The 50911-nt window shown below is 53.4% G+C and carries 43 protein-coding genes and 2 pseudogenes (1 of these 45 cut by a window edge); 24 read left to right on the top strand and 21 right to left on the bottom strand.

The window, feature by feature from the left end; translation table 11 throughout:
- Positions 1–45 precede the first annotated feature (45 nt).
- The 8 genes from ABJI08_RS12820 to ABJI08_RS12785 all read right to left on the bottom strand — a co-directional run bounded on the left by ABJI08_RS12820 (position 46) and on the right by ABJI08_RS12785 (position 11674).
- The gene (locus ABJI08_RS12820) at positions 46–984 is read right to left on the bottom strand and encodes a substrate-binding domain-containing protein (RefSeq protein ID WP_348402231.1); all 939 of its coding nucleotides are present in this window, start codon (positions 982–984) and stop codon (positions 46–48) included.
- A gap of 99 nt (positions 985–1083) precedes the next feature.
- The gene (locus ABJI08_RS12815; protein WP_348402230.1) at positions 1084–1848 is read right to left on the bottom strand and encodes a TIM barrel protein; all 765 of its coding nucleotides are present in this window, start codon (positions 1846–1848) and stop codon (positions 1084–1086) included.
- A 936-nt stretch (positions 1849–2784) separates the two neighbouring features.
- Positions 2785–4668, bottom strand: a complete 1884-nt coding sequence (gene mdoH / locus ABJI08_RS12810; protein ID WP_348402229.1) for a glucans biosynthesis glucosyltransferase MdoH — start codon at positions 4666–4668, stop codon at positions 2785–2787.
- Positions 4665–6194, bottom strand: coding sequence for a glucan biosynthesis protein G (locus ABJI08_RS12805; RefSeq protein ID WP_348402228.1), 1530 nt, complete (start codon positions 6192–6194; stop codon positions 4665–4667). The genes mdoH and ABJI08_RS12805 overlap by 4 nt, the downstream gene beginning before the upstream one ends.
- Positions 6194–7375, bottom strand: coding sequence for an OpgC domain-containing protein (locus tag ABJI08_RS12800; protein WP_348402227.1), 1182 nt, complete (start codon positions 7373–7375; stop codon positions 6194–6196). Before ABJI08_RS12800 ends, ABJI08_RS12805 begins: the two co-directional genes overlap by 1 nt.
- A gap of 20 nt (positions 7376–7395) precedes the next feature.
- Positions 7396–8685, bottom strand: coding sequence for a tetratricopeptide repeat protein (locus ABJI08_RS12795; protein ID WP_348402226.1), 1290 nt, complete (start codon positions 8683–8685; stop codon positions 7396–7398).
- A 198-nt stretch (positions 8686–8883) separates the two neighbouring features.
- Complete coding sequence (locus ABJI08_RS12790; protein WP_348402225.1) at positions 8884–10104, bottom strand: CoA transferase; 1221 nt, start codon at positions 10102–10104, stop codon at positions 8884–8886.
- On the bottom strand, positions 10088–11674 hold the full coding sequence (locus ABJI08_RS12785) for a thiamine pyrophosphate-binding protein (RefSeq protein WP_348402245.1): 1587 nt from the start codon (positions 11672–11674) through the stop codon (positions 10088–10090). The genes ABJI08_RS12790 and ABJI08_RS12785 overlap by 17 nt, the downstream gene beginning before the upstream one ends.
- On the opposite strand from ABJI08_RS12785, the gene ABJI08_RS12780 reads away from it, so the two are divergent.
- Both ABJI08_RS12780 and ABJI08_RS12775 read left to right on the top strand, forming a co-directional pair.
- A complete protein-coding gene (locus tag ABJI08_RS12780; protein ID WP_348402246.1) occupies positions 11555–12130 on the top strand; it encodes a hypothetical protein in 576 nt (191 codons plus the stop codon). The genes ABJI08_RS12785 and ABJI08_RS12780 overlap by 120 nt on opposite strands.
- 172 nt (positions 12131–12302) lie before the next feature.
- Positions 12303–12716 carry a hypothetical protein gene (locus ABJI08_RS12775; RefSeq protein WP_348402224.1) on the top strand — a complete coding sequence of 138 codons (414 nt, stop codon included), beginning with the start codon at positions 12303–12305 and terminating at the stop codon, positions 12714–12716.
- A gap of 162 nt (positions 12717–12878) precedes the next feature.
- On the opposite strand, the gene ABJI08_RS12770 is transcribed toward ABJI08_RS12775, so the two are convergent.
- The 3 genes from ABJI08_RS12770 to ABJI08_RS12760 form a co-directional block, all read right to left on the bottom strand.
- Complete coding sequence (locus ABJI08_RS12770; protein WP_348402223.1) at positions 12879–13394, bottom strand: YHS domain-containing (seleno)protein; 516 nt, start codon at positions 13392–13394, stop codon at positions 12879–12881.
- A 266-nt stretch (positions 13395–13660) separates the two neighbouring features.
- On the bottom strand, positions 13661–14104 hold the full coding sequence (locus ABJI08_RS12765; protein ID WP_348402222.1) for a DUF302 domain-containing protein: 444 nt from the start codon (positions 14102–14104) through the stop codon (positions 13661–13663).
- A 45-nt stretch (positions 14105–14149) separates the two neighbouring features.
- The gene (locus tag ABJI08_RS12760; RefSeq protein WP_348402221.1) at positions 14150–15295 is read right to left on the bottom strand and encodes a YeeE/YedE family protein; all 1146 of its coding nucleotides are present in this window, start codon (positions 15293–15295) and stop codon (positions 14150–14152) included.
- Positions 15296–15649: 354 nt separating this feature from the next.
- Between ABJI08_RS12760 and ABJI08_RS12755 the strand changes: the two genes are divergently transcribed.
- The 11 genes and pseudogenes from ABJI08_RS12755 to ABJI08_RS12705 all read left to right on the top strand — a co-directional run bounded on the left by ABJI08_RS12755 (position 15650) and on the right by ABJI08_RS12705 (position 25582).
- Positions 15650–15793 carry a hypothetical protein gene (locus ABJI08_RS12755; RefSeq protein ID WP_348402220.1) on the top strand — a complete coding sequence of 48 codons (144 nt, stop codon included), beginning with the start codon at positions 15650–15652 and terminating at the stop codon, positions 15791–15793.
- A gap of 67 nt (positions 15794–15860) precedes the next feature.
- Positions 15861–16275 (top strand): annotated as a pseudogene (locus ABJI08_RS12750) (hypothetical protein).
- 284 nt (positions 16276–16559) lie between these two features.
- On the top strand, positions 16560–17672 hold the full coding sequence (locus ABJI08_RS12745) for an MHYT domain-containing protein (protein ID WP_348402219.1): 1113 nt from the start codon (positions 16560–16562) through the stop codon (positions 17670–17672).
- 114 nt (positions 17673–17786) lie between these two features.
- Positions 17787–18641, top strand: coding sequence for a xanthine dehydrogenase family protein subunit M (locus ABJI08_RS12740; protein WP_348402218.1), 855 nt, complete (start codon positions 17787–17789; stop codon positions 18639–18641).
- Positions 18642–18652: 11 nt separating this feature from the next.
- Positions 18653–19147: a (2Fe-2S)-binding protein gene (locus ABJI08_RS12735; RefSeq protein WP_348402217.1), complete on the top strand. Its 495-nt coding sequence runs from the start codon at positions 18653–18655 to the stop codon at positions 19145–19147.
- Complete coding sequence (locus tag ABJI08_RS12730) at positions 19144–21570, top strand: aerobic carbon-monoxide dehydrogenase large subunit (protein WP_348402216.1); 2427 nt, start codon at positions 19144–19146, stop codon at positions 21568–21570. Before ABJI08_RS12735 ends, ABJI08_RS12730 begins: the two co-directional genes overlap by 4 nt.
- Positions 21571–21616: 46 nt before the next feature.
- Complete coding sequence (locus ABJI08_RS12725; RefSeq protein WP_348402215.1) at positions 21617–22492, top strand: MoxR family ATPase; 876 nt, start codon at positions 21617–21619, stop codon at positions 22490–22492.
- A complete protein-coding gene (locus ABJI08_RS12720) occupies positions 22489–23670 on the top strand; it encodes a VWA domain-containing protein (protein ID WP_348402214.1) in 1182 nt (393 codons plus the stop codon). The genes ABJI08_RS12725 and ABJI08_RS12720 overlap by 4 nt, the downstream gene beginning before the upstream one ends.
- Entirely contained in the window at positions 23667–24446 is a 780-nt protein-coding gene (locus ABJI08_RS12715; protein WP_348402213.1) for an XdhC family protein, read from the top strand. Before ABJI08_RS12720 ends, ABJI08_RS12715 begins: the two co-directional genes overlap by 4 nt.
- Complete coding sequence (locus tag ABJI08_RS12710) at positions 24439–25023, top strand: nucleotidyltransferase family protein (RefSeq protein ID WP_348402212.1); 585 nt, start codon at positions 24439–24441, stop codon at positions 25021–25023. The genes ABJI08_RS12715 and ABJI08_RS12710 overlap by 8 nt, the downstream gene beginning before the upstream one ends.
- A 103-nt stretch (positions 25024–25126) precedes the next feature.
- Positions 25127–25582 carry a carbon monoxide dehydrogenase subunit G gene (locus ABJI08_RS12705; RefSeq protein ID WP_348402211.1) on the top strand — a complete coding sequence of 152 codons (456 nt, stop codon included), beginning with the start codon at positions 25127–25129 and terminating at the stop codon, positions 25580–25582.
- Positions 25583–26507: 925 nt separating this feature from the next.
- On the opposite strand, the gene ABJI08_RS12700 is transcribed toward ABJI08_RS12705, so the two are convergent.
- From ABJI08_RS12700 to ABJI08_RS12680, 5 genes are all read right to left on the bottom strand, one after another.
- On the bottom strand, positions 26508–27209 hold the full coding sequence (locus ABJI08_RS12700) for an ABC transporter ATP-binding protein (RefSeq protein ID WP_348402210.1): 702 nt from the start codon (positions 27207–27209) through the stop codon (positions 26508–26510).
- Positions 27202–27975 carry an ABC transporter ATP-binding protein gene (locus tag ABJI08_RS12695; protein ID WP_348402209.1) on the bottom strand — a complete coding sequence of 258 codons (774 nt, stop codon included), beginning with the start codon at positions 27973–27975 and terminating at the stop codon, positions 27202–27204. Before ABJI08_RS12695 ends, ABJI08_RS12700 begins: the two co-directional genes overlap by 8 nt.
- Complete coding sequence (locus ABJI08_RS12690; protein ID WP_348402208.1) at positions 27972–29831, bottom strand: ABC transporter permease; 1860 nt, start codon at positions 29829–29831, stop codon at positions 27972–27974. Before ABJI08_RS12690 ends, ABJI08_RS12695 begins: the two co-directional genes overlap by 4 nt.
- An 82-nt stretch (positions 29832–29913) precedes the next feature.
- Positions 29914–31125: an ABC transporter substrate-binding protein gene (locus ABJI08_RS12685; RefSeq protein ID WP_348402207.1), complete on the bottom strand. Its 1212-nt coding sequence runs from the start codon at positions 31123–31125 to the stop codon at positions 29914–29916.
- 37 nt (positions 31126–31162) lie between these two features.
- Entirely contained in the window at positions 31163–32233 is a 1071-nt protein-coding gene (locus ABJI08_RS12680; protein WP_348402244.1) for an aromatic ring-hydroxylating dioxygenase subunit alpha, read from the bottom strand.
- Between the two features lie 407 nt (positions 32234–32640).
- On the opposite strand from ABJI08_RS12680, the gene ABJI08_RS12675 reads away from it, so the two are divergent.
- The 6 genes from ABJI08_RS12675 to ABJI08_RS12650 are packed head-to-tail and all read left to right on the top strand — an operon-like array spanning position 32641 to position 36878.
- Positions 32641–32877 carry a hypothetical protein gene (locus ABJI08_RS12675; RefSeq protein ID WP_348402206.1) on the top strand — a complete coding sequence of 79 codons (237 nt, stop codon included), beginning with the start codon at positions 32641–32643 and terminating at the stop codon, positions 32875–32877.
- Positions 32874–34364, top strand: coding sequence for a 6-hydroxynicotinate reductase (locus ABJI08_RS12670; protein ID WP_348402205.1), 1491 nt, complete (start codon positions 32874–32876; stop codon positions 34362–34364). Before ABJI08_RS12675 ends, ABJI08_RS12670 begins: the two co-directional genes overlap by 4 nt.
- Positions 34364–35224 (top strand): UPF0280 family protein, encoded by an 861-nt coding sequence (locus tag ABJI08_RS12665; RefSeq protein WP_348402204.1) that lies wholly within the window; start codon positions 34364–34366, stop codon positions 35222–35224. Before ABJI08_RS12670 ends, ABJI08_RS12665 begins: the two co-directional genes overlap by 1 nt.
- The gene (locus tag ABJI08_RS12660; protein ID WP_348402203.1) at positions 35217–35798 is read left to right on the top strand and encodes an amino acid synthesis family protein; all 582 of its coding nucleotides are present in this window, start codon (positions 35217–35219) and stop codon (positions 35796–35798) included. The genes ABJI08_RS12665 and ABJI08_RS12660 overlap by 8 nt, the downstream gene beginning before the upstream one ends.
- Positions 35795–36379, top strand: a complete 585-nt coding sequence (locus ABJI08_RS12655) for an amino acid synthesis family protein (RefSeq protein ID WP_348402202.1) — start codon at positions 35795–35797, stop codon at positions 36377–36379. The genes ABJI08_RS12660 and ABJI08_RS12655 overlap by 4 nt, the downstream gene beginning before the upstream one ends.
- A 55-nt stretch (positions 36380–36434) precedes the next feature.
- Entirely contained in the window at positions 36435–36878 is a 444-nt protein-coding gene (locus ABJI08_RS12650; RefSeq protein ID WP_348402201.1) for a MarR family transcriptional regulator, read from the top strand.
- Here the strand turns inward: ABJI08_RS12650 and ABJI08_RS12645 are convergent.
- Together ABJI08_RS12645 and ABJI08_RS12640 are read right to left on the bottom strand one after the other, a co-directional pair.
- On the bottom strand, positions 36873–37985 hold the full coding sequence (locus ABJI08_RS12645) for a CaiB/BaiF CoA-transferase family protein (protein WP_348402200.1): 1113 nt from the start codon (positions 37983–37985) through the stop codon (positions 36873–36875). The genes ABJI08_RS12650 and ABJI08_RS12645 overlap by 6 nt on opposite strands.
- Positions 37982–39145, bottom strand: a complete 1164-nt coding sequence (locus tag ABJI08_RS12640) for an amidohydrolase family protein (protein ID WP_348402199.1) — start codon at positions 39143–39145, stop codon at positions 37982–37984. The genes ABJI08_RS12645 and ABJI08_RS12640 overlap by 4 nt, the downstream gene beginning before the upstream one ends.
- 208 nt (positions 39146–39353) lie before the next feature.
- On the opposite strand from ABJI08_RS12640, the gene ABJI08_RS12635 reads away from it, so the two are divergent.
- Genes ABJI08_RS12635 through ABJI08_RS12625 form a run of 3 tightly spaced genes read left to right on the top strand, consistent with a single transcriptional unit; the run spans position 39354 to position 41683 of the window.
- The gene (locus tag ABJI08_RS12635) at positions 39354–39635 is read left to right on the top strand and encodes a ferredoxin family protein (RefSeq protein WP_348402243.1); all 282 of its coding nucleotides are present in this window, start codon (positions 39354–39356) and stop codon (positions 39633–39635) included.
- Between the two features lie 13 nt (positions 39636–39648).
- Positions 39649–40458 (top strand): ferredoxin--NADP reductase, encoded by an 810-nt coding sequence (locus ABJI08_RS12630; RefSeq protein WP_348402198.1) that lies wholly within the window; start codon positions 39649–39651, stop codon positions 40456–40458.
- A 10-nt stretch (positions 40459–40468) separates the two neighbouring features.
- Positions 40469–41683 (top strand): acyl-CoA dehydrogenase, encoded by a 1215-nt coding sequence (locus ABJI08_RS12625; protein WP_348402197.1) that lies wholly within the window; start codon positions 40469–40471, stop codon positions 41681–41683.
- An 846-nt stretch (positions 41684–42529) separates the two neighbouring features.
- On the opposite strand, the pseudogene ABJI08_RS12620 reads toward ABJI08_RS12625, so the two are convergent.
- The 3 genes and pseudogenes from ABJI08_RS12620 to ABJI08_RS12610 form a co-directional block, all read right to left on the bottom strand.
- A pseudogene (locus ABJI08_RS12620) lies at positions 42530–43756 on the bottom strand (IS3 family transposase).
- A gap of 163 nt (positions 43757–43919) precedes the next feature.
- Positions 43920–47333: a translocation/assembly module TamB domain-containing protein gene (locus ABJI08_RS12615; RefSeq protein ID WP_348402196.1), complete on the bottom strand. Its 3414-nt coding sequence runs from the start codon at positions 47331–47333 to the stop codon at positions 43920–43922.
- Positions 47333–49057 (bottom strand): BamA/TamA family outer membrane protein, encoded by a 1725-nt coding sequence (locus ABJI08_RS12610; protein ID WP_348402195.1) that lies wholly within the window; start codon positions 49055–49057, stop codon positions 47333–47335. The genes ABJI08_RS12615 and ABJI08_RS12610 overlap by 1 nt, the downstream gene beginning before the upstream one ends.
- Before the next feature lie 198 nt (positions 49058–49255).
- Here ABJI08_RS12610 and ABJI08_RS12605 point away from each other — a divergent pair, with 198 nt between their 5' ends.
- Entirely contained in the window at positions 49256–50056 is an 801-nt protein-coding gene (locus tag ABJI08_RS12605; protein ID WP_348402194.1) for a lysophospholipid acyltransferase family protein, read from the top strand.
- Between the two features lie 74 nt (positions 50057–50130).
- Positions 50131–50911 carry the 5' portion of a flagellar motor protein MotB gene (locus ABJI08_RS12600; RefSeq protein ID WP_348402193.1) on the top strand. It continues 50 nt past the right edge of the window, so only the first 781 of its 831 coding nucleotides appear in the window; the start codon lies at positions 50131–50133; its stop codon lies off the right edge, out of view.

Raw genomic sequence — 50911 nt, 5'->3', positions numbered from 1 at the left:
GGCAGCACCAGTCGGATGCTGCCCAAGTTTTGCGAGTTCGAAAACTCAGTTCTTGCTAAGGAAATCGCCCATGTTTTCAGGCGTGACCAGCTTGAATGGGATGTAGACTTTCTGATCAACTTTTTCGCCAGCAGCCAGTTTGAGCGCCGCATCGATCGAGCCTGTTCCCTGACCTACAGAGTCCTGGAACACTGTTACGTCGTAGTCACCAGCGCCCATCACAACCAGAGCATCCTGCGACGCGTCAACGCCACCGACCTGAACAGTTGACATGTCCATGCCAGACGCTTTCATCGCTTGGATCGCACCAATGGCCATTTCGTCATTGTTGGCCAGAACGAAGTCAAACGGTTCACCCGACGACATCCAGTTGGTCATAAGGTCTTGTGCTTCATCGCGCGACCAGTTTGCAGGCTGCTCATCGATCAGCGTCATGAAGCTACACATATCCATGCCAATCACGTCATGCACGTCTTTGGAACGCTGCACAGCGGCCTGGTTCGACAGCTGACCGTTCATCAGATAACCGCGTGCGCCACCGGCTTTGCCCGCTGCACGAAGGTTTTTGCAGACTTCGAAGGCCGACAGTGTGCCGGATTCGATTTCGTTCGACGCAACAAACGCCTGCGTAGGTGGCAGTTCATTTACGTTGTCTGGTTCACGGTTGACGTAGACCAGAGGCACGTTGCCAGCCGCTGCGGTAATGGCAGCACCTGCCGAGGTGTCAACGATGTTCACGATGATCGCATCGACACCAGAAGCTACGAAGTTCTTAACTTGGTCGATCTGTTTCGCAACGTCGTCGGTTGCGTCTTCTTGTTGATACGAAAGGCCATCAATGCCTCCCGCATACTCCACCATGCCGTTCCGCAATACCGTCAGCCAGTTGTCGTCAAAACGCGAGAACGTTGCGCCGATTTCCTGCGCCATTGCAGTGGTTGACATCAGTGTCGTCAGCCCGAGGGCTACAAGAGTTTTCTTCATTAGGTTTCCTCCCAAGAATGGTGCCGGTACACCGAAATTTTACAACCGGACCCCCAAATTTGCTTTATCAGGGGCTGTGAGATCATCGGCTATCACTCATTATGCTGCAGTAGCTCGTAAGTGTTCGTCGATGAATTGAATTGACCTTAACAGCATAGCTGTCGGGTCGGTGATGCTGTGAATTTCCGGTGCAAAAGCTTCAAATGACACTGGTCCGGAGTATCCTTGAAGCCTTAGCTGCTTGAGCTGTGTGATGTTGTCGAGGCGATCATTGGCATCTACCAGGAAACGATCTTGGTCTTGCATGCGATCAAAAGAAAGCTCCGCGTTCGCAACGCCCGAAACATGGACGATTCCCGTGTGGTCGGGAAACAGGTCGCATTCTCCGGCAAGCGTATGATGAAAGGTGTCGTGTACAAGCCTGAAAGTCTCGCGGCCATCAACGGCATTTATAGCTGCCACAGCTTCGGATTTGAGCCGTAAATTAGACGTTTCAAATCCCAAGGGCTCTATGAAGCCGAATATACCACTCTGCTTGAGCATTGGCTTCAAAGCATCAAGAGCCAACTTAAGATCGTTTAAACGGTCCAGTTTATCGAGACGTTTTCCGTCGTTGCGAGGGATCAACGCGATGGCTTCGGCACCACATCCAACCGCAAGTTCAATTAGAGCAGCTGTTGCAGCGGCACGTTCGTCAGTCCAATCATTGAAACTGGAAACTTCGGCCAAAGCCAGAATGCGAAGGCCACTTTTTTGGACCTGCACTCCTTTGTTTTGAGCTGAGTCGCCGTCAAACAAAGGGTAAGAAACGTCATTGCGCAACTCGACTCCAACACAACCTATATCTCGCGCAATGTCGATCATTGCAGAGCAAGATTTGCGTCTTACAGTCATGTGGTTCAATGCGAATTGCACCAACTGTCCCTCCCTTTGAGCCAAGATTCGCTGCTGATTTGCGATTCCGGTCGATGGCTAAAGTGGCTCAAAGGTTCCCGCAGGTCAACGATTTTCTGCAACCGGTTGCAAAATGCTTTTCAAGCGGAATACTCAAGTGGCCTCGGCAGTTGGAAAAACAACTGTTAAACCAACAACTTTTACGATGCTATCGCATGTATATGTCGATTGCTACGTGTTGTTCAGTTGTCGGTTTAGTGTGACCGCGAAGTCAATGAAAAGAAACAAAGTATCAACGCGACGCCTATCACTTTACTCGTTTTTTTTAAGTGAGCCTATTTGAATTTGGATTTGATCTTGCTTGTTCGCCTCGCTGGCATCGATGTAAAAATCAAGCAGGATTTCGTTCCAGGCGGCTCATTTTATTGGTTAAATCTTGCTTAAGCACTTGCCTGACAATTGTTTGCGCGCAATCTTTGAAAGTCGGCGGCAGAGAGCTTGGAGGTCTTGAGGCTTGTCGCAGTGAAACATCATTCAGAATCAGGGCGTTCTCTTCTCAGGAGACTGTTCAAGCTTGCTAAGACCCATGTGGAATTCCGTAATTGGCGCGGTCACAAACAATGCAACAGCGCGTCAAACCGCTCAGTTTCACAAGCCCTTCTAACTGGTGGTCGAGCATGGCTTGGTTGTCAAAAACATCCAATACTTCGCGACATCTCTGATGCTGAGTCTAAAAAACTGCACCCGGTTTCATAACGCTGGCTCAGAGTTCCAAAGAATTGGAATTGTCTCTGCATAATTTACTGAACAAGTATGAGAATACATTTTGGAAGCGCATTACTGGCCGATCCTCGTGGATGTTCGACCCTTAGCAAAGCCCACTTTAGAGAGGCAAAGAAAGCCCTGCTACTCTGCGGCCGTTGCCAACGGTTGGTGCTCCAAATAGGCTGTAAATGCTGCGTGTTCCGCACGTGCGGCCTTAACGATACGAGGTTCACGCAAGCTATGGGGGGTGTCCAACCGCATCATCTGGAACCGCCCATCCTTGACCCGCCACGAGCTTAGTTTGGACAGGGGGGCCGCAAAAACGAGGCTTGCGGCAACGGGCATCAACCAAAGCGATACCATGTCCGCCCACATTCCATAGACCAAGCCAACCCCCAGCAATGTTTCTAGGATGTGAAAACGAAACATCGCCCGCCAACTGTAGCCGCGGTTGTTCCGCACTTGTGGCATCCACGTACCGCCAATGCCCATCAAAGCTCGAGCAACGGCAATCGTCTGCTGGATCATGAGGATTGGCGCATAAAGGATCGAACACATGATCTCGAACAACACGCTGGCGACAAATGGGCGTAGACCACCATAGGCTTGTCGGACGCGTCGACGGCAGCTCAGTGCGACCATCCCGATAACTTTGGGCAAAAGAAGCATTGAATAGACAATTGCCAGATACACCCAGCTTTCCATCTGCATTTTATCAGGCCAAATCGGGTGCAATGGGTGTGACGCGTTGAAATAGTTATGCGCTTCATTTGGTTCGGCAGCGCCGATCACTGTCCAGATAATGATCAGTGCCAACCAAGCGGGTGACAGCAAAAACGCCGCTGCGCCCTGAAACAAGTGATAGCGAGACACGGGATGGAAACCTCTGGCGGTCAATAGGCGTAAATGCTGCAAGTTCCCCTGACACCAGCGTCGATCGCGCAGCACATAGTCAATAAGAGTCTGCGGCGCCTCTTCAAAACTGCCGCCAGAATGCGGAAGAAAACGCACAGTCCAACCAGCTCGGCGCAGCATCCCGGCTTCGACGAAATCATGGCTAAGGATGAGTTTTTCATGTCCGCGCCAGCTTTTCAAATAGGGCAATCGTGCACTTTCAGCAAAGGCGCGCGTCCGGATGATGGCGTTGTGTCCCCAGTAGTTTCCCTCGCGTTGTGACCAGACCGACAGGCCTTCGGCCAAGAGCCAGCCGTAGATCGTGTTAGAAAACTGCTGGATGCGCCCGAACAGGGTTTCGGCTCCGAAGACGACCGGAAAGCTCTGGATCAACCCCGCATCAGGATCCTGAGCCAACGCGCGGCTCAGGTGTCGGATTGCTGTGCCACTCATTAGGCTATCGGCGTCCAGAACAAGCATGGCCTCATAAGCCCCGCCCCAGTTTTCGAGCCAATCCGAGAGGTTTCCGACCTTTTTGTCTGTATTTCTTGAGCGTCGGCGATAATACACGTTCACGTCTGCAGGACAGCGGGTCTGCAGCGCCATAAATGCCCGCTCTTCTTGTTCAATTACCTCGGAATCAAAACTATCGCTAAGGATAAAGGCGGAATAGCGATCCACGCCTTTACGTTCTGCCAGTGCTTTGAGCATCGCCTGCACATTGCCGAACACATCGGCAGGACGTTCATTGTAGACCGGGATCAACAGCGCGATGTTTTGAGCGCCCCCATTATCGCGAGTTTCGTGTCGTTTGACGGGTGCGATCGCCATACGCAACAAGCCAACCAGAACCGAACTAACCGATAGCGAAACCCAGATAAAAGTAATGCCGATCAGCGCAATGGCCGATCCTTCAACGAGCGTCACGCCACCTGTCTGGAACCAATGTATGAACCCCATAACAAGCAAAGTAGTCACTGCAACACCCGGCGCAAACGCAACAAAGCGCCAGAGGCGGTCTGCAACAGACATTCGAAACTGCCGCCGAGGCACCGGCCGGTCGCCAAAATTCTGCGCGACGAGCGCCAATGGTGATCGTTCGGGCATTATTTGGGCGGCATATTCGGTCATGCAGTCCACCGATACAGCCAGGTTTCGCTTAACGGTTTGCCACCAAGGCGCAACTCGGCCCGAAACTCAATCAATCCAGCGTCACCGGGGTGAAATTTGAATGCAAGTCTGGGCCCACCGGTTTCGGGATTGCGCTGTAGGATACCCTTGGAAACCTCGCCGTTGCTTGCCCGAATTTGCTTATCAATCAGATCCAGATCCGTCGGAACATTCGGTCCGTTTTCGAAATCGATGGCGATAATGATGCCATCTTCAAAAGCTTTGCCGATCCGGGTGTTCAGTACACGCAATCCGTCGCCGTAATTGTCGTCGTCCCCCCAAGTCAGACTGTAAGTCAGTTGATGTTCGCCGCCTGCAGCTAGCGGTTCTGAAGGGCGCCAGTAGGCGACAATATTGTCGTAAATTTCGCGCTCGGTCGGGATTTCAACCAAGGTCACTGCGCCGCGGCCCCAGCCTTCGCCGGGTTCGACCCAAACAGATGGGCGACGGTGATAATGTGCCTGGAGATCTGCGAAGTCACCAAACCGGCGTGCCCGTTGCATCAAACCGAACCCCTTGGGGTCGTTGTCCAGAAAGGCGCTGATTTGAAGGTCACGTGGATTGGCCAGAGGTCGCCACAGCGTCTCACCGCCACCGTTTCGGATCAGCAAACCATCTGAGTCATGCACCGCCGGCCGGAAATCCGAAAACCTGTCGCGGTTTGTTTCATCGAACTGAAACATCGATGTCAGCGGGGCGATGCCGACATGGTTCATCTCTTCACGTGGATAGATCGTAGCCTCAATATCCATTTTCAAAGGCTGCCCATGCTGAATAACAAACCGATAGGCGCCGGAACAGGAAGGGCTGTCTAAGAGGGCATGGAGAACTTGGTTCGTGGTGCCCGGTTGCGGTTTTTCCAACCAAAAGGCAACAAAATCGGGAAATTCCTCGCCTGTGGGTTCCGCAATATCAACAGCTAAACCACGTGCTGACAGCCCGTAAATATTATCTGTGCCAATCGCTCGGAAATAGCTCGCCCCCTGAAAAACGGCAAACTCCTGATAGATTCCCGGTTTTTCCAGCTCGGCGCGTAGGCGCAGACCAGAATACCCTAGCGTGTCGTCTATTGGCAGGTCCGGGAATTTGTCCGTTTTGTCAAAGACATCCAGATCAAATTTAAGCGGATAGGCCTGACCATTTTCAACTACGTTCAGATCAATTGGGTGCGGAAAATACAAGCCCGGCGCAAAAACATCCAAACGCAACGGCGTCTCGGCTTCGTCTTCCCAGAGAGCATTTTGGGTATTGAACCAAACTGAGCGGTAGTCATCGTAGCTGATATTCTGCCATACTTCGGGGATCGCAACCCTTGGCTGATAAGCTTTGCTTGCACGAAGACGAGCCAGATTTCGAACAAGTTCGGGGTCAAACCCACTTGGTTCGCCAAGCTGCAGCGCGGACTTCTTCGCGCTGGTCAAATCCTGTGCAATGGCCGGGCTGGCCATCAGCGTTATGATACTGCTTAGAAATTCGCGTCTCAGCATCACACAACCTTTCGCCAGGGGTTAGACTTGAACCACCCCGCGCCATAGGCAACTGCAATAATCGCACAGAACCCGATCAAGTTGACGAAAACCATTGTCGCGTAGCTGCGTCCCCATAGATCAAACAGAACGCCCAAAAGTCGAGCGATGTACATCGAGGCAACAAATACGGCAAGCGATTGCTGGCCCACTTTCATAATCACGGGCAGGCAAAACCGCCAGATGCCTGCAAAAATGTTCCGGGCATCGGTTGTCCGGATATTTTCTCCCCTTGGACCTACCAGCATCCAGGCGACATAGGCTGTCGCCAGAAAGTGAACATAACGCAGGATGCCGAAATCTGTCTTGTTGATCAGGCCACCCAGTGCGGCGCGCCCTTCTGAAAAGAAAGCAACTTCGCGCAGAATTCGGAAATAGGCGAAAGGCAGAACTATCAGCACAATCGCCACAGCCAACCAGAATAACGTGCGGCTTTTGGGTGGGGCGGGCAACCAGCCCGACATAAAGGCGAAACCAGTGAAGAAAATGAGCTGCCAGCCAAAAGGATTGAAAAACCACTGCCGCTCGGACCACGGCTCAGCAGGAAAACTCAAGTTGCCGTAATTGGCCATCAACCAGAATGCCAGCACTGCCGCGGCCATCAACCCTTTGTGGATTTGAGCCAGCGCCAACATCAGCGGCATCATCGCAAGGATCACCAGATACATAGGCAAAATGTCAAAGTAGTTCGGCACATAAGTCAGCGTGAACAGCCCGATCAACTGCGGGCCCGGATCTTTGAAGAAATGATAGAGGTTCAATTGCCCGATATAGTTCCTGCCGTCAGGGAAAATCATGTTCAAGGCGGCCATGGTTGTGGCAATTGCAAAAAACAGGCCCAGATGCGCCCAATAAACTTGCCAAAGTCGAAATGCGACCCGCGCACTGCCCATGGACAGCCCACGATCACGGAACACTTTGCCAAAGGCGATGGCCGAAGCCATACCTGAGCAGAACACGAAGGTTTCCGTTGCGTCGGAAAACCCAAACCGAGCCGGAATCCACAGAGTTAGCCAGTTGCCCGGAGTGTGCGCGATCAAAATAATGAACATCGCTATGCCCCGGAAGAAATCCAACCGGGGATCGCGCGTTGTCAACTGCGGTGTGGCGCGTGTCGCACCAACAGAAATGCGGTCCGTCATTGTTAGGGTCATAAGCTTTTTTATGCTGCAGTGGTATGTTTGACGGTTTGGTGGTGGGAAATATTTGCAAGGCGGGACTTCGCAAAGCTGTCCACGGTGCCCTTGCGTACATTTCTACGGTCTAGGATTAAACGCTCGGCTGCATCGAAGTGCCCCGCTCGCATGGCGGCATCAATTGTAACCTGCACAAACACATCTCGCTGGGCGTGGCTCCCCCCCAAGGTTTGAAACGCGTCGATCCCGGCATGCAACTGGTCAAAGGCCGTTTGGTACTGTCCCTCGCTAAAGGCGGCTAGACCCATGGCTGCCGTGACGCCGGGATGCTCCATAACGTTTGCGGCCTCACTGGTCCCTTGTCCGGATTGTTTAATCCGGGCGATCATCCGCGCCGCAGCGTCTTCGCGTTTGTCACCTGTTAGCGCCAGCATGTAGTGCAGATCAGCAAAAGTCAGGTGCCCATCGTCGCCCCGGCTCTCGGCCAGATCAGCCAACTCGACCCACCGGTCACCAACGTCTATCCCCGCCAGTTCCAGGCGAACCAACAACGAGCTGGCATTGGAAAAGTCGCGGAAATCGTCGGTTTTGTCTTCGCGAATTTTGGTATCATACAAGGAAAGAACAATATCAAATTCGCCGCGATCCAGATGCAACAGAGCTTTGTGCCACCAGACATGATACCGGAAATTATTAGACTGATCCCATGCGGACATGTTGTTGTCGATCAGCGACAGGCCATCAAGCGGCCTTTGCGTCATTGTGTAAACATGCGCGACTGCGTGCAAACCCCATGCATCATCATGGGCCCACATAAGCCCGTCCAGTCCAGCCTTTTCAGCTTCTGCGTAGCTTCCTGTTTCTTCCAAAGCAAAGCTGTGACAGCCATAGGCATACCCACGCAGCGGGTGGTCGGCCCCATGCGCATTGATGACGCGATCAACCGATCGGCGCATACCGTGGTTGTCGCCCAACATAAATCGGATTGCCTGACTGACTTTCATCGAGAATGTGTCGGCCGGGTTCAGCAGTAGGGCTTGTTCCATGCGCTGTATCGAGGCGCTGGGCTTTCCTGAAATCCAGTCAGACAACGCCTCAACCCACAACCGCTCGCGTTCGGTACTGCCACCTTGCTCGAGCGCTGTTCTGGCCTTGGCATAGGCCTCATGTGCAGCGACGACCAGCTCGCGCCGGGCCATCATCATGCAGAACAATCCTCTGGCCGCATGGGCCATCGCAAAATCAGGCTCGGCGTTAAGCACAGCTTCAAGATGTGTCGGAGTGCGGACCCCATGTGCCAAATATGCACGGATCATTGAGTTCCATTGTTCAAGCGTTTTTGTTTGGCTAAGGCTTACAGAACTATTTGTAACATCGAAATACATTGTTATTCCCACTACTACAGGTGAATGGCACGCGTTAAACGAGATGTATCGCCGCCGTTCGCCTACAACACCTCACATAGCCGTTATCCTGCGAGAACGTGAAGCCATTTCACGTTCATGTGACGCGGGTTACAGATCCGAAGATGGTTTGGAATTGTTAAGACCGGGAATTAGGGCATCCAATTCTTCAAATCCCTGCCCAAATCGCGGCGGCGCGCGGCGATAAGAAATTGGAGTTTTTGAGAATTTAAGTGGATTTCCAAGGAGTTGCACGTTCCCATCGCTGGTCTCTGCGTGATCCATGGAAATCACACTCTGACGTGCCTTGGCCTGACCTGATGTCAGTGCATCCGCAACAGAGTGAATTGGCCCGCAAGGCACCTTTACCTCTTGTAATATTTCAAGAATTTGGCTGCTAGGGAACGTTAACAGCGATGTTGCAATGGTTTTTGTTAGTTCCTCACGGTGTTTGATCCGATCCGGGTTGGTTTGGAATCGATCTTGCTCTGCCAGGTCCTTGCGTCCAATGGCCAAACAGAACCGCTGAAACTGTGTGTCGTTGCCCACGGCAATGATGACATGGCCATCTTTTGTCGAGAAAACATCATAGGGCACGATATTGGGGTGTGCATTGCCCCGGCGAACAGGTTCTTTTCCGGAGGCCAGAAAATTTGTTCCCTCATTGATAAGCCACGCCATTTGCGTGTCTACAAGTGCAAGGTCGATGTGTTGCCCTTCGCCGGTTTGATCCCGATGTCGAAGAGCAGCGAGAATGCCTATGGTTGCGTACATTCCGCACATCACATCCGCGATACCAACTCCCACTTTTGTCGGAACACCAGTCGGGTCGCCAGTCAGGGACATAATGCCGCCGTATCCCTGCGCCATCAGGTCATAGCCCGGCTGTTCCCGGTTCGGTCCGGTCTGACCAAACCCCGAAATTGAACAATAGACCAGATTAGGATGCGCCTCACAAATGCTCTCGTGGTCCAGCCCGTATCTCTGCAAGCTACCCGGTTTATGATTTTCAACCACCACGTCAGCCTGTGCGGCAATCGCTTGTACCAAGGCCTGCCCCTCGGCTGTCGAGATATCCACCGGAATAGAGTATTTGTTACGGTTTGCGGCCATATAATAGGCACTCAAGTCGCTCTGCCCATCTGGTGTCTCGGCATATGGTGGTCCCCATGTCCGGGTATCATCGCCACCGGTTTTTGGGTTCTCAATCTTTAGAACCGTAGCCCCCAGATCGCCCAGCATTTGCGTGGCTGTCGGGCCAGCAAGAATCCTCGACAGGTCCAGAACAATCAGCCCGTCCAGGGCGCCTTTGGCGTTAGAGTCTTCCATCATATGCTTTCCTGTCAATCTCAGCGGCAATCACCGTGAACGTATCGGACTGCAGCGCTTGGTCTAAGGCATTCCGCAACTCTTCTTCGCTGGTCACACGATGCCCCGCGCCTCCAAAGCCCCGCGCCACAGCGGAAAAATCCACATAACCAAAGTCCACCGCGCGATTTTTCATTTGGCGTTGCCTTTGTTTCAATTCGATCAGCGCAAGGCTTGCGTCAACAAGAACCACAAATATCGTTCGCAGCTTTTGCTCTGCCGCAGTGGCCAGTTCGCCCGCCACCATCAGGAACCCAGCATCACCCGAAAAGGACACCACCGGTCGGTTTCTCTCAACAATCTGTTGTCCAATGGCCAAAGGTACGGCAACCCCCATCGTGCATAAACCAGACGACTGTGTCAGGGCGCGTGGGAAATCACAGCGCCACATCTGAGACAGCAATATCCGGTGCGCGCCGCTATCTGCTGTTGCGAGTGTATTGTCAGGTAATACATTGCGGCAAATTTCGAAAACTGCATCCGGCCCCCAGTTGCCCTGCCGCTTGAACGCCTTATCCAGAGCCGCCCGCGCGGTCGAAATCTCGCCGCCTGCCCATACATCCGTCAGCGGAGCCTCCGGTAACAGGGCGCCGACCGTCGCAGTACAATCGCCAATGAAATTGTGGCTGGCCTGATGCATGTAGTGATGGTTCGGCTCTGCCATCACATCAATCACCACCTGCCGTTCCGGATCCCATGGATTTTGCCAGCCTGTTCGCATTTCGATGGGATCATATCCAATCGCCAAAACGACATCTGCCTCGGAGACCAGAGGGAGCAAAACCCTGTCGGCATTTGGGGATAACCCGGCCCCGCCAAGCGCCAACGGATGTTCCTCGGGCAGCATGCCCTTGGCCTTGTACGTGGTGATGACCGGCGCGTTGAGCATTTCCGCTGCGCGCTTTATCACAGTTTCCGCGCCCTGCGTCATCGCATCGACACCGACAATGATGATAGGTTTTTTTGCGCTGCTCAGCGCATTTCTAGCGGCGTCGAACTCTGCACTTGCTCCCGGTGCCATTGGCAAGGCAGGTTTGCGAAGAATACCCTCACCAGTGGCGGGTTCGTCTGCCACTGAAATTGGTACGTCAATATGAACCGGACCTGGGCGGCCTTCCATGGCTTGTGTCACTGCTTTGTCAGCGATCACATGAGCCGCCCCTGCGTTTAATGTGAAACTTGCCTTTGTGATTGCGCGAAAAACTTGCGGCTGGTCCAGCACCTGATGAGTATAGGTATGTGCCTCGTCAGCATCGACAGCCCCTGTGAGGACGATCATCGGAACGCGATCCTGACGCGCATTCTCAACCGAGTTCACACCGTTCAGTGCTCCGGGTCCAACTGTGGCAACCATTATTCCCGGCGCGCCCGTCCGGTGATAGGTACCTTCGGCCATAAAACCGGCTGCATTTTCATGTTTGGCCAAGACAAAAGTGATTCCGGCCTGCTCCAACGCGTCCACAAGCGTAAGGACTTCGCCGCCGGGCATCCCAAAGGCCCACCTGCATCCCGCAGCATAAAGCCGTTTCGCCAAAACATCCGCTGCCCGCATTTGTACAAACCTTCAAATTGCCACTTCAACTTAAGCGCTGGTGAACCATTGTCGGTTGAAATTCAATTCAAATTGAAGTGTTTAGGCGACTTCGCGCCACTTCACTTTGGTACCCCGTTTTGCCAGCGGAATGGCATCAGGGTCGTCAAAACCGCCATGGCTCTCCCAACAATCGCATTGCCATCACAGTTTCTCAAACCAATCCACGACCATATTTGCCCATTCTTTTGGGATGACGTGGCCGCGCGGGTGCAAAGCAAATTCCAGCGCAGAGCCGGGCGTGCATCTCTCCCATTTTCGACGCCAAACGTCGTCTGTGGTTTCAAAGGAATCCGCCTTGCCGAAGAGGCAACCATTGGTTTCGCGAAATATTCCGAGCGCACGAAAAACGTCTCCTTGCGCTATGGCATTGGTGTCATTGATCGACTTTCCGCCTAAGGCGCGCCCTTCGAGCGGAACAGTGCCGTCGCGCCAGCCATGCGTATGAAACAAGCGGACCGGGCCATTGCATTCGGTCGGGTGAGGGCGCCAGAAACTACCGCCGACTGGCGCATAGGCAAAGAAGGCCCGGGGCATTTCACACGCAAGGTAGCTCGACATTGAACCGCCAATGGAAAACCCCGACAAAAGGGTTTTGTCTGGATTAAGATTGTTTCTGGCAACTACGTTGTCGCGCACCGAAGTGAGAAAAGCAATTTCGTCACGACGTTGGGGCCGCTTGGGATGGAATGACCAGCTTCTCCCATTGCGTCCTTCGAGTTTCATCCCGTTTGGGGCGGCCACCGCAAACCCTCTTGCCAGAAATTGTTCGGTCACGAGACGGTTTTTTATGACAGCCCCGCCGTTGCTTCCGAAGCCATGTATGAACAAAATAACTGGCGTGTCTGAGGTGGGATTATCGGGCAGAGCAACGAAATATGACCCATTTTCAACGGTGCAAAGCGTCGTTGCACTGCAGGCATGGGCGACAGGCGCGGACAAAGTCAGGAAAATGCAAACCACCAACGCAGAGAAATGGGAATGAAACATACGTTGGTTTCTTTCATGTGTTGAGAAACAGGGAGATGCCTGGGAAATGTGGAGTGTTCCAGCACCGCAAGCCAGTTGGACTAAATGATCAGGTCTAAATGAAATGATGTAGAAAACCGGATAAACGGGACCGCCACAATGACGGTCCCACAGGGGTTTAGTTGGTGACTGGCGCGTTAGATTCAAAATTGGGGATGACACTTGTCGACGCATCTGCAGGTTCTATTCCGACCCAGTTATTGTTCGCCAGGGACAAGTTTCCAGGAATGTCCTCTTCCCAGAACCCCACCACATTCTTGGTGATGTTGAGATAAAGCTTGCCGTCTACAATGCGCCAAAGGTTTGGATTGCCAGGAACCTTGCCGCCTTTGGACACACCATAGGCGCAGTGACCATCGTACTGAGGTGCATATTTATCCGGGCTAGCGAGAAACTTGTCTCGGTTTTCCGCTGACGAAAAGGCAAAAGTTGCGTTGTTGTGGTCCGCTGTAATGTCTTTGTGGCCTTTCACACCTTCAGGCTGAACCGTGCCAACAGGCTGTTGTTCAAGATCGAAATACGCCACCACATCATATCCCGAGACCGCAAAGTTGGTACTGTCGAGATACTGCGGACCTGCCAATGCAACAGACGCCAATATCGAAAAGGCGGAAGAGAGAATGAGTGTTTTCATGAAATGTGTCCAGTCTTCGTTGAGGTGGTTGTTGTGGGAACTATATTGCGGTCGGACGGCCAAGGATACACAACGAACCATCACAAATTCTGGCGCAAATTTGAACTGATGTACTTTGTGAACGCTGGCGCATCATTGGCATCTGGGTGAAGGTTGTTTCGCCCCAAAACCTGGGCACGTGTCTTGTGCGAAATGCCGAACCAACATCTCAAACTGCCATCACGCGCCAAAGCCAATGCGTTTTCGATAAGCTCCGGCACAAAGAATTACCTGATCGCCTGTTCGGCGATTTTGGCGAACACCTCATCCAACCTTGCAGCAATTTTCATGACCTCCGGGCTGTCGTCGGCATAGGGCAAAAAAACCAGAGTCGGCGTCTTGTAGGACAGGGTTGCTGTGCCATCCTGCTGCTCTGTGATGTAGAACCGCACCGGCGCTTCGATCATTGCGCTTTCCGAGGCGGACAGCAGTTCTACTGCAAAGACGTTGTTGAAAATGCCGATGACGCGGTTTCCCGGGATTGTAACACCACGGGATTTGGCGGCACCTGTCGGGCCCGCCTGAGTGACAACACCCATCTTGTTCATTTTTGCTGCAGATTTCACCCGGTCAATCAGGTCTGTGTAAGAAAGGCTGGTTGGATGTACTTCCCACCCTTGCCGTTTTTTTGGATCAGCGTTGACAGATGTCACAGTCAGGGCAAATGCCATGATAAGTGAAAAAGCGAATGGGATAACGTAGCGCACTGTTTGTACTCACATGTTTGGGTTGGGGGAAAGCGGTGGGTCCATCGCCAGTTTATTGCGGAGCCAGACGCCGAGATAGCTTCCGGCGAAACCCCAAACTAACCACCACCAGCCGTGAAGCGAACCAGAGACCAATCCGCCGAGATAGGCACCGATATTGCAGCCATAAGCAAGTCGGGCGCCATATCCCATCAAAAGACCACCAATAACTGCGGTCAGGATATCTTTCGTCGACAGCTTCCAGACCGGCGAGAATTTCCCGGCCAGAGCTGCGGCAATCATCGCACCGAACACGATGCCGAAATTCATTACCGAAGTGCCATTGGCAAGGAGAGAGGCATTCAACTGTTGCCTGCGCCAGCCACTCCAATAGATCCAGTCCGAGACGTCCCCACCTATTGTTTCATAGGCCTTAGCACCCCACAGGGCAAAACCGGCAGTAACACCCCAGGGGCGGCCAAGAACGATGAGGCAGAGAACGCCGACGATGGCAAGCGCTACCGCACCGGCGAGCAGCGACCATGGGCCCGTTAATAGAGATTGCGTAGGTTTCGCAAGCTCAAGCGCGCCATGTACACGCCGCTCGATAAGCGCTGAGCCTGACGCAATCAACCCAAGCAAAATGGCCATTAAACCCAGAGCACCAAACGCTCCAAATTCCGTCACCAACGATATGCCGCGGTTGTTGTTCAGACGCGTCGTGACAATGTCTTTGACGATCGCATATGCCGGGTCGACCAGTGTTGGATCAGCGATCGGGCGCGTCCAGAATTCCCAGTGTGCCGTGGCGATGACAGAGCCAGCAATAAAAAACACAAGTGTCACGATCATCCGGGTCGAACCGCCACCAACGGTGAATAGAGTACCAGACGCGCAGCCCCCTCCAATCTGCATGCCTGTGCCGAAGACGAACGCGCCAAAGGCGCTGGCCAAGCCCATCGGGAGAGTATTGCCGCGCGCTGCTATCCCAATCATCTCGCCATACTGAAACAGCGGAAAGGAGATCAAGCAGGTCAAACCGATCAGCAGCATTTGCGCGCGCAGCCCCGCCCCCCTCTTTTCCCTGACAATCCTGCGCCATGCGGCGGTGAATCCAAATGACGCATGATACAAAGCAAACCCGGCCAGCCCACCAATCATTGCCGCACCTGCCATTGCACCACCTCGCTCGCCAAATGCTGCAACGATTAGGGCGAAAAGAGCGATGCACGCGAAAACGAGCGGCCTATTCATATTGCGCGACCTGTCCTTGCAGTTATGTTTTGTGCTGCAAATTTTGAGGTTACCGAGACGGAGGAAATCTAACTTGTGGGCTTTCCAACCTGTACTAGTTTGTAAAATTATTGGAGGGGGCTGACGGTTTTGTCACGGAAAATTGAAAGGCTATGATTCGATTGCAACGCGGGGCAGGCAAGCAGCCTTTCCTACGCGTATCATCACCTGTCAGGTTCCGCGACATTGCCACGCCATTGGTATCGTAAAGCATGTGTGCTGTCGTTGACGTTCGACATGACCACTCACACCAAACCTCTGCATATCAGCGCCGTTGCAACCAAGAAGTTTTGGTGGAGCGACAACGGCATCTTCGTTCAGATGATGATAGGTTTGGCCGCCGAACACGGCGAACAGGCCCGCTCTGTTTCGTACACATAGCCTGTTCGTGGTCGATGCAGCGAACGGTGAGATTGCCACAAGTGGCCAATAGTGCTCGGCACAGCGAATGTCTCAGTCGAGCCCAAAATGCTGAGTCTGGAACAAGGGACGGAACATCGTTCAGAAACGACTGCTCTTGCCAAAGCAAGTTTGGGCTGTCCAAGAAAGACTTGAGATGAGCGGCAATCTTCGTGATCTCGGATTGTTCTACGTTGTGATCGATTGCGAGCTGCGCGGCTGTGATCTCGTCCGGCCGAACGTGACAGATCCAGTGAGTGAAGATTGCATTCGCGATCGAGTAACAGCAATCGTGCCGGAGACGAGCGGCTACGGCGCGCACTCTCTTCGTAAGACCAAAGCGGCGGAGATATACAGAAAAACTGGCAACCTCAGATCTGCCCGAGTTCTGCGAGACTATACAGGTCGATAGCACCGTCTGCTACGTGGGGGTCGAACCGGTAGAGGCACTGAGTATTGCCTAGCGCATCGACATTTGAATAATGTTGGTGGACGGTTCTTGCCGTTTGCCGGTGTAAAATAGACGTAAGTGTGTTTTACGTCGGCCGGTGGCACAGGGTCCAAAGTTCAAACAGTTCCAACACACATTAGTGTCTATACGTGTTTGCAAATCAACCTAAAGCTGTTTTGGCATCGACGCATTAGGCCCGTCATCGGGGCAATGACTTTCACGTTTTGATGTAAGATTGTCGAGAGCGACAGTCTGCAGTGTTTGCAATGCGACTAAGAGTTGGTCATCTTGCGCGCTATGGAATTTTTGAATGTCAGTCACAGCAGCTTTTTGATTTCAATGTCGTGTATCGTCTCGCTTGTGGCTGGATTCACAGGACTGTCGCTAACAAGAGACCTTTCTGAAAAGCCGATGTTTCAGAAGAAGGCGACTGTCGCGCTCGCAGCGATCGCATTGGGGGGCGGAATTTGGGCGATGCATTTTGTCGCCATGCTGGGGCTCAAACTACCCATTCAATTCTACTATGACGCGGCGATTACGCTTGTTTCGGCCCTTTGCGCGATCCTGCTTGTTGGTGGGGCCCTAATTCTGCTTCACTTTGCTGAACGCACGCCAAAGATCATAGCTGCGGCGGGTGGTATCGTTGGCGTTGGAATTTTAGTTATGCACTACATTGGAATGGCCGGATTGGAACTCTGCCGCGCCATCCACACGACATCGGGTGTCGTCCTGTCATCGATTGTCGCGATTGGCCTGTGCATGCTGGCATTCTGGATCGCCTACGGGCAGCGGACAAATCGCAATATCTTGCTGGGAACAGTCTGTTTTGCCGTAGCTGTTTGTTCGGTCCATTTTCTGGCGATGGCAGGAACCAACTTTATCGCGGAACCCAATACGTCCGATTTCGGACCATCCATGAGCAATGAAACCCTTGCACTTGGGGTTATCTTTTTTAGCTTTGTAATTTTTGGTGCTTGCTTGTGGGTCAGCGTGACGTACCTAATCGTACCAGACAGCCGAACTGAGTTGAACGATAGTGCTCAATTGCAGACAACTGGTGGATTGCGACTACCCTGCGAACGCGACGGTGGAAAAGTCTTCATTCGCTACGAAGATGTTTCCTTTGTGCGTGCGGATGGTCACTACACTCAAGTGTACACCGATGATGAGCGTCTCTTTTGTGTTTGGCCAGTTACGGAAGCTTCAAGCCGCCTCCTGCCATTAGGGTTCTTGCAAACTCATCGGAGCTATCTTGTGAATCCGGCCAGGGTATCAAAATTTGAACGGACCAAGGAAAAGGGACGCTGCATCTTTGATGGACAGAATTTGCCTCCCGTCCCAGTAAGCCGTTCCAAGCTGAAAGTGACTCAAGATGCATTGGCATCGCACAACGGTGCAGTTGGTGCGTAAAGCGGTGCATTTCGTGCAAAAGACCAGTAATTCAATGATTTTCTAGTGCTTCGGCATACGGACGTATGCTGTCTTCCTCTCAAGCAAGAACAATCGCTTTTAGGGAGGAAGCCGATGATTCCAGCCGCATTTGAATACTATCGCCCCAAGAATATGGACGGGGTTCTATCCATTCTCGAAGAACATGGGGATGACGCGCGTGTCATGGCGGGAGGTCACAGTCTGATCCCAATGATGAAGTTGCGGATGGCAGATGTTCCCCATCTGATCGACCTACAAGATGTGGGCGGAATGTCCGATATCGAAATCACTGAGGACGGCATCCGCATTGGTGCTTTGGTCACGCAGGCGGATATAATTGATCACAGCGGTTTGGCCGCCTCGGCCCCAATCCTGCGCGAGGCAGCGTTGCAGATCGCTGATCCCCAGGTCCGTTACATGGGCACTGTTGGCGGTAACGTTGCGAACGGTGATCCGGGCAATGACATGCCGGGGTTGATGCAGTGCCTCGACGCTTTTTTTTCGATCGTTGGTGCAAATGGCGAACGCGATATTCCCGCGCGCGATTTTTACGAAGCCGCCTATATGACCGCCCGCGAAGACGAAGAGGTCCTGACCCGTGTCACGATCCCACTGCCTAAAGGTGGTTACGCTTACGAAAAACAAAAGCGTAAGATCGGTGACTATGCAACTGCCGCGGCGGCGGTGCAGATTGTCAAAGATGGTGGGTCTTGTGTTTCTGCATCCATTGCGATGACTAACCTTAGCGACACACCGGTGTTTTCCGAAGCTGCAGGTGCTGCACTTGTTGGCACGACGGTGGATGATGCGGCTTTGTCTGTTGCCGTTGCCGCCATGCTTGACGACATCGACCCAACTGAAGACAACCGCGGCCCCATCGCATTCAAGATCCACGTCGCAGGTGTCATCTTACACCGCGCCATCGCACGCGCTTGGTCGCGGGCGTAGGGAGAACCACCATGTCAAAGAAACAACACTACGCCATCACAGTGAATGGGAAGGAAGAGGAATTCCTCGCCGAACCCCGCGAACTTCTGATTTACACGCTGCGCGAACGGCTTAACATCACTGGGCCACATATCGGGTGTGAAACCTCACACTGCGGTGCTTGCACAGTCACCATCGATGGTAAATCAGTCAAAGCCTGCACCATGTTCGTCGCGCAAGCCAATGGAAAAGACATAACGACCATCGAAGGCATCGGCGGACCGGACGATCTGCATCCTTTGCAGGAGGCGTTCAAAGAACACCACGGCCTCCAATGTGGTTATTGCACTCCGGGTATGATCACACGCGCCACGAAGTTGTTGGAGGAAATCCCCAATCCGACCGAAGAAGAAATCCGCTTTGGCATGGCAGGCAATATCTGCCGCTGCACAGGCTACCAAAACATTGTGAAATCTATTCAGGCTGCGGCCACGGAAATGTCAGCCGCGAAGGAGGCCGCAGAATGAAAGACGAAGTCACACGCGAAGAACGAGTCGATAACCTCAAGGGCATGGGCTGTTCGCGCAAGCGCGTCGAAGACGCCCGTTTCACACAAGGTAAAGGTAACTACGTCGATGACGTGAAACTAGACGGGATGCTGTTTGGAGATTTTGTGCGCTCTCCTTACGCGCATGCGCGCATCAAAAGCATCGACACTGCCGCAGCCTTAGAGGTGCCTGGTGTCTTGGCCGTACTGACCGCTGCCGATCTTGAACCTCTCGGTCTGCATTGGATGCCGACGCTCGCGGGCGACAAACAGATGGTGCTGGCTGACGGCAAGGTGCTGTTTCAAGGCCAGGAAGTTGCGTTCGTTGTGGCCGAAGATCGCTATTCCGCCGCTGACGGCATTGAGTTGGTTGAGGTTGACTACGAAGAACTGCCCGTGCTTGTTAACCCGTTCGAAGCGCTAAAATCAGACGTTGTATTACGCGAAGATACGGTGGACGAGAGCGGTAAGGCCATCGATGGTGCCCACGGCCCGCGCAAGCACCCAAATCACATTTTTACATGGGAAGCAGGCGACAAAGACCCAACGAATGAGGTCATCGCCAATGCGGAAGTCGTCGCTGAAGAAAGCATGTACTATCACCGAACGCACCCTTGCCCGCTGGAAACCTGTGGCTGTGTCGCTTCAATGGACAAGGTCAATGGCAAGCTAACACTGTGGGGCACGTTCCAAGCGCCGCACGCAATCCGTACGATCGTGTCGCTAATTTCCGGCATTGAAGAACACAACATCCGCGTCATCTCGCCCGATATCGGCGGCGGGTTTGGTAATAAAGTTGGTGCCTACCCCGGCTATGTCTGCTCGGTTGTGGCCTCCATTGTAACGGGCAAACCAGTTAAGTGGATTGAAGACCGCATGGACAATCTGATGACCACCGCTTTTGCGCGTGATTACTGGATGAAGGGCAAGATCAGTGCGACACCCGAAGGTAAGATCACTGGCTTGCATTGCCATGTGACAGCCGATCACGGCGGTTTTGACGCTTGTGCAGACCCCACTAAGTTTCCGGCAGGATTCATGAACATCTGCACGGGTTCTTATGACATCCCAACCGCTTATCTTGAGGTAGACGGTGTCTACACCAACAAAGCCCCCGGCGGCGTCAGCTATCGCTGTTCGTTCCGGGTGACCGAGGCTGTGTACTTCATTGAACGTATGATCGAAGTTCTCGCAATAAAGCTAGACATGGACGCTGCAGAGTTGCGCCGGATCAACTTTATCAAGAAAGAACAGTTCCCTTATACCGCTGCACTCGGCTGGGAATACGATAGCGGTGATTACCACACCGCTTGGGAAAAGGCCTTGAAGGCTGTCGACTATGACGGTTTGAGGGCTGAACAAGCGCAGCGTGTGGAAGACTTCAAAGCAGGTAAGACGCGCAAGTTGATGGGCATTGGCCTTAGCTTCTTCACAGAAATCGTCGGCGCCGGGCCAGTCAAGAACTGTGACATTCTTGGGCTTGGGATGTTCGATAGCTGCGAGATTCGCATCCACCCAACTGGGTCAGCGATTGCGCGCCTCGGTACAATCTCCCAAGGACAAGGGCACGCGACGACGTTCGCGCAAATCCTCGCGTCCGAGATTGGGCTTCCTGCCGACAGCATCACTATAGAAGAAGGTGACACCGATACCGCGCCGTATGGTCTCGGTACTTACGGCTCTCGCTCAACGCCGGTCGCAGGAGCGGCCACGGCCATGGCCGGTCGCAAGATCCGCGCCAAGGCTCAGATGATCGCGGCCTACTTACTTGAGGTCCACGACGACGACGTGGAATTCGATGTGGATCGGTTTGTTGTCAAGGGCGTGCCTGAGAAGTTCAAGACGATGAAAGAAATCGCCTTTGCCGCCTACAATCAAGCCATTCCAGGAATCGAACCAGGACTGGAAGCAGTCAGTTATTACGATCCGCCCAATATGACTTACCCGTTTGGGGCTTATGTCTGTGTCATGGACATCGATGTTGATACTGGGGTGCCGGATATCCGCCGCTTCTATGCGCTTGATGATTGCGGCACTCGGATCAACCCGATGATTATCGAAGGACAGGTGCATGGGGGACTGACCGAAGCGCTGGCCGTCGCCTTGGGGCAAGAGATTGCTTATGACGACATGGGCAACGTTAAAACCGGAACGTTGATGGACTTCTTTCTGCCAACGGCATGGGAAGTGCCCAATTACGAGACCGACTTTACCGTAACGCCGTCTCCGCATCACCCGATCGGTGCCAAAGGCGTGGGGGAAAGCCCGCATGTGGGCGGGGTTCCGTGTTTCTCGAACGCAGTGCAAGATGCGTTCCGCCCGTTTGGCAACACGCACACCAACATGCCGCATGACCACTGGCGGATTTGGAAAACCGCCAACGACCTTGGCCTTCACGGTTGATCGGAAGGGTAGGGTGGGCAGTATTGCTCACCTTACGGAGCACATCATGACTTGGACTGACTTGAAAACCGCGCTCGCCGACAAGGGCTATGTGGCCTCTGACGACTTGGCGGTTGCTTTGCAACTGGCCTTGTCGCTGGGCCGTCCTTTGTTGCTGGAAGGGGCTGCGGGTGTTGGTAAAACCGAGATTGCGCGCACCCTATCGCAGGTAAAGGACTCACGCCTGATCCGGTTGCAGTGCTATGAGGGGTTGGATGCCGCGCAAGCTATTTATGAGTGGAACTATCAGCGACAATTGCTGGCCATCCGTGCGGCGGCCGAGGATGGGGAGACGGGCAAAGCGGTAGAAGATCGCATTTTCTCACGGGACTTCCTGCTTGAGCGGCCATTGCTCGCAGCGATCACCCAAGACGCACCACCGGTGCTGCTAATCGACGAAATTGACCGTGCGGATGAAGAATTTGAAGCTTACTTGCTGGAAATCCTGTCTGACTTTCAGGTGTCGATCCCCGAGCTGGGTACAATTTTCGCCACGACCCGGCCAATCGTAATCCTGACATCCAATGGTACCCGCGACCTGTCAGATGCACTACGCCGCCGTTGTCTTTATTCTTACGTCGAATACCCTGACTTCACGACCGAACTGGAGATCCTCAAAGCGCGCTGCCCAGAAGTTGAGGCGCATCTGGCAAATCAGATCGTCGGTTTCGTCCAAAAATTGCGCGAAGAAGAGCTTGAGAAAATGCCTGGCGTTGCCGAGATGCTGGATTTTGCCGCGGCCTTGATGGGCTTGGGAATTGCAGACCTGACGAATGATCCTGCGGTGTTACAAGCGACGCTGACAACTTTGTTGAAAACCCAAAGTGATCAGGCCCATATCACGCCCGAGGTCGCTGGGCGTATCGCAGGCCGCGCGGCATGAGCCGTATCACCAAATTTGCCGCCCGCGACCCAGGGCCATCTGCACGGGTCGCCGCATTTATTGTGCATTTGCGCGAAAACGGGCTGCGGTTGGGCGTGGCGGAGGCGGAGGTTGCGATGGCGGCCTTGGCGTTGGTCGACACGATCCAACCCGATGAAAGCCGCCGTGCATTGCGGGCAGTTTGTGCGGGATGCAAGGAAGAGGCTGAACGGTTCGATGATCTGTTCAACAGCTACTGGATGGATATGGGGCGGGTTCGAAGAAAAGTTGTGCCGTCGCAAAACACTCCGACTTGCGATGATGTGCATTCCTCTCGCGATGCCAAAGGGCAGGACGCTGGGACGGCAGGGTCGGCGACGGCCCCGGAGGCAGGCGAAGGTGAGGTGGACAGCGACGGCACTGGAAAATTGATCGCTACCAATCAGCACAATTTGGCCCGCAAAGACTTGCGTGATTTGGTCCGGCCTGAAGAGATTGCCGAGGCTGAAGATGCCGCTCGCCGGATCGGTGCGGCCCTGCGTGATCAACGTTCGCGCCGTCGCATGGCTGCGCGAAAAGGCGATCGATTGCATTTTCGTAAAACGATACGTGCCAGCCTTGCCACAGGTGGAGAACCCCTGCGGTTGCTGCATAAGAGGCGCCCGGATCGCACCCGTAAGATCGTGGCGCTATGTGATGTGTCCGGGTCGATGTCCGTTTACGCAAAGGTTTTTTTAGCCTTTCTGGCTGGAATGATGCGGACGGATGCGGCTGCTGACGCCTACCTGTTTCACACGCGCCTCGTGCGGATCACCGAAGCCCTTCGCGACAAGGATGCCATGCGCGCGATTGGTCGGATGTCCCTAATGGCCGACGGGTTTGGGGGCGGATCAAAGATTGGACCATCTCTGATGCGCTTTGCCGATACATACGCAAGACGGTTTGTTGATGGGCGCAGTGTGGTGATGATCCTGTCCGACGGCTATGACACCGAAGCGCCCGAAATGATTGGCGATGCTTTAGAGAAACTGCGCAAACGCGGCTGCAAAGTGATTTGGCTCAACCCGTTGAAAGGTTGGTCAGAATATGCCCCGATCGCAGCTGGCATGTCAGCAGCCTTACCGCATCTTGATGTCTTCAAAGCCGCCAATACTCTGAGTGATCTGGCAGCCTTAGAGCGGGATTTGACCATACTATGACACCTGCGGAAATTCTATCAACCGATCTGGCCGATGCAGCGCAAGAGCTGCGTGCCCGTGACGAGCCCTTTGCCTTTGCCACCATTGTGCGCACGGCTGGGGCCACTGCGGCCAAACCAGGGGCCAAGGCACTGCTAAGCGCTGATGGGACAATTCTGCAAGGTTGGCTTGGCGGCGGCTGCACACGCGGGGCGGTCAAACGCGCAACGGTGCAGGCTTTGCAAGACGGAACGCCACAGCTTGTTTCCGTCGCGCCGGAAGACTTGCTTGCCGAAAAGGGTGTGAGCGCGGGGGATGAAGTCGATGGAACGCGCTTTGCCAGAAATGGTTGCCCGTCACGCGGGACGGTGGATATTTTTATCGAACCTTGTATTCCCACACCGCAGTTGGCCGTAATCGGCACCTCACCTGTGGCGCAAGCGCTTATTGCGTTGGCCCCTCAGTTTCATTGGTCGGTCACGACGACACTTGACGATGGCAAATTGCAACGACAACGCTTCGTGGTGATCGCCACACAGGGGCAGGGCGATATCGACGCTTTGACATCCGCCTGCACAGCCCATCCTGACTACATCGCCTTTGTTGGCAGTCAGCGGAAATATACCGCACTCTCGGAAAAGTTGACCGCTGCTGGCATTGCACAGTCATTAATTGATCAAGTGCATGCTCCAGCGGGGCTTGATCTAGGCGCAGTCACTCCCGAAGAAATCGCCCTATCGATCCTTGCGCAGTTGATAAAAGAACGCCGACTCGCGCTGCATAAAACCGATGTGTGAGATAAAACCGATCATGTTGGCTGCAGGGCTTTCGAGCCGTATCGGTGAGCGGAACAAGTTGCTTTTGCCAATCCATGGGGTGCCGATGATCCAGCATATGGTTGCGACCTATCGTGTGGTGGTAACCGGGCATGAGGTCGACGCAGTCAAAGCATGCTTGGACAGATCTGTAGTGCAGGTCGTCCACAATCCAAATTACTCTGATGGTCAACAGTCCTCTGTGGCCTGCGGGTTGCGTGCCGTTGAGCAAGCCGTTCAGATTCTGATCGGGTTGAGTGATCAACCAACTCTGACAAGCAGCGATCTGCAGATGTTGTCAAAGGCGCATAAAGCCGGCGACGCCGTACGCATCTCCATACCTCAGCTGGATGGGCAACGTGGCAATCCAATCCTTGTGCTAGGCACGCCGCGCGACCGTCTACTGGCCGATCCCAGATCGCCAAGGCGCAAGTTCATCCGCGCCAACCCCGATCATGTGCAGTTTCATGCGCTGACGTCCTGCGGTTTTTACGCCGATGTGGACACACCCGAAGCCTACGATGCGGCGACCGTCGATAACACGGAGAAGACAATATGAAGGTACTGAAGAAAATAATCAGACGGATGCGCTGCATTTGGGCACTGACCCCCGAACAAGCTGAAAACATCAGATTTCCTTGTTGCTAACCAAAGGACAAACCATGAAACTCTCAGACGAAATTATCATCAATGCATCTAATGAACGCGTATACGCTGCGTTGAACGATCCAGAAATCTTGCGACAATGCATCCCTGGTTGCGAAGAATTGATCAAACATTCGGACTCTGAACTTGAAGCGAAAGTTGTGCTAAAAATTGGCCCTGTGAAGGCCAAGTTCAGCGGTAACGTACAACTTGATACCACAGGCGCACCCGATGCGTTTTCGCTTACGGGACAAGGGAATGGCGGGGCTGCGGGTCACGCGAAAGGCGGGGCAGATGTTACGCTTACGGCGGATGGCCCTAACCAGACGATCCTGCGATATGAAGCCAAGGCCGACATTGGCGGAAAGCTAGCGCAACTTGGTAGCAGGTTGATTCAAAGTACCGCAAAAAAACTGGCGGCTAAGTTTTTTAAGTCTTTCGCAGACGTCGTAAACGAAGAAGTCGCAGCATAACGATCTGACATACGCAGAACATGTATCAGACATCGTTGCCAGGGCGGCGGAGCTTGCTAAGGCACGCCGCCCTTTTTCGGTGATCACGCCACCTTTCGGTTGGCCTCTCTCAATCAGAGCCAAAATGCAGCAGTAGACGTTGCGCTGAATGGGAAGAATGAGTGCTACGTCATGGCTTGAGTAACGTTTGCCCCACCGGCCTCGACCAATGGTCAAACGGCGCGTTTGTGGACGTCCAAGTAGGCGGAAACTCCGTGGGCCTCAAAGGTCGACCGATTGCTCCACGTTTCGGAGATTACAAAATTGCGGCGGTTATAGACATCGCGTTGAATGTCGCAATGCACGCGTCCCTCATTGGCGTTTGCATGGGTTCGGACAGTGCGTTGAACTGCCTCCTGGATGCGCTCCATACCCGGTTTTGCTGCGACTGTCACAACAGCGCTGACTTCGCGATCGTCCTCGACGCGGCACAGTTTAGTTGAGACCTACCAGCCGGGATATATTGGCAGCCCGTCGTCTGGAATTCGAAACATCGGGTGGCTCGAGTCCTTAAAGACCCAGCGGTCTGGTGCGGTTCCTTCGTTTTGGCCGCGTTCAAGTGTTGGGACATGGACCAGCACCAATTCGGGAAATACGTCGACTTCCGAAAACATATGACATCCGCAGCCTTGGCAATGTTTTCGGTGGCACGTGAGATTGGTGTCAAAGTTTTTGATCTTAGATGCGCCCGCCGCGATCTCAAACCTAGCGCTCTGGACCACTGCAAACAGAGCAAGCGCGCCGCCACAGGTGTTGGTGCAATCGGTGCATAGACAGAATTGTGTCTCAACTAGGCGCTCAGTGTATTCAATGGTGACCGGCTTTGCTTCTCACTGACACCTACCTTTGGCTTTGAATGGTGTTGTCATCGTCAGAGTCCCGTAATTTAGGCCGCCAGATACGCGTCGCGGATTTCAGGATGTGCGTTGAGGTCTTTCAGGGTGCCATGATAGACTTGCACGCCGCTTTCGATGATCACCACAAGGTCGGCGACGGCCTGTGCGAAGTGAAGGTTTTGCTCGGATAACAAGACGGTAAGGCCTTCGGATTTCAGTTGTTGAATGACTTTGACCATCTGCTCCACAATGACAGGGGCGACGCCTTCGCTGGGTTCGTCCAACAACACGAAAGACGGATTGCCCATCAAAGTCCGTGCAATCGTCAGCATTTGTTGCTCCCCGCCGGACAAGGCCTTGCCGCGGTTGTTGCGGCGTTCTGCTAGGTTTGGAAACAGCTCGAACAACATCTCTTCTGACCATGTCACTGCACCTTCGCGCGGGGGCTGTTTGCCTACGATCAAATTCTCTGCCACGGTCAGATCGGTGAAAATGCGGCGTTCTTCAGGGACGTACCCTAAGCCCAGTTTTGCGACCTTATGCGGCTGCGATCCAACGATTGAGTGTCCGTCAAATGTGACCATACCGGAAGCAGGGCGTACCAGTTGCATAATGGACTTCATGGTGGTGGTTTTGCCCGCCCCATTGCGACCAAGAAGGGCCACAACATTGCCTTTCGGCACGGAAAAACTGAGGTCGCGCAGGACATGCGCTTTACCGTAGAAACTGTTCACTTCGTCAACGTTAAGCATGTGCGTCTTCCTCGGCAAATAGTGTTCCGCCACCTAGGTAGACTTCTTGGACAAGGGGGCTATTACGGATTTCGGTGGCGTTGCCTTCGGCAATTAACTTGCCACGGTTGAGCACCATAATTCGGTGTGCATGGGCAAAAACAACGTCCATGTCATGTTCGGTAAACAAGACGCTGACCTGCTCGTCGCGAACAATGTCAGCCGTTAGCTGCATGAGGGCCACGCGTTCCTTCGGAGCCATTCCGGCGGTCGGCTCGTCCATCAGCAACAAAACCGGCTCATGTGCCAGAGCTATAGCAAGCTCCATTCGTTTTAGGTCGCCGTATGCAAGCACGGCACAGTGCCGTTCAGCCTGCTCAGACATGCCAACCTTTTCCAAAAGCGCGATGGCATCTGCGTGATACATCCGGTGCGCATAAGGCTTAAAGCGGAACACTTGTTTGTGGTGTGAAAGCAGCGCCATTTGCACGTTTTCAACAACAGTCATCGAACTGTATGTCGCGGTGATCTGAAATGTCCGTCCTACGCCTTTGCGCCAGATTTGGCGAGGCCGCAGCCCATTGATTCGTTCGCCCGACAGATAAACGTCACCGGCAGTTGGCGACAGTTGCCCCATGAGCATGTTGAAACACGTACTTTTTCCCGCGCCGTTCGGACCGATCAAGGCAAGCAACTCGCCCTTTTTAAGCTGGAAGGACACGTCATCCACGGCAACGATCCCACCGAAGGATTTGCTTAGACCTTTGGTCTCAAGAACAATGCTCATGTTCTGTCTCCTTCATTCGCGCCACTGAACCGCCGGACCGCCTTGCGGAACGAGCCGACGACGCCTTCGGGTGCAAGGATGACGATACCGATGATCAGAAGGCCCATCACAAGTCTCCAGTATTCGAACCGCAAAAGCGTCTCTTCGATGCCTTTGAAGAAGCCGGCGCCAACGACGCCGCCCGCAAGTGTTTTGACACCGCCTAAAAAGACCACGATCAAGGCATCAAAGCTCCGGGCGATTTCCAATTCGTTGGGAAATACACTGCCCTTTGAGAATACAAACAATGCGCCCGCCAAGCCGCCCATAAGCCCGGCAAATCCAAAGGCCAGCAGTTGAACTTTGTGAGTGTCGATGCCTGTGGCCTCGGCTTGGCGTTTGCTGTCTCGGGCGGCGCGCAGAGCGTAGCCAAATGGAGAATGCGCGATGTGACGCAGCACGACGATACCGCCCACCGCCATAACCAACGTAAAGTAGAAGAATGCGGTTGTTTCGTTTAGCCAATCGGACGGCCAGATATTGACGAGCCCGTCATCACCGCCGGTAACATCACCCCATTGGAACACGAGGCTCCATAACAATTGGGCGAAGGCAAGGGTTAACATGGCAAAGTAAACGCCGGTCGAGCGCAGACAAACCCAGCCAATCGCAAGCGCTGCGACGCCTGCGCCAAGGGGGGCCAGCATGAATGCAAGCTCCATTGGGGTATTGAGGTGAGACACCAAGAGCGCTGCAACATAAGCACCGCCGCCATAGTACGCGGCGTGACCAAAGCTGACCATGCCACCAAGCCCAAGAAGGAAATGCAGGCTCGCCGCAAACAGGGCAAAGATCAGAATGTCGATCGCCAAAACTTGGGAAAAAGACGTGCCGTAGAGCGGCAACAGAGCCAATCCAGCAAGTCCAATCGCCACAAGGATACGAATTCGAGAAGACGCGGGTTTGATCGGGTCTTCCGGCTCTCCAACCTGCCCATGTTCGCCGGCGACTTCTTCCCGACCGAAGATACCGTAGGGTCGGACCATCAAGACGACAATCATCACGATAAACATCAACACAAGGGTGGATTGAGGCACATACGTGATGCCAAATACGTTCAACACGGAAATAATGACCGCAGCAAGATATGCACCGGGCAGTGATCCCATGCCGCCGATCACCACGACAACAAACACTGGGGTGAGGATAGTGAAGTCCATCAACAAGTCAGCACCACCTTTGGGCAGCTGTAACGCGCCGCCAAGACCTGCCAGCGCAGAGCCCAAAGCAAAGACGCCGGTAAACAGCCATGCTTGATTAACGCCCAATGCACCGACCATTTCGCGGTCTTGCGTTGCCGCCCGTACAAGGACGCCCACTCGTGTTTTTGTGATCAGGTACCATAGGGCGAGTGCGATAAATGGCGTTATCGCCAGCACGACGAGGTCATATTTGGGGATTGGCTCCCCGAAAATTCGAAAAACGCCACGCAGACCGGGCGCACGTGGGCCTAATAGATCTTCGGGGCCCCAAATCAGCAAGGTAAGGTCTTGGATCACAAGTATGACCCCAAAGGTCGCGACCAATTGGAACAGCTCTGGTGCGCGGTACACGGGACGCAGGACCAACATTTCGATCAGAATGCCGATTATTCCAACGGCAACACTGGCCAAAAGAATAGATGCCCAAAATCCTAACCCACCAGGAAGGACTTGCATCAAGGAATACCCGATGTAGGCACCCAGCATGTAGAGGCTTCCGTGAGCAAAGTTAACAATGCGTGTCACGCCGAAGATAAGCGACAAGCCACATGCCACAAGAAACAGAGAGCTTGCGTTTGCAAGGCCCGTCAGAATTTGGGCGAAAAAAAATTCCATGCGAGCGGTATCCGTTTGGAAGTGTTGGGGGAGGTTCGCGACTGTGCAGCCCCCGGTGTGTTTACCGGGGGCTGTCGTTTATTTACTCAGCTGGACGAAGAGCTTTGACCTCTTCTGCTGATGGCAAATAGTCAGCGCCTGCTTTGTATTCCCAATCAACCATAATGCCAGCGCCGTCCTTAAGAGCTGTTGTGCCAACATAGGCACCCATTGTGGATTGGTTGTCGGCGGCACGGAACACGATATCACCAACCGGCGTAGAGACCGGAAGGTCTTCAAAAGCCGCGCGAATTGCTTCGGTTTCAGTTGACCCTGCGCGCGCGATTGCTGCTGCGATGGACTGTACTGTCATGTACCCAACCATGGATCCCAAACGCGGAGCCGTGTCATAGCGTGTCTGGTAATCTGTGACGAACGCACCGCCCGGGCCGTCGTTTAGATCGTACCAAGGATAGCCTGTAACGGTCCAACCCTCGGGCGCCTCGTCACCAAGGGGTTCCAGATATTCCGGTTCGCCCGACAAAAGGCTGAAGACTGTACGACCGTCAAACAACCCGCGGTCGCCGCCTTCGCGGACAAACTTGGCTAGGTCCGTACCGAATGTGACGTTGTAGATCGCGTCGGGTTTGGCGCGTTCCAAGGCTTGAACCTCAGCGCCGGCGTCAATTTTGAACACACCGGGCCATTGCTCGGCCACGAAGGTAGCGTCTGGAACCAAAGCTGTAAGGGCTGTTTTGAAAGCGGCAACGGCGTCGTGACCGTAGGAATAGTTTGGCGCTATTGTTGCAAACGACTTGGCCCCGCTTGCGGCGGCGGCTTCAGCAAGCATACCAGCCTGCATGTGTGTGGAGGAGCGCAAACGGAAAGTGTATTTGTTACCCGCAGCCCAAACCAAGCCATCGGCGAGCGGCTCTGAAGCGAGATAAACATAGCCCTTTTCACCGGCAAATGAAGAGATCGCCAAGCCAACGTTTGACAGGATCGAGCCGGTCAACATCACAGCACCTTCGCGTGTCATCAGTTCTTCTGCAATCTTAACCGCTTCGCCTGGTTCACCTTGGTCATCGCGGAAAATGAATTCTAACGGGCGACCAAGAACGCCACCATCTGCATTTATCTGCTCAATCGCGAGTTCCATACCTTGTTTGTACGGCCCCGCGAATGCGGCCATGCGTTTGTAGTGGTTGATCTCACCAATGATGATTGGATCACCGGATTGTGCCACAACTGCCAACGGCGTCAGGGCTAAGGCCGTTGAGGCCACCAGACCTTTCAAGAAAGTACTTCTCTTCATATCTGTTTCTCCTTGTTGAATTTGATTTGACTGTTTTTCAGTCATGATTGATGAAGCTTGAGTGCTCTGAATTGGCCAAGTCATGTGTCGCTTCCTCTGCTATGAGGTCGCGAATACGTTTGCGATAGACGCTTGGCGCTTTGTCGATAGCAATACGGATAGGTTTGCGTCGTTGGGGTTGCTGCTCAGCCTCATGAACCGCTTCCAAAATTTCCTTATCTTCTGCGAATGCGATTTTGAACAAAGTATCCATTTGCGCTGAGGCAACTTCGTCCCCCAGCGAGGTATTTCGAAGGTGCATCCAATGATCGATGGTATAATTTTCGTTCACGGGCGTCACAAAGTGTAAAGCAAAGATGCGCACACCTTGATCGCGGTCTTCTTCGACGCAATTGTATTTAATATCGATGCTCCCAAAGTCGATCACCGCAGTCGAGGGCAGGTGAAGGTCATAGTAGTGCCAGCGGTCTACGTTGCCAGAAAAACCGCCAAATTTTTGGAAAAACCCAACTGGTGCGGAATCCTTTATCCAGCGCCAAGCCGAAATAACGTTGCTTCCAGTCGAGACATGCACAGGCACATCTTCGCTGGCTGCACTGCCTAATGTGGTCGGGTGAACAAAACTGACATGGGCCGGATCGACAAGGTTTTCAGCCACGTTGAGGTAGTTCGATTTGATGTGTAGCGCGTCGCCGTGGTGGGCATGCCAGCCCTCGGCCGAAAATTCCGGCATGTCGAAAATCTTGCCAACGTCCGCTAGTTCAGGATCACCCATCCAGATCCAGACAATGCCGTGGCGTTCTTCTATTGGAAAGGCTTCGACAAAGGCACTTTTGGGGGTGTTGGTCTGACCCGGCACTCGAACGCATTGGCCTTCCGCACTGAAGGTCATGCCGTGGTATCCACACTGGATCGTATCGCCGATCCGCTTTCCCTTTGAGAGTGGGAGTAGTCGATGCGGGCACCGATCCTCAAGCGCCCTAACAGCACCAGTTGAGGTGCGAAAAACCACAAGACGCTGACCCAGAATTTCAAGAGCTCTTAGGTCGTCACCGAAGTCTCGCGACCATCCCGCGACGTACCAACTGTTTTTCACAAAGCTTGTCATAAATTCCTCAACACATCTACTTCGCTTAGTTGAGGCCATGAACTCGTTAGTTGTCAAATGAAAATGTCATTTGTAGGCAAACAAGTTTCAAGCTACGGTTTTTTAGGAATTCTACAGGTTCCAATCCAGTTGCGCCCTTGCCAGTGAGCTTTTTTGACAGGGGGGACCGCTGACCTGGCTATTTCAAAAATACCATTGCAACTACTTTTCTCTCACGCAGCAGTGGCTGGTCGGATCGTCATGCGTCGAGGTTTAGATGTTGGCTCTTTTGAAGATCAGCTCAATTCAGTCGTGAGGAATGGCATTTGCTTCAGGTCTGCGCGCTCTGGTACCGCCAATGAATTCGGTTGACACACTTCAAGTGTTATTAATATCATTTGTATACTAACAAGCTAAGGAATTGCCACTTGACGTATCTTATCTCGACGGAGTTGTGGGCATTGCTTGCTCAACAGCTCAACAAAATTTTGGTCGGTGGCGCAATTGTGCTTACTGGAGTCGGGCAAAGAACAATTCTTTGGCGTTTAGAAGATGCTACAGGCATCAAGGATTTTCAGGGTATTGTGCTGGTGCTATTGCGGATTCGTCATGTTCCTGCGAGGCCGCTGCGCATGCGATCACTAAATTTTGGAGGCGCAACATGAAGGCTCATAATAAACCCGAGAAAATTCGGTGTGACGCCTGCCCGGTGATGTGTTTCATCGCTGACGGTAAATCTGGCGCCTGTGATCGCTATGCCAACCATGACGGAGAGTTGGTACGTCTTGATCCACTAACCATTATACAAGGCACCGATCAAAAGTTGGTTCCCTTTCTGAAGGGCGGTGGGGCCGACAATTGGGACGGCGATATCATTAAGGGCGAACGGCCCTTTGTGACTGCTGTGGGTGCGGGTACGACCTATCCTGATTACAAACCCGCTCCATTTATTGTCAGCCAGAACAATAGTGGCGTGGACATGGTGACGGTCGTGACCGAGGGCATATTTAGTTACTGCGGTGTGAAAGTGAAGATCGACACGGACCGACATCTGGGTCACGAGCGCGACGTTGTCTACGCGGACGGCGAGCCCATTGGGCATGTGATGACATCCGAATACGGCTCAAAAATGTTGTCATTGGGTGGTGTTGAACATCTCACCGGGGGCTCGAAAAAAGAGGGCCGCGTGACATGCGATGCACTGTTGCGCTTGTGCAACCGCGAGGCTGTAGCAATGACGATTGGCGAAGCAGACCATCAGATCGAGTTAGTGGTCGAGGCGGGCAAGGCGCCTATCGTAAACGGCGTCGAAGAAAAGCTGATGCGCGTTGGCTGTGGTTCTGCAACCATCGGGATGTTTGCGATGCAATGGCTTGGGCATGTGGACGAGGTGGTGGTGGTGGATGATCACATTACTGGGGTTCTGTCGGAACATGAGGCCGGTAAACAGTTGGACGTGCCATCAACGGGCATCAAGATCGCAGGCCGTCGGTCAACCCCTGGGCGATATTTTCAGGTGGCTGAGCCGGGTACCGGCTGGGGAGGCACGGATATTGAAGACCCTACAACGATCCTTAAGCCATTCAACCCAAAAGTGGCTTGGGAAGGCTTGCGCCTTTTAATGGTCTCAACTACGGGCGAACAATTCGCATATTATGAGCTGGATGCGGACCTCGTTCCACAACCCAAAACCATTCCGGCAGTGATGAAGGCCTCTGCAGATTTGATCGCGGAAAACTGCGAGCCATCGGTGTGCTCTGTATTGTTTATGGGTGGCGCTGGCGGCAGTCTTAGGGCTGGCGTGACGGAAAACCCGGTGCGTCTGACGCGATCTGTGAAGGAGTCGTTGACCCACGTTTCTTGCGGCGGTGCAGAGGCGTACGTTTGGCCGGGCGGTGGGATTACGGTGATGGTCGATATCTTGGATATGCCGACGCAATCCTTTGGTTATGTGCCAACACCTGCCTTGGTTGCGCCGATTGAATTTACATTGCGCGTTAGCGATTACAAAACACTGGGTGGTCATATGGGACATATCAAACCTGTAGGTGAAGTGACCGTCGGTGAGCCAAGAACAGTTCAGCAAGATAGACATGCCCACGACCCAATGGCGCATAACAACTATCGGTGGGCCAAGGATAGGGAGGTTTGATGAATCCCACAGCTGCCATATTACCTTGCGGGAAAAGGCTGCATCTACAGCATGGTCCGATTGATTTGATCATCAGTGCGGATGGTCAGCGAGATCGGGCTTTTGAGGCCGCCAATGCGCGGTTTCAGACAATCCTGACGGAACTTGTGACTGAGTTGGGCGCGCTAAAGCAACCGATGTCACCGACCGTGGAGTGCCCTATGGGGGACGTTGCACAACGGATGCACGTAGCGGCAATCACATTTTCGGATTATGGTTTTCTCACGCGCATGGCGGCAGTTGCGGGTTCCGTTGCCGATACGGTTCTTGAAGCTATGATCGAGGGTGCAGATTTGCGACGCGCCTACGTGAACAACGGTGGCGATATTGCGCTGCATTTGCAGGCGGGCGAACGTTATTCTTCGGCAATGGCCAGCCATGATGGTAGCGTTCTTGGCCAAATCATTATCCAACGCTCAGACAACGTGGGCGGCATTGCGACTAGCGGGCGGCACGGCCGCAGCCTTAGCTGCGGCATTGCGGACAGTGTCACAGTGTTGTCCACCAATGCCGCAAATGCCGATGTTGCCGCAACTTTGATTGCCAATGCCGTGGACCTTGCGGACCACTCTGCAATTTCGAGGCGTCCTGCCAACGAGATGGTTGACGCAAGCGATTTGGAGGCAAATCTCGTTGTTACTGACTGCGGCCTCCTTGCCGCCTCGGATCGCACCGCAGCATTGCGGACCGGCCTTGATTGCGCGTTGACTATGGTCAACCGAAACACCATCCACGGGGCCGCCTTGTTTCTGCAAGGTGAAGCCTTGGCAACTGACACAAATATGATCTCTCCCCATACGAGGACCAAAGAATATGCCTGACGTCATTCTCAGAAAAACCGCTTTTTCACTTGAGGAAACTTTTCACGAGGGAGGACCTGTTTCGTCAAATCCGCCGCGCCGTGCAGCAGCGATTGCCATTATTCAGAATCCTTTTGCGGGACGGTATGAGGCAGATATTCAAGGGTTCATGGAAGACCTGAAACCACTTGGCCTAAAGCTTGCGACACGTCTGGTCGAGATGCTGGGCGGTGCGGATAAAGTTGAGGGATACGGCAAAGGAGCGCTCGTTGGCGCCGACGGCGAGTTGGAGCATGGAGCGCTTTGGCACGCGCCGGGCGGGTATGCGATGCGCGAGTTGTTGAACGATTCCAGCGCAATTGTCCCATCGTCCAAAAAGGTGGGTGGTGTCGGATCGCGGTTGGATGTGCCAATTACTCACATCAATGCATCTTATGTCCGCAGCCATTTCGACACAATGGAAGTCGGATTGAATGATGCCCCAAGGGCCAACGAGATGGCATTGATCTTAGTGATGAGCACTGGCGCAAGGGTCCATAACCGCGCTGGTGGATTGGCTGCGCAAGACATCGTCGGAAAGGATGGCCTGAGATGATCCTGAAGATCAGAAAAATAGCCGTGAATGTCGAGGAAACGCACCGTGAAATCGGGCGGGAAATCTCACCCGCGACCCGCAAGGCTGTGGCCGTTGCTGTCATCGAAAACCCTTTCGCAGGTCGGTATGAGGAAGACTTGACTGTCCTCATGGATATTGGTGCCGAACTGGGTACTCTGCTTGGTCGCAAATGTGTTACGGCGCTTGGTATCACACCGGCACAGGCTGAAAGCTACGGGAAATCTGCAATGGTTGGCGAAGCCGGTGAGCTGGAACATGCAGCCGCAATTCTACACCCCAAACTCGGCGCTCCACTGCGCGTCGAGGTCGAAAAAGGTGCAGCGCTTGTGGCGTCATCTAAAAAGATGGGAAGCCCCGGCCAAGTTCTCGACGTACCTCTGGGGCACAAAGATGCGGCCTATGTGCGCAGTCATTTTGATGGGATTGAAGTCCGTTTAAACGATGCGCCGCGTGCCAGCGAGATTATGGTCGCCGTCGCAGTGACAGACAGCGGACGCCCCTTACCACGAGTGGGTGGGTTGACCCATGAAAACGCAATTGGGCAAGATGGCTTGAAATAAGTCAGACTTGATTTGGTGTGGTTGCCCGCCCGTTGTTTGATGGCTAAAATGCGGGATGACTGACTTGAATACCGATGCTGGTGAAATGCAAGACTATAGCCTCGACACTCAGGTCGGCTATTTATTGCGTTTGGCCAGCCAACGGCATGCTACAATTTTCCTACAGCAAATATCCGAGAATCTGACGCCAACCCAATTCTCTACGCTTATGCGTGTTTCTGAGGGCAAAGAGCTGTCGCAGAATCACTTGGGCCGTTTGGCATCTATGGACGTTGCGACTGTTAAAGGCGTTGTCGATCGTTTGCGTGCTAAAGAATTGATTCAGTCGCGTGCGGATAAAGAAGACAAACGCCGTTCACTGATTTCTTTGACGGCCAAGGGCGAAGAGCTGATTGAAGCGCTAAAAGTGGACGGTGCACGTATTTCTGAAAATACACTAGCACCGCTCAGCAATTCAGAACGTAAGACGCTCATTAAACTACTCAAAAAAATTTCATAACCTACGCGGCCTTTTGGGTGCCGCGCGGGATAGAGACAGTTTTGATCTTGAGAATGTCAGCGGTGTCCGCAGCCCTGGCACGCCTTGGGGGTTAATCTGAAGGCCACGGTGAACGATCTGAGGGTCATTCAAAGCCTCTGCCACAGTATTGATCGGGCCGGCAGGGACCACGGCAGTTTCTAAGCCACGCAGAATGTCGTGTTTCGTCCATTCCTGAATTGCAGTGCCGAGTTCGGCGACCAAAGCAACACGGTTTTTCACGCGTTCGGGGTTTGTCGCAAATCTGGAATCGGCGCCTAAGTGATCAAGATTAAGAACGCCGCAAAGAGCCTTGAACTGCCGATCATTCCCACACGCAACAATGATGTCGCCGTCGCTGGTCGCGAATGTCTGGTAGGGCGCAATATTGGGATGCGCGTTTCCAAGACGTTTCGGTGTGTTTCCAGAGGCCAAAAAGTTCATCGCTTGGTTGGCCAAAACGCCCGTCATACAATCAAGAAGTGAGATATCGATGTGTTGACCAAGCCCGCTAGAGTTGCGTTCTGCAAGGGCGGCTTGAATGCCAATGACGCCGTAAAGACCAGAGAATACATCGGCAAAAGCGACACCAATTTTCTGTGGGGCGCCGTCTGGCTCACCGGTCAGGCTCATGATGCCGGACATGCCTTGGATCAAGAAATCATAACCGGCGCGGCTGGAATAAGGGCCGTCTTGTCCGAAACCGGTGACCGAGCAATAAATCAACTTGGGATCACCGGCCTGCAGGCTATCATAGTCCAAGCCAAATTTCTTAAGCCCGCCGACCTTAAAATTTTCGATCAGAACATCGGCGCCGGCGATGATGCTCTTCAACCTTGCGAGGTCGGCCTCATCCGTAAAATCAATGGCAATGCTGTCTTTGCCCCTGTTGGCACAATGGAAATAAGCAGCTGTGTGATCGTGTTCGCGGTCAATAAACGGAGGGCCCCACGTGCGGGTGTCGTCGCCTTGCGGGCTTTCAATTTTGAGTACTTCGGCACCCAGATCAGCTAGGGTTTGGCCAATCCAAGGACCGGCGAGAATGCGTGCAAGCTCGACGACCTTTAGCCCGGCAAGTGGTGCGCTCATTGAATGTGCTCTGGCAGGCGCTCTGCAGGTGGGGTGTTGCGGGACCGGCCTGAAGTGACTTCGCCATCGATGATGGTCATACCCACGCCTGGCAGGTTCCCGAGTTGAACGGATTCAAGCATTGTTTTGCCGGGTGCGTGTTGGGCTTTGTCTAAAAGGACGAAATCGGCGGCGTATCCGGCCTCAATCAAGCCAGTGTCGAGATTGCGTTGCCGCGATGTGTTTCCGTGGCCAAAGCAAAACGCCTCTGCTGCGGGGACATTGCCAAATGCGGACAGCATCGCGACCATGCGCATGATACCAAGGGGTTGGACGCCGGACCCTGCCGGGCCATCGGTGCCAAGAATAACTTGATCAAGCTTGCCCAATTCGCGCGCGGTGTTGATGGTCAAAACGGCGGACCGTTCGTTGCCGTTGTGCACGATCTCAAACGCGGACGAACAGCTTTCGCACAGGCAAATGATCTGATCATCGGGTAATGCGGAGTGACCGCCATTGATGTGGCCAATCACGTCCGTGCCGGTTTCCATCACCATATCCGCATCGATCAGTCCCGACCCTGGGATGGAGGGCCCACCCGTATGGATGGTGCTTTGAATACCGTATTTGCGCGCCCAGCCGACCATTTGCTGCGCAGTTTTCCCATCTTTGACTGTTCCAAGGCCAACTTCGCCCAAAAGCGTGACGCCAGCTTCTGCCAAATCTTTAAAGTCTTGCTCGACCATACCATGTTCAATTACCGGCGCGCCGGCATGGACCTTAACGCCAGAAGGGCGGAAGTTTTCGTACCAACGCTGCGCCGCAATCGCCATTGCTTTCAGGCCGACGACGTCTTTCGGGCGACCGGGCATGTGGACCTCACCGGCAGAGATCAATGTCGTCACGCCGCCGTGCAACGTAGAATCGATCCAGTGCAACTGCTGCTGGCGCGGAGTGTAATCGCCGATTACCGGGTGGATGTGGCTGTCAATGAGGCCTGGCATAACCGTCACCCCATGCGCATCAACAAGGGTTGTTGCCTCTTTGCAGTCAAGATCTTTTTCAGCGCCCCACTCGGTGATCCTGCCATCAATTGCGATAATGCAATTACCTTCAAAAATGGGGTCTTCAAGTTTCCCCGAGAGGATTTGGCCGATGTTTTTGATAACAAGCTTTTTCACAGAGGTCCCCTTAGATGGCGCATCATGTCATTTGCATACCAACGTTTTATTGGTGATCCGTCAAGCCCTCAGAGACATGTTACGGCAAGAATATCTGTAGACTTGACAGGCGCAATGCACCTCAATATTCGTTAGCATACAAACGAAAAAGTAGCAGATGACTGATGTGGTGACGGACAATCGCATCATTTGCTAACACCAAGATTGCATCGAGGTGTGCCCGGCGGATTGGTTCTATGAAGGTGAAAACATGATCGTTATCAACACGGAAGAATGCATTTATTGCGCGGTTCGTGAGCCCGAATGCCCCGTTGATGCAATCAAGCCCGATACCATACCGGACGCTGCGAAATGGATCGCGTTAAACCAGAAATACGCAGAGATTTGGCCGAATATTTCCGAGAAGGGCGCGCGGCCCTCCGATGCAGATAGCTGGCCGGATACGCCAGACAACCTTGCTCAATTATCTGAAAACCCAGCCCAACATTAAAGTGAGGTGATCGATGTCAGTAGACGTTGTGCATATGAAACCAGATTTTCCAATCCCGACAGGCGTTTTTGCTGAGAAGGTTACGTCGGTCCAGCACTACACTGATCGCTTGTTCAAGTTTCGCATTACGCGCCCCGCATCACTGCGTTTCCGCTCAGGCGAGTTTATGATGATCGGGCTACCCAATGCGGAAAAGCCTGTCTACCGTGCCTATTCGGTTGCCTCCCCAAGTTGGGATGAAGAGCTAGAGTTCTATTCGATCAAGGTTCCCGGCGGCCCGTTGACCGAGCATCTACAAAAGATCGAAGTTGGTGACACCGTGTTGATGCGTAAAAAGCCAACCGGCACCTTGGTGAACGACGCACTATTGCCCGGTAAGCGGCTTTGGATGTTTTCGACCGGAACAGGCATCGCGCCTTTCGCCAGTCTGATCCGCGATCCTGAGACCTATGAAAAATTCGATGAGGTCATCGTGACTCATACGTGCCGCGAAGTGGCAGAGCTGACTTATGGCCAAGAATTGGTGGCTGCGGCAAAGGACGATCCCTTGGTCGGTGAGATCGCGCAGGGCTTGAAGCTTTATTGTACGACGACCCGCGAAGACTATCCATTTAAGGGGCGGATCACGGATTTGATGGCTTCAGGTAAAGTCTTTGATGATTTAGGCGTACCCCCCATTTCGCCTGAAACGGACCGCGGGATGATCTGCGGGTCCATGGAAATGCTTCGCGACACCAAAGCCGCGCTGGAAGGGTTTGGCCTGACCGAAGGCTCGAACAGCCGCCCCGATACGTTCGTCGTCGAACGCGCATTTGTTGATTAGGAGACACGCCGTGCCAAAAGATATCAGCCCCCAAAGCCGCCCTGAACTCTCGAACTTCAATTGGGAAGATCCGTTTTTGATCGAACCTCAATTGTCCGAAGACGAACGTATGATCCGCGACAGTGCCAACGCCTATGCGCAGGAAAGATTGCAGCCGCGCGTGACAGAGGCTTTTGCCTCAGAACAAACCGACCCACGGGTTTTCGCCGAGATGGGTGAGATGGGTCTGTTGGGTACAACGATCCCCGAAGAATATGGCGGGCTTGGTGCAAACTATGTGGCCTACGGTCTTGTGGCACGCGAAGTGGAGCGTGTGGACAGCGGCTATCGCTCGCTGATGTCTGTGCAATCCAGCTTGGTGATGTACCCGATTTACGCTTATGGAACGGAAGAACAGCGCAAGAAATATCTGCCCGGCTTGGCCGCGGGCACATCCGTCGGGTGCTTTGGGTTGACCGAACCGAATGCGGGCTCCGATCCTGGCGCGATGAAAACGACAGCTCGCAAGGTGGACGGTGGCTATGTCCTGAACGGCGCGAAGATGTGGATTTCCAACGCACCCATCGCAGATGTTTTTGTCGTTTGGGCCAAATCTGATGCACATGACGGCAAGATTAAGGGCTTTGTGCTTGAGAAAGGAATGAAGGGTCTATCGGCCCCTAAGATCGAAGGTAAACTTTCGCTTCGCGCCTCTATAACGGGCGAGATTGTCATGGAAGACGTAGAGGTTGGCGACGACGTGCTTTTGCCAAATGTGTCGGGCCTCAAGGGGCCATTCGGGTGCTTGAACCGCGCGCGTTACGGTATCGCGTGGGGTGTCATGGGCGCAGCGGAAGATTGCTGGTTCCGGTCACGTCAGTACGGGTTAGATCGCAAACAATTCAACAAACCTCTCGCGGGAACGCAACTGTTCCAATTGAAGCTAGCGAACATGCAAACGGAAATTTCGTTGGGCTTGCAGGCTGCTTTGCGTGTTGGACGCCTGCTGGATGAGGCGAATGCAGCGCCAGAAATGATCTCGATGATCAAGCGTAACAATTGCGGTAAGGCCTTGGAAATTGCGCGTCACGCACGAGACATGCATGGTGGGAACGGGATCAGCCAAGAATTCCAAGTCATCCGTCATATGGTCAATCTGGAAACCGTCAACACTTATGAAGGCACCCACGATGTTCACGCCTTGATTTTGGGACGTGCGCAAACTGGCTTACAAGCTTTCGGTTGATGAATGCCAAAAGCGAAATCTGATCAATGACATTTGGGTTGATGGCGATACCCAGACAGAAAACCTAAACCCAGCTGACTGTCGAGATGTCATCGGTCACTTTGCGCGGGCGGATGCAACTTAGGTCGACCTGGCGAATGAAGTCGCTGATGCAGCCAGCCAAAACTGGGTTGCTGCAGCGTCGTGTTGTCGATATCCACAATCAAATCGCGGCGTTCGGGATCTGCTGGCTTAGCGGAGGATAACCGTCGATGTGACGACGGTCTATCGCCCCTCTCGGATATGTTGCACATGCCCTGACAGTCGATGAGGTTCCGAAGTTCGCGCCGGAAATTTGGAACCGGGCTTATGGTTGACACCGCTCCTAGCGCGGGTTTCAATGGCATGTTGACCGCGAATATTTCAACAACCGGATCGAAGCGGATCACGTCGATCTAGAACAGGTTCTTCGGCCGGAACGGAGTTTCAGGAACTCACTACCGCAAAGAACAATCTGAAAGGGATTGAGACCCGCTGTGCCGTCAAGAAAGGCTATTTTGCGAACAATGATTCCGGAATTTTGAACGAAAATTTGTTCGTTGCTTATCTATTCAAGACGGTAATGTGATTTCAACGGCAGGAAGGCCTTCGCGCCAAAAGCCGACTGAAGCAACAGACCTGTAAATTGCACTTTCGCCTCCCGAAAACTCAACCATGCATGTCGCCGACAACTAACGTTTCAGCTGACCTCACAGCACAGCGCCAATCTTCCATGATCCGAATTCGTTGTCGCTATCGCCAAATTTCTCGGACTCCGTTTTTCTGCCGGAAGCTACCTCAAGCAAAGATTGAATAGGCCCTAGTTTCCTAGACACCTTCTTGGTTCACATTGCGCTGTCTGTTTTCGAAGTCGACAGGCGACAGCATTCCGTTTCTGACATGTTTGCGTTTCGGGTTATAGAACATTTCGATGTAGTCCACTGGTTGGCAGTGGTTTGTGAAACAAACCATGAGAAGCGAAGATGTCCTGTCTTGCGTCTTCTCGAGTCTTGTACGTCCGACGACGAATGCGCTCACGTTTGAGCATTTTGAAGAAGCTCTCGGCGACAGCGTTGTCATGGCAATTTCCACGCCTGCTCATCGAATGCTTGATGTTGTGGGCTCGCAGAAACGCCGCCCAGTCCCGGCTTGTATATTGCGAACCCTGGTCTGTGTGAACTAGGACAGGACGCTTGGGCTTACGTTGCCAAACAGCCATGAGAAGGACCTGAAGTACTAGGTCTGTGGGCTGGCGTGATTGCGTGACCCAGCCAATAACACGGCGTGAGTAAAGGTCGATTACAACGGCTAGGTAAAGGAACCCATCGCAGGTTTTGATGTAGGTAGCATCCGACACCCAGGCTGTGTCTTGTGCCGCCACATCAAACTTTCGATCCAGTGTATTGTCGAGGACAACTGACGGCTTTCCGCCATAGCTGCCAGGTTTGCGTTGTAGCCGATCTCAGCGCGGATGCCTAACAAACGGGTCAGTCTGGCAACACGGTTTGGGCAGCTGGTCTCGCCCAGTTCCACCAGATCATCATGCAGCTTACGGTATCCATAAACATTGCCGACATCTTTTCATGCATCCTTGAGCAGTTTTGTCTGGCGAGCAACTTCACGAGCGCGATCGCTTAACGGATTCTTAATCCATGCATAGAACCCACTGGGATGAATGCTGAGGCAACGACACATCGCACGCACCGAAAACTGCGGGCGATGCTCTGCCATGAACGCGTACTTCATTTTGCATCCTTCGCGAAGTACACTGCGGCCTTTTTAAAATGTCGCGCTCCTCGCTCATTCTCGCCAGCTCTCGTTTGAGCCGCCGGTTCTCGGCTTCATGATCGACAGATGCCGCTTGTGATGCGGCTTGCGCATACATCTTCATCCATTTGTACAGCGAGTGTGTGCTGACACCTAAGCGTTCTGAAACCTCACGAACAGGATATCCACGCACCGTAATCCCCCTCTCATCGAAACTGCGTTTCGACTGCCGGGCAGTGGATGCACCGCATCACGTTTGAAATTTTCACTGAAATTTGGCTTCCCCATAACGGACTCTTTGCCTCAAAATTAGGGAAGAATGCGTCTACAATACTAGGGGCTATTCAAACTCCAACAACGCTCCAGCGGCCAGAATGCAGTATTCTGGTAGCTTTGGACGTGTCGTTTGACAAGATGGTTTTCTGAATATCTCACCCGAAAATACAACCAATCAATAGTCGCGTTGAAAAAACAGCCCGATGCCGGTGTCCGAGTTGGATTCGACTGTACCTTTGACGGTCAGGTTGTCTGATACATCCAGGTTGAGACCAATAGTGCTTTTGCCTTCGCTGTCGACGCCAAATTCTGTGTAGATGTTTTCATTAATATATTTGCCCGCGCGCACCCCGGGTGTTCCGGATTCGTCAAACGTCAATGCCAGCTCGTCCAATCCTGTATTTCGCCCCAACCGGGGACGGCCGGGGCCATTGCCGGAGAGTGCAGCCAAGGACGCTGCAAGCTGGGCTGCCTGAAGACCCGAGATGCTGGACAAGTCGCGTCCAAACAGCAATTGTGAAAGCACTTCGTCTTCCGGCAGTTCCGGATCTGACTCTAAGATGATTGAAGGGTCGTCCAGGCGGCCTTCGAGGATAATACGAACCGTGGCGTCTGGTTGTTCGGATGTCACCAGAACCCGCATCCATGGGACAAGATCGCCTTCCATGCGGACGAGACCTTCGTCGATGTCGAAGGTCTTGGTAAGGAAATCCATTCTGCCTCGTATCAGAGAAAGTTCACCTTGTGTGACAACGTTGTCTGTGTCGCCCTGAAGCCGAACGCCACCATCGAAATCCGCGTTCAGCCCCATTCCGCGCACCGAAATACGTTGACCAGTCTGAATTTTAAGGTCGAGGCCAAATGGCTTTGATTTAGACGAAGAGCTGGTCGCTTCTTTAATCAATCCGGCGTGTTGGCGTGTTCTGCGCACCTTGGATGGTTCCCCGACATGGGCAATCTCGGGGACGCCGCCGACCCCGGCAAGTGCGGATGAAGAAATGCGAATATTGGTCTGGCCCAATGTCAGGTCACCGGAGATATTGCCACCACCGGTAAGCGGGCCTGTGAACTGAATGGCGCCATCGACGGACGTTTCATAGAGTTGCCCGTCGCGGTAGGTCAGATTTGTCAGCCGGATCGGAAGGTTGGCATTAAACGGTGCGCTTAGATTAACCGACCCGTCTACTCCAATTTGCCCGCCGCCGGAGAAATTGGAGGTAACGGCAACGCCAGCCGTTCCGTTGTTCAGGGTAATCGTGCTGTTGATTTCGGATAGTGCCGCGCGCAGTGACGGCAGTGCAAACCGCGCGCCATTGGTTTGGATCGTGCCGGACAAGCTTTTCAATTCCGGTGGCCCAGCGAAGCTCAGATCATAAGTCGCGGTGCCCTGAACCGAATTTGGCGCCAGCGCCTGATTTGCAAGTGCCAAAGGAACCGAACCGCTCAGGTCAAACGAGTTTTTTCCGCCTTCCGGGTCGATAATGCCAGACCCTTTGGCGCGCGTGTCAAAGGGGCCAGTGGCGTCAAGGTCAACTTTCCAGCCTGCGTCCAGCTGCCTTGCATCTGCCTGAACATGTGCGGCGCCGGGCAACGAGGGGAGGAAGGTTTGCACAGACCCGACCGCCAGATCGAAACTGGCATCTGCGGGCGCATCTTTGGGCAGGGCGCCGGTGACTTCTGCCACGATCTGGCCAGGCGCGGTTGCATCGACGCCAAAAACCCAGTCGCCTTCGGTCAGTTTCGCAGTTCCGTCGATCGTTGTTGGCCCGCTCAAGCTGTCAAGAATGATCGAACTGTCATTCAGAGTGGCCGACAATACGGCGTCGCCGTTTTCGCCTTTGAGTTTTCCTGAGGACGTAATGTCAAATCCGTCAGCGTGAAGTTCCGCATTGCGCAGGTCAATGCCGTCGAAATCTCGTTTGGCCGAGACCGCCAATGTTGTTTTGCCTTTGGCCAGCGCGTCAAATCGGGGATCAGCAATTGTCAAATCCTGCGCTTGCGCCTTCATGTCGACGTCAAATGCCCCGGTCAGGGCCGCAAAGCTGCCAGAGACATCCGCAAGTATCGCCCCGGTCAGGTCGCGGTTCGCAAGCCCGCTGAAACGCGTAATGTCCGCCGCCTGCAAATTAACATTGCCTTCAACCGTTGTATCGCTGCCCAATCCAGTCAGTTGTGCATCACCGGTTACGTCCAGCCCGCCAGCGTTGAGATCAAAACCAGTCAGTTCCAGTCCCTGCTCTTCGTGCCACAGCAGATCACCGGAGAATTTTCCAGTTTCACCTACAGCCTGAGCCAGTGCCGGATCAGACAGTCGAAGACGGTCCATGTCAAGAGTCAAAGACGCCGACACTTGCCGTGGTGACTGTTGCCGGATCAGACCATTTCCGGCCAAAGAGACCCAGCCCAGATCGGCGGCGTCTGACTTAAAGCCTTCAACTGTTCCGGATAATGTCCAGCGTTCGCCCTGGGCCGCATCATAATCTGCTGTCAGGTTGGCGCGGTCGATAAGCGTTTTTCCACCGCTTATCGGAAGCAGAATTGCATCCCCTTCCGGGTCCGCCATTCGCAATTTGATGTCAAAGCTGTCTGGCAGACCGCCAGATGCAAGGGCGACCTCTCCGTGAAGGTCCAAAGCGGCTGAAGTCAAAGACAAGTCGTCCAGCGTGATGCGACCGTCCGGAAATGAATGCAGAAGGGTTGTGAGAGCGATGTTTTGTCCAAAGAAGTCCCGATATTCGGGGGCGAACAAGGGGGCCATGTCACCCGAAATGTCCGCAGAGACGACCCGTGTTGGAGGCGTTTCGGGATTCTCTGAGGGTTCGGTAGACAGAACCACCTGCCCTGCCAGACGCTCCTGACCCGCGCTTGCCAGTCGAATTTCAGCCGTAAAGTCATCGACCGGCCCCATTCCCTGAACGCTCAGGTCAATGGCTGGGGATCCGGGCAGCTGGATTAGTTTGGTGATGATACCGTTTTCAGCTTCGTTGGCTTTTAGGTCTACGCGCAATTGCCCCGTTTCGTTTGAATAGGCGGCATCCAGATCAAATATGCCTTTCGGCCCCTCAAGCCGGGTTGCTTCGAGGATGACCTCTCCATTTCCTTCCAGCAAAACGAGCTTGGCGTTCAGCGAAAGATTGATGGGTTGACCTAACAGCGGTTCGCCCAGCTCGATACGATCCGCGCTGAGTTTCTGGATGTCGATGCTGACAGGTAATTCCGGCAACGAAAATGGTGTCGCTGCGGCAGACGGGGTTTCAGGGGTGGGTTCTGTCTTTGGCAGGCGCGGTATTGCGATTTTTTCAGCTGACAACTGATTGACGACGATATTGCCCTTGAGAACGGATAACCGGTTCCAGTTCAGCGTTATTTTGGACAGCGACAGCCAAAGCCCGTCTTCATCTGAAATTTTGATTTCTTCGATTGTAGCTTCTGAACTGAGCGCGCCGCGCAGTCCGTTCACTTCTACAACACGTCCTGCGCCAGATAGCGAAGATTCCAAAAAACGTGTCAGCCTGCCTTTGTCTTCTTCTTCCTCGGCAAAGGCAGAAAGTGGCATCAGAACCAGAATTATGATGGCAAACCAACGCATCAGAACGTGTGTCCAATGCCGATGTAAAGCTGAAGACCATCCCCTGTGCCGCCGGAAACGGGCGCGGCCAGATCAACACGAAGTGGCCCGACGCCAGTATTGTAGCGCAGCCCCATCCCGGCGCCGGCCTGCCAATTGCCTGGACCAGCGATGTTGGATGTTTCGCCGACAAAACCGGCGTCATAAAAAGCGACGGTTGTGATATGGCTCGTCACTTTGACGCGCATTTCGCCGGACAGGCCTATAAAAGACAAACCACCGCTATCGATGCCGTTTACCGTGACAAAGTTGGACTGATAGGGCTGTCCACGAACGGTGCCGCCACCGCCAGTGTAAAACAGGAAGTCCGGGGGCGTTCCGGCAAGTGAGGGCCCGATGACCGAACCAAGCTGCAAGCGCCCGGCCGCGATGAACCCGTTGTCGGCACCAAAACCCTGATAGCCCCGCAAGTCTGCTTTTATCAAAATACCGGGGTCTGCATCGCTGAACCCTGCATAGGGAAATACGTCGGCGTCGATATAATAGCCTCGGGTTGGGTTGGCGATGTTATCCCGTTGATCCCAAGTAAGTCCAACAGGAAGGCCATAGACCGAAAAATGGCGATGCCCAAAATTGTCGTCGACCTCCGATACCAAGGCCCCAAAACCAAATCGGGTTTCGAAACGCTCTGAGTGATACCGGACAAAGCCCACTCTGGCCCCGAATTGACGCAGGAAATACAGGTCTTCGTCTTCCTGCTTGATCTCTAACCCTATGGTAAGATCCGTATCGGATCTGAGCGTTGCGGGCCGTGTGTAGAGCGTCGCAAGGCGCCAGTCAGTGCCGCCGCTTTGCGCCCCAATATTGTCAATTGAGGCGTCAAATCTCAGGCTTTCGGCACCCCCCAAAAGATTGCGGTGCAGCCAATACCCCGAGAGGCTTACGCCATCGCGGCTTTCTAATTCGGCGCCAAAGCCAAAGCGGCGTGGCAGGTCATCAACCAGCGCCAAATCCATATCCAGTGTCTCATCGGGGCCAATTTCTTCGGCCTCTCTCAAGTCCACAGACTTGAAGACATCAGTGCGACGTAGGCGTGTGGCCACCCTTTTGGCCTCTTCTGGGTCAAAAGTTTCTCCGGTGGGCAAATCCGCGATTTCGCGAACCCGTTTTTCGCGTACAGCCGACACACCGGCATAGTTTAAGTCGCCAAACGTCACCTTGGGGCCGGGGTTCAGAGTGAGGTCAACATCAACCTCGTGTTTGCGGTGATCGGCCGTGATCGATTGCCCCGAAACGTTTGCCTTTGCATGGCCGTCATTGCGCCACCCGTCCACCCCAGCATGGGCAGCGTTTTGAATAACAGACAGGCTTGCAGGCTCTTGTGGCGCGAATTCTTTAGGCAACTCTGTATCCGGCGCCTGCGGGGTTATCTGTGCGCGACCAAATTTGAAACGCTGGCCGGGATGGATGGACAGTCGTACTTGACTGACCGTGGAAATGTTAGAAAATGGCGAGATTAACGCGGCTTCCTGCCCGTTGACCTTAATGCTGACAACCGGTCCGAAATAGCCGTTTTCATACAGCAACCCGACAAGCCGCTTGTAGTCAGATTGTGCCGCGGCAACGATATCCTGCGCATCGGTCGTTTCTTCGGCATCTGCCGCATAAACCAGAGACGCTGCGCTTATTTTGTCGCGTAAATCTTCATCTGCGAACGGGGCATCCAGTACAATTTCAAAGGCCAAACCCGATCCGGGAGAGGCAAAAAAAACTCCCGCAGCAAGCGCAAAACAAACTAATAAAGGACCGACCGCGCGCTGTCGCATTAAATACCCCAACTTGATCCCACTAGGATCAAAGAGCCGCCAAAACAAATTTGGGATTACCCATCTCAGCGACAGATTACCCCAAGGTATTGTAGCTGACCATAGGCTACGCGCCACATGAGCGATTTTATGAAGTCGCGGCACTTTCTTTCTCGGTATCAACAAGTTATGTCTGACCCATGTGGTCTGTTGGACTGGTTGATGCGCAAAATAGGAAGCACGAATTTAGTCGTCTTTGTACGTTCAGTCGCTTTTTACGTGCTGTCAGGCGCTCTTTTTCTTGTGCTTTGGCCTTTGACATTCGTAAGTCCCAAAGTAACTGATGCCATCAGTCGGGCCTTTCTGATAGGACAGACCTCGATCCTCAATTTAATTTGTGGGATCCGTGTTGTCGTTGAAGGGCGCGAAAATCTGCCGGACCACTCGGTATTGATTGCTTCGCAGCATGAATCAACTTGGGAAACGCTGTATTTTCACCTGCTGTTCGATCAGCCGGTCATGTATGCGAAGAAGGAAATCTTTGATTACCCTTTCTTCGGTCGTTTGACCCGCAAATTTGGACATATTCCGGTCGACCGGACCAGAACAAGTGACGCTGTACGTGAAGGTTTTCGGCGGGGTGCGGACGTTTTGAAAAGCGGTCGAAACCTGCTGGTTTTTCCGACGGGAACACGGCAAGGTGAAAAGGCGTCGCATCTGCAGTCGGGCATCGGAGTGCTGTATCAGCTTGCAGGAACTAGCCTGTTGCCGGTCTTACTGGATTCTGGGATTTGTTGGCCCGCCGGAGGGTTCTTGAAATATCCAGGCAGAATTACTGTGCGAATTCTACCTGCGATTCCGGCAGGATTGCCACGCCGGGAATTGATGCAGATCCTTGAAACTAAGCTTCTTTCCGAAGGGCCACCAAAAGAATCCTAAAATACCACATATTAACAGCCAGGTAACAGATCGATGATAGGTCTGGTGTCGGGTGAGAAAAGGTGGTGAGAAAAATGGCTGCGCGGTCAAACGTGGCGCCAGTTATCATCAAGAAGAAAAAGATCATTAGCGCAGACGGGCATCATGGTGGCGCCTGGAAAGTTGCTTATGCCGACTTTGTAACGGCAATGATGGCCTTTTTCATGTTGATGTGGCTGTTAAACGCGACAACAGAAAAGCAACGTAAGGGAATTGCGGATTACTTTAATCCTACGATTCCTATCAACCGCATCTCTGGCGGAGGCAATGATCTGTTTGGGGGGGACAGTGTCCTTAAAGAACAGTTTCTTGCAAATAACGGGATTGGCGGTTTGCCGACCACTCTGTCGGGTGGCGCCAAGCACGCAGATGCTGACGGCGACATGCTTAGGCAACCAGACAAGCTTGCCGAAATTCAGGATTTGCTCATAGGTGGGGGAGGCGAAAGTTTTCTGGCCGACAATTCTAAGAAACATGTGATAACCCGCCTGACAGATGAAGGGCTAGTCATCGAGTTGTTTGATACTCCTCAAGCACAACTTTTTGTCGAGGGGCAAGCAAAGCCGTACCGTCTACTTGTCGACCTTGTTCGAATTGTTACTCAAGCGAGTCAATTGGTGAATAATGACGTCTCAGTGGAAGGTCATATCCGCACGGTTCCTGTCGTTCAACTGGACAAGGCGACATGGGAATTGTCATCCGACAGAGCAAATACTGTTCGTGGCCTGCTGGAGTCCCATGGGCTGACTGCAAGCAGGATTTCTCGGGTTACTGGGCATGCTGATCGTGATCCGGTTTCCAGTAACCCAAGAGCGT

The organism is Shimia sp. (genome assembly GCF_039969785.1).
Taxonomy (GTDB): domain Bacteria; phylum Pseudomonadota; class Alphaproteobacteria; order Rhodobacterales; family Rhodobacteraceae; genus Shimia.
The sequence above is the reverse complement of the archived record's forward strand: the minus strand, read 5'-3'. Positions and strand labels throughout refer to the sequence as shown.

What these genes read in the sequence shown, in the direction of transcription:
- mdoH (WP_348402229.1), bottom strand. Translation starts at nt 4,668, where the DNA reads ATGACCGAATATGCCGCCCAAATAATGCCCGAACGATCACCATTGGCG.
- ABJI08_RS12665 (WP_348402204.1), top strand. Translation starts at nt 34,364, where the DNA reads ATGAATCCCACAGCTGCCATATTACCTTGCGGGAAAAGGCTGCATCTA.
- ABJI08_RS12755 (WP_348402220.1), top strand. Translation starts at nt 15,650, where the DNA reads ATGACCACTCACACCAAACCTCTGCATATCAGCGCCGTTGCAACCAAG.
- ABJI08_RS12650 (WP_348402201.1), top strand. Translation starts at nt 36,435, where the DNA reads ATGACTGACTTGAATACCGATGCTGGTGAAATGCAAGACTATAGCCTC.
- ABJI08_RS12615 (WP_348402196.1), bottom strand. Translation starts at nt 47,333, where the DNA reads ATGCGTTGGTTTGCCATCATAATTCTGGTTCTGATGCCACTTTCTGCC.
- ABJI08_RS12745 (WP_348402219.1), top strand. Translation starts at nt 16,560, where the DNA reads ATGGAATTTTTGAATGTCAGTCACAGCAGCTTTTTGATTTCAATGTCG.
- ABJI08_RS12720 (WP_348402214.1), top strand. Translation starts at nt 22,489, where the DNA reads ATGAGCCGTATCACCAAATTTGCCGCCCGCGACCCAGGGCCATCTGCA.
- ABJI08_RS12690 (WP_348402208.1), bottom strand. Translation starts at nt 29,831, where the DNA reads ATGGAATTTTTTTTCGCCCAAATTCTGACGGGCCTTGCAAACGCAAGC.
- ABJI08_RS12795 (WP_348402226.1), bottom strand. Translation starts at nt 8,685, where the DNA reads ATGATCCGTGCATATTTGGCACATGGGGTCCGCACTCCGACACATCTT.
- ABJI08_RS12735 (WP_348402217.1), top strand. Translation starts at nt 18,653, where the DNA reads ATGTCAAAGAAACAACACTACGCCATCACAGTGAATGGGAAGGAAGAG.
- ABJI08_RS12630 (WP_348402198.1), top strand. Translation starts at nt 39,649, where the DNA reads ATGTCAGTAGACGTTGTGCATATGAAACCAGATTTTCCAATCCCGACA.
- ABJI08_RS12705 (WP_348402211.1), top strand. Translation starts at nt 25,127, where the DNA reads ATGAAACTCTCAGACGAAATTATCATCAATGCATCTAATGAACGCGTA.
- ABJI08_RS12820 (WP_348402231.1), bottom strand. Translation starts at nt 984, where the DNA reads ATGAAGAAAACTCTTGTAGCCCTCGGGCTGACGACACTGATGTCAACC.
- ABJI08_RS12725 (WP_348402215.1), top strand. Translation starts at nt 21,617, where the DNA reads ATGACTTGGACTGACTTGAAAACCGCGCTCGCCGACAAGGGCTATGTG.
- ABJI08_RS12605 (WP_348402194.1), top strand. Translation starts at nt 49,256, where the DNA reads ATGAGCGATTTTATGAAGTCGCGGCACTTTCTTTCTCGGTATCAACAA.
- ABJI08_RS12645 (WP_348402200.1), bottom strand. Translation starts at nt 37,985, where the DNA reads ATGAGCGCACCACTTGCCGGGCTAAAGGTCGTCGAGCTTGCACGCATT.
- ABJI08_RS12655 (WP_348402202.1), top strand. Translation starts at nt 35,795, where the DNA reads ATGATCCTGAAGATCAGAAAAATAGCCGTGAATGTCGAGGAAACGCAC.
- ABJI08_RS12710 (WP_348402212.1), top strand. Translation starts at nt 24,439, where the DNA reads ATGTGTGAGATAAAACCGATCATGTTGGCTGCAGGGCTTTCGAGCCGT.
- ABJI08_RS12685 (WP_348402207.1), bottom strand. Translation starts at nt 31,125, where the DNA reads ATGAAGAGAAGTACTTTCTTGAAAGGTCTGGTGGCCTCAACGGCCTTA.
- ABJI08_RS12800 (WP_348402227.1), bottom strand. Translation starts at nt 7,375, where the DNA reads ATGACGGACCGCATTTCTGTTGGTGCGACACGCGCCACACCGCAGTTG.
- ABJI08_RS12695 (WP_348402209.1), bottom strand. Translation starts at nt 27,975, where the DNA reads ATGAGCATTGTTCTTGAGACCAAAGGTCTAAGCAAATCCTTCGGTGGG.
- ABJI08_RS12670 (WP_348402205.1), top strand. Translation starts at nt 32,874, where the DNA reads ATGAAGGCTCATAATAAACCCGAGAAAATTCGGTGTGACGCCTGCCCG.
- ABJI08_RS12805 (WP_348402228.1), bottom strand. Translation starts at nt 6,194, where the DNA reads ATGCTGAGACGCGAATTTCTAAGCAGTATCATAACGCTGATGGCCAGC.
- ABJI08_RS12815 (WP_348402230.1), bottom strand. Translation starts at nt 1,848, where the DNA reads ATGATCGACATTGCGCGAGATATAGGTTGTGTTGGAGTCGAGTTGCGC.
- ABJI08_RS12700 (WP_348402210.1), bottom strand. Translation starts at nt 27,209, where the DNA reads ATGCTTAACGTTGACGAAGTGAACAGTTTCTACGGTAAAGCGCATGTC.
- ABJI08_RS12680 (WP_348402244.1), bottom strand. Translation starts at nt 32,233, where the DNA reads ATGACAAGCTTTGTGAAAAACAGTTGGTACGTCGCGGGATGGTCGCGA.
- ABJI08_RS12770 (WP_348402223.1), bottom strand. Translation starts at nt 13,394, where the DNA reads ATGAAAACACTCATTCTCTCTTCCGCCTTTTCGATATTGGCGTCTGTT.
- ABJI08_RS12660 (WP_348402203.1), top strand. Translation starts at nt 35,217, where the DNA reads ATGCCTGACGTCATTCTCAGAAAAACCGCTTTTTCACTTGAGGAAACT.
- ABJI08_RS12760 (WP_348402221.1), bottom strand. Translation starts at nt 15,295, where the DNA reads ATGGCAGGTGCGGCAATGATTGGTGGGCTGGCCGGGTTTGCTTTGTAT.
- ABJI08_RS12775 (WP_348402224.1), top strand. Translation starts at nt 12,303, where the DNA reads ATGGAAAACCCCGACAAAAGGGTTTTGTCTGGATTAAGATTGTTTCTG.
- ABJI08_RS12740 (WP_348402218.1), top strand. Translation starts at nt 17,787, where the DNA reads ATGATTCCAGCCGCATTTGAATACTATCGCCCCAAGAATATGGACGGG.
- ABJI08_RS12780 (WP_348402246.1), top strand. Translation starts at nt 11,555, where the DNA reads ATGTTTGGCCAAGACAAAAGTGATTCCGGCCTGCTCCAACGCGTCCAC.
- ABJI08_RS12730 (WP_348402216.1), top strand. Translation starts at nt 19,144, where the DNA reads ATGAAAGACGAAGTCACACGCGAAGAACGAGTCGATAACCTCAAGGGC.
- ABJI08_RS12765 (WP_348402222.1), bottom strand. Translation starts at nt 14,104, where the DNA reads ATGGCATTTGCCCTGACTGTGACATCTGTCAACGCTGATCCAAAAAAA.
- ABJI08_RS12790 (WP_348402225.1), bottom strand. Translation starts at nt 10,104, where the DNA reads ATGATGGAAGACTCTAACGCCAAAGGCGCCCTGGACGGGCTGATTGTT.
- ABJI08_RS12715 (WP_348402213.1), top strand. Translation starts at nt 23,667, where the DNA reads ATGACACCTGCGGAAATTCTATCAACCGATCTGGCCGATGCAGCGCAA.